A 54,212-nucleotide genomic window follows, 5' to 3' on the forward strand; every position below is an offset into this window, starting at 1 on the left:
TCGCACCCGGAAACCCGCTCGACGCGCGGTTCGAACACGCTGCGCCTGGCGCTGCATCGTCCGAACAACGGCAATACCGTGGTGATCCTGGTGGTCCAGGATAACCTGGTCAAGGGCGCCTCCGGCCAGGCGGTCCAGTGCATGAACCTGATGTTCGGCCTGGAAGAAACCCTGGGCTTGCAACAGGTCGCGCTGCTGCCGTAAGGCAGTACAAGAGCGGGAAGCCCAGCCGCTTCCCGCTGCCTGCAATATTAAATTTTAATTAAGCTTTCCATTTGGCTAAGTAGTCTTTATGATGGGTCGTATTTACCCCACCATAAAAAGACTCTCATGCGATTCGTCCGCTCCCTGTTGTCCGCCCTCGTGCTCGGCATCTTCGTCGCGCCCGCGCTTGCCGCTCCCTCCTACACGGTCACGACGCTCAATACCGGCCAGTACGATCAATGGCGCCTGGTCGACAACGCCGGCACCCTGTACGGTTCTTCAAACTGGCGTACGGCATTTCATGCCAATGGCAGCACCACGGTGGTGCGTGTCAGCACGAGTCCGTTTCCCACCGGCGCGATCACGGCCATCAGCAATGCCGGCCATTTGGCCAGCTACGAATACTGGACCACCATTGGCGACGTCGTCTATGCCGATGGCTACCTGACGCTCAACGGCGCCACCACGCTCCTCCCTGGGTTCGGCCATGGCCGCGGCGTGGACACGTTCAGCCATGGCGTCAACAATGCCGGCACGGTGGTGGGCAGTTCGAGCACCAATCTGCGCTTGCCGGGAGGCGATCCGCATTATCCGCGCTTCGCCAGCCATGCTTATGTATACAGCGACAATAAAATGAAGGACCTGGGCACGCTGGGAGGCACCCACAGCAGCGCCTTGGGCATCAATGCCGCCGGGACCATCGTCGGCGGCGCCGACAATGCCGCGTCGGCACAGCGGGCCTTTATCTATGAGAACGGCAGGATGACCGACCTGGGTGCGTTCGCCGGCGGTACCAGCCTGGCAACCGGGATCAATGATGCCGGCCTGATTATCGGCCAGTCGGCGCACCGTGCCGGCAGCGACGTTCAGTCCGCCTTTCTGTACGCAAACGGCGTGATGAGCGACCTGGGCTGGTCGCCGCAGCGCGCTTCCAGCGCCGTCGATATCAATGAGGCCGGCCAGATCATCGGCTACGGCACCGATGCCAACGGCCTGGAGCGCGGCTTCATTTACCAGAACGGCCAACTGCTCCAACTCGATACCGCCGTCGATCCGCTCGACAACTGGATCATCAAGACCACCTACAGCATCAACGACAATTGCCTGATCCTGGCAGATGCCTGCAAGCTGGACGTGTGCGGCACGGTTCTGCTGAGCCCGGTTCCGGAGCCGGAAACCTACGCTATGATGCTGGCCGGACTCGGTTTGCTCGGGTTTTGCGCGCGCCGTCGCGCCAGCGCCGCACACGCGGCCTGAGCCGCGCAGCGTGCAGGCGGCCCGCCGGCTGCCGTAGAGCCAGCCGGCGGTCGGGGAGGCGCCTTGTGGGCGACAGCTCCTGTGCCCGTCCACGCCTGTGGCATCAAAAACTTCAATTTCAATCAATATTTATTTTAAGTTATCTTGCCATCTATGATGGATGGTATCCATCCCGCACCGAAAGACGCTCATGACATTTGGCCGCTCCCTGCTGTCCGCCCTGCTGTTGGGCATCTTCGCCGCTCCCGCGTCCGCGGCAGCCCCGTCCTACTCGGTCAAGGCGGTCAATACCGGCGGCCAGTACGATTCCTGGCGCCTGATCGACAACGCCGGCACCTTGTATGGCCAGGCCATGGGGCGTTCGGCCTATCATTCGGGCGGGACGACGCATGTATTGGACCTGCCCACCATGAGCGAGTATCCCGATGCCAGGGTCAGCGCCATCAGCAATGCCGGCCACATGGCGACGACCGAGATGTGGGCGTCGTACATGCCGGACGGGCCTGTCAAAGCCTATGTGACCGTGAATGGGGCGAACACGCATCTTAAGCCGCTCAGTGACGGATCCGGGCTGCCGACCGCCTGGGCCAACGGTGTCAACAACGCCGGCACGGTGGTCGGCAGTTCCAAGACCGATGTGCGGGTTCCTGGGGGCGACCCGTACAATCCGCGTTTCGCGTCGCACGCCTTTGCGTACAGCGACGGCGTCACAAAAGACCTGGGCACCTTGGGCGGGGTGCACAGCGGCGCGACCGCGATCAACAACGCCGGGACCATCGTCGGCTATGCCCACAATCCGTCATGGCGCGAGCGCGCTTTCATCTACCAGAACGGCCAGATGACCGACCTCGGCGCGTTCGAAGGCGGCTCCAGCGCGGCGACCGACATCAATGACAGCGGCCAGATCATTGGCCAGTCCGCCCATACCTGGGACACGAGTGTGCAGTCGGCCTTTTTGTACGTGGATGGCGTCATGACCGACCTGGGCTGGTCGGCGGGCAACCCGTCCAAGGCGGTCGATATCAACAACCTGGGCCAGGTGATCGGCTACGGTGCCGATGCCAAAGGCCTGCAACATGGCTTCATCTACCAGAATGGCCAGTTGCTGCAGCTCGACGCGGCGCTCGATCCGCTCGCCGGCTGGAGCATCCGATCCACCTACAGCATCAATGACCATGGCCAGATCCTGGCCGATGCGTGCAGGCTCGGCGCGTGCGGCACAGTGCTGCTCAGTCCGGTTCCGGAACCGGAAACCTACGCCATGATGCTGGCCGGCCTCGGTTTGCTCGGGGTTTGCGCACGCCGCCGCGCCCGGCGCAAGGCTGCAGCTTGAAATCCGGCCGAATGGCCGCATTGTAGGTACACTGGCAGTACAGCCCCGGCCCGCGCCGGGGTGTTGCATTTGACGGTCGCCGGCAGTCGTCGATGAGCGTGACTTGTCCCAACAGTCTATAATGACTCATATCCGTTCCCCCGTAGGAGTTCCAAATGAATGCAGTTGCTGAAATGCCAGAAGTGATGCCGGCCCCGATCGTGTTTACCGATAGCGCCGCGCAAAAGGTTGCACAGCTGATCGAGGAAGAGGGCAATCCCGACCTCAAATTGCGCGTCTTCGTGCAGGGCGGCGGCTGCTCGGGTTTCCAGTACGGCTTCACCTTCGACGAAATCGTCAATGAAGATGACACCACCATGGTCAAGAACGGCGTGCAACTGCTGATCGATTCGATGAGCTACCAGTACCTGGTCGGCGCCGAAATCGACTACAAGGATGACCTCGAAGGCGCCCAGTTCGTCATCAAGAATCCTACCGCCACCTCGACCTGCGGTTGCGGTTCGTCGTTCTCGGTATAAAGTGCTTTAGCGCAGGCAGCCTTCGCGGCCGCCTGCCGGCTTACGCAGGATACAGGGCGCCCAGGATCCTGGGGCCCTTCGCCCCCGTCACCTGGGGCAGATTACCCGTTTCGCGCCTTGTGAAGCGGTAGCCCAACCACGCGAACGCCAGCGCTTCGACGTGATTCGGGGCGACGCCCAGGGCGTCGGTTGTTTCCACTTTGGTCTTGCCGCCCAGCGCTTGCGCCAGTTCGCGCAGCAGCGCGCCGTTGTACGCCCCGCCGCCGCACACATACACCGCGTCGACTTCGCTGGCCTGCTGATGGATGGCGCGCGCGATCGTGGTCGCCGTCAGCGCGGTCAGGGTCGCCTGCACATCCTCGGGCGGCATCGACGGCGCCTGCGCCAGGCGTTGCCCCAGCCAGTCGGCGTGGAACAGGTCGCGCCCGGTGCTTTTCGGGGCCGCCAGGCGGAAATACGGTTCGTCGAGCAAGATGCCGAGCAAGGTCGGATCGACTTGCCCGCTGGCCGCCCAGGCGCCGTCGGCGTCGTAGGCCTTGCCCTGGTGCAGGCCGATCCAGTGATCCATCAACACATTGCCGGGACCGGTATCGAAGCCGCTGACCGTGCCGTCGGCATGCAGTACGCTGATATTGGCGATACCGCCGATATTGACCACCACGCGCGCCTGGCCGGCCTGGCCGAAGCAGGCCTGGTGAAAGGCCGGCACCAGCGGCGCACCCTGGCCGCCGGCGGCCACGTCGCGCGTGCGGAAGTCGGCGATGACGTCGATCCCGGTCAGTTCGGCCAAGAGGGCGGGGTGGTTGATCTGGCGCGTGTAGCCGAGCTCGGGCCGGTGGCGCACCGTTTGCCCGTGCGCGGCCAGCGCCCGCACCGGGCCGGGGGCGCTTGGTAACAGGGCCGCCACGCATTCGGCGTAGCAGCCGGCCAGGTGGGCGGCGGCCAGCGCTTCGCGCGCGATTTCATTGTCGCCGCTGCTTTGCAGGGCCATCAGGTCGGCGCGCAGGGCGTCCGGGAAGGGCACGAAGGCCGCTTCCAGGGTGCGTATGGCGCCGCCGCCGAAATCGACCAGCACGCCATCGACGCCATCCATGCTGGTGCCGGACATCATGCCGATGTAGAGGGTCGAATGCAGGGTCGAATCCGTGCTCATAAGTAGTCCAATCGAAAAACGCGGGCGAAAAAAAGGGCAGGAGCCGGGATCGTTGATCCGGGTCCTGCCCTCGCATGGTACGCGCTGAAGCGTTAGCGCGCCATGGTCGATGCGGTGGTCGGACGCAGCAGGGCGAAGCGGTGCGACATGTCGCCCGCGGCGATCTGGAAGCGGGCGCGTTCGGCCGGCGTCATTGGCGCTTGCGCCAGGACCTTGATCGACATCGGATCGACGGCTTCGTTGTTGACGCGGAATTCGTAGTGCAGGTGGGCGCCGGTCGACCAGCCGGTCGAGCCGACATAACCGATTACGTCACCCTGGCTGACCTTGCTACCCTTGCGGATGCCTGGCGCGAAACGGCTCATGTGGGCGTAGGCGGTGGTGTAGTTGGCCCAGTGCTTGATGCTGACCAGGTTGCCGTAGCCGCCCTGCACGCCGGCGAAGTCGATCACGCCGTCGCCGGACGCGCGGATCGGGGTGCCGTTGGCGGCCGCGAAATCGACGCCCTTGTGGGCTTTCCAGGAGCCGGAAATCGGATGCGTGCGCATCGAAAAACCGGAGGAAATACGGGAAAATTCGAGGGGGGACTTGAGGAAGGCTTTTTTGAGGGCTTTGCCGTCGAAGGTGTAGTAGCCGCCCTGCTTGCTGATCGGGTCTTCGTACCAGACGGACTGGTAAGTCACGCCGCGGTTGACGAATTCGCCTGCCAGGATGCGGCCGGCGCGCACCATTTCGCCGTCTTGCCAGAACGTTTCGTAGACCACGTTAAAGCGGTCGCCGCGTTTCAGGTCGGAACGGAAGTCGATACTGGTGGAGAACATTTCGACGATCTGGGCGACGATCACGTCGGGCAGTTTGCCGCCGTCGGTGGTGGCGTCGGTCGCCGAGTAGAGCGAGTTGTTGATTTCGCGGGCGCGCATTTCAACCCGGCGTTCGAGCTTGGCCGGGGCTTCCTCGGCGCTGAACTTGTCGCCGGTGCGGGTGATCGAAATCTGTTTGACCGGGTTGTCGCGGCCGTCGACGACGCTGGCGCGCAGCCATTGCAGTTCGCCGTTTTCATCCGTTTGCGCCTGGACCCGTTTTCCGGTCTTGAGTTGCATCACGGCTTTGGCGACTTTATCGGACTTGATGAAGTTGACGGCGGCGGCATCTTCCACGCCGAGGCGGGTGAGCAGGGCGGCGAGCGTATCGCCCGGACGCACCTTCTCTTCGTGGATGAATTGCTGGTCGTCCTTTTGCAGCGCAGCGATCTGGTCGGCCAGGTTCGGCAGTTCCAGATCTTGTGCGATCGATTTGACCGGCAGGTCGGACGCATCGGGGGCCAGGGGCGCTACGCCCGCGGCACCAAATGCGCACACTGCAAGAAAGACCGCGCCAGCGCCGATGATGCGCGACTTTCGCGTTGTTCCTAGCAGGCCGGTCAAGCGTTTGCCTGTGAATTTGTTTGTAGGGTTCATGCAATCAGTTAAAATTTGCCGCTTGAACATTCGCGTTGAGCACTGAACTATTTCTTGTTATTGTTTTGTTTAGTTTTCATTGGGCAAGATTAATCGGATCGAGCAGTATATCAAACTTTTGAATCTTCCCAACAATTTCGACACTTTGCTACAGATTTATTACAAAGCACCTATGACAACACCTGCCACCTCCAAGCCTGCCGCCCCTGCGCAAGGGTCACCTGTACTGCCGCTGACGGACTCCGTGCTGGAAGCGTTGGCCATCACCAAGCGCGGCGTCGACGAGCTGTTGATCGAGAGCGAATTCGCGCAAAAGCTGGCCCGTTCCGAGAAAACCGGCACGCCGCTGCGCATCAAGCTCGGCCTCGACCCGACCGCGCCCGACCTGCACCTGGGCCACACCGTGGTCTTGAACAAGATGCGCCAGTTGCAAGACCTCGGCCACCAGGTCATCTTTTTGATCGGCGACTTCACGTCGATGATCGGCGATCCGTCGGGCCGCAACGTCACGCGCCCGCCGCTCACTAAAGAGCAGATCGAAGAAAACGCGATGACTTACTTCAAGCAGGCGTCGCTGGTGCTGGACCCGTCGCGCACGGAAATTCGCTACAACTCCGAGTGGTGCGACCCGCTCGGCGCGCGCGGCATGATCCAGTTGTCGTCGCGTTACACCGTTGCCCGCATGATGGAACGGGACGACTTCACCAAACGCTTCAAGAGTGGGACACCAATATCGATCCACGAGTTCCTTTATCCTTTGATGCAGGGCTACGATTCTGTCGCTTTGAAGGCCGATCTGGAGCTGGGCGGCACCGACCAGAAGTTCAATTTGCTGGTCGGCCGCGAGCTGCAGAAGGATTACGGCCAGGAACAGCAGTGCATCCTGACCATGCCGCTGCTCGAAGGGCTCGATGGCGTGGACAAGATGTCCAAGTCGAAGAACAACTATATTGGCATTACCGAACCGGCCAACACCATGTTCGCCAAGCTGATGAGCATTTCGGACGTGATGATGTGGCGTTACTTCGAGCTGCTGTCGTTCCGTTCGATCGCCGATATCGCCGCCCTCAAGGCGGAAATCGACGGCGGGCGCAATCCGCGCGATGCTAAAGTGGCTCTGGGGCAAGAAATTGTGACGCGTTTCCATTCCGCCCAGGCCGCCGATGATGCGCTGACCGACTTCAAGAACCGTGCCGAGGGCCGCATTCCCGATGATGTCCCCGAAATGACCGTCGATGGCGCGCCGATGGGCGTGGCCCACTTGCTGAAAAAAACCGGCCTGTGCGCCTCGACCGGCGAAGCGATGCGCATGGTCGATCAGGGCGGCGTGCGGATCGACAGCGCCGTGGTCAGCGACAAGGCGCTCAAGATCGAGGCCGGCGAGTTCGTCCTGCAAGTTGGCAAGCGCAAATTCCTGCGCGTGACCTTCACCGCATGATCGCGCTGCTGCAACGGGTCAGCCATGCCAAGGTGGTGGTCGACGGCGCCACCATCGGCGCCATCGACGCCGGCCTGTTGGTGCTGCTGTGCGCCGAAAAGGGCGACAGCGAGAAGGAAGCCGACGCCCTGCTGAGCAAATTGCTGGGCTACCGCGTGTTCGGCGACGAGGCCGGCAAGATGAATCGCAGCGTGACCGACATCAACGGTGGCCTGTTGATCGTCCCCCAGTTCACCCTGGCGGCCGACACCAAGTCGGGCACGCGGCCGTCGTTCACCCCGGCCGCCAGCCCGCAGGATGGCTTGCGCCTGTTCGAGCATGTGGTGCGCCAGGCCCGCGCGCGCCACCCTGTGGTCGAAACCGGCCAGTTCGGGGCCGACATGAAAGTGTCGCTGACGAATGATGGACCGGTCACTTTCTGGCTGCAAGTGCACCCAAAATGAAACCAAGCGGGCCGTTTGTGGTCAATATCATCAGTGCAGGAGATTGCGATGAGACTCTGGAGTGATTCCTTTACCGATGGCGGCCTGATTCCCGCAGAGTGCGCCTTTGCCACGATCGACCCGGACACGCACACCCGCTTGTCCGTCAATCGCAACCCGCACCTGGCCTGGGACGACGTGCCCACGGGCACCCAGTCACTGATCCTGTTTTGCTACGATATCGACGCGCCCACGGTCGGCACCAATGTCAATCAAGACGGCGTGGTGGTGGCGGAAGAGTTGCCGCGCGCCGATTTCTATCACTGGACCCTGGTCGATATTCCCGTCGCCATGCGCTCAGTCGCCGAAGGCAAGTTCTCGGAAGGGGTCACGCCGCACGGAAAACCGGGGCCGCTGGTGCCGTTCACCATCAAAAACGGCACCGAACATCAGTTGCGCCAGGGTGTAAACGATTACACCACGTGGTTTGTAGGCGATCCGGGCATGGCGGGCGAGTATTACGGTTACGATGGACCTTGTCCGCCGTGGAACGATATGCGCGTGCATACCTATCTATTCTGCATCTACGCGCTCGACATTCCGCGCCTGGCGCTCGAAGGGCGCTTTACCGGCCCCGAGGCGCGCCTGGCCATTCGCGGGCACATCCTCGACGAGGCGCAGATGCTCGGCGTGTATTCGCTCAACCCCGAACTGGCGGCCACCCTGGTTCCTTAGAGAACGCAACTTTTTTCGTCCGGACACGGCGTGTCCGGCTTACCCATGTCCCCGACCACTATCATTCTCATCCGCCACGGCGAAACCGCCTGGAACGCCGAACGCCGCCTCCAGGGCCATATCGACATCGCCCTCAACGACGAGGGCCTGCGCCAGGCCGACGCGACGGCGGACGCCCTGGCAAGCGAGCGGATCGACCTGATCGTCTCGAGCGACCTGCAGCGCGCCGCCCTGACCGCCGACGCGCTGGCCCGCACGCGCGCCATGCCGGTGCAGCGCGATCCCTTGCTGCGCGAACGCTGCTTCGGCGGCTTCGAAGGCTTGCTGTACGCCGAGATCGAACAGCGCTTTCCGGTCGAGTTCGCCGCCTGGCAGGCGCGCGAGATCGATGTGCCGATGCCATCCGGCGCCCGCGTGGCCGAAACGTTCCGCCAGTTTTACCAGCGCGCCGTGGCGGCCATCATCAAGTGGGGCGACGCCCATCCCGGCCAGACCCTGGCCCTGGTGGCCCACGGCGGCGTGCTTGAATGCGCCTACCGCGCCGCCCTTGGCCTGTCGCTGGAAACGCCACGCGACTTTCCGGTTCTTAATGCCAGCATCAACCGCTTCCGCGTACTTGGCGGCAAGTTGAGCCTCGTCAGCTGGGGCGAGGTCGGACACTTGCAGCCGAAGGTGCTCGACGAGCTCAATTAAGCGGTGTCAAGCCTTTCCGATCCGGTTTCTGTGGCCGCGCAGTGCTGTCAAATGAAAAATAGTGCTTATTAATTGAGCAGCACTTCGGGTAAAATAGAGGGTTCCCGCAAACTCAGAGCGTCCCGCCCGTGCAAATTGGTCCTTACTTGCTGCGCAATAATGTTTTCGTTGCTCCCATGGCGGGCGTGACGGATCGTCCTTTCCGACAACTGTGCAAGCAGCTGGGCGCCGGCTATGCGGTGTCCGAAATGGCTGCCTCGAACCCGCGCCTGTGGGCCACCGAAAAAAGTTCGCGCCGCACCGACCATGAAGGCGAAATGGAGCCGAAAGCGGTCCAGATCGCCGGCGCCGACCCGCAAGACCTGGCCGACTGCGCCAAGTTCAACGTCGACCGTGGCGCCCAGATCATCGATATCAACATGGGTTGCCCGGTCAAGAAGGTGTGCAACAGCTGGTGCGGTTCGGCCTTGCTGCAGCACGAAGACCTGGTCGAACAGATCTTGTACGCCGTGGTGCGCGCGGTGGACGTGCCGGTCACCCTGAAATTTCGCACCGGCTGGAACCGCGAGAACAAGAACGCCCTGCGCATTGCCCGCATCGCCGAACAGGCCGGCATTCGCATGCTGACCCTGCACGGCCGCACCCGCGCCGACGGCTACAGCGGCGACGCCGAGTACGAGACTATCGCCGCCGTCAAGGCGCAGGTATCCATTCCGGTGGTGGCCAACGGCGACATCACCACCCCCGAAAAAGCCAAATACGTGCTGGCGGTGACCGGGGCGGACGCGGTGATGATCGGGCGCGCGGCCCAGGGCCGGCCGTGGATCTGCCGCGAAGTCGACCATTACCTGCGCACCGGCCTGCACCTGCCGGCGCCGGCCGTGGAAGAAGTGCGCGCGCTGATGAACGAACATTTGCAGGCGCATTACGCGTTCTACGGCGAGTTTTTGGGCGTGCGCACGGCGCGCAAGCACATCGGCTGGTATGTACGCGACCTGATCGGCGGGGAAGAATTCCGCCAGCAAATGAACCTGCTCGAATCGACCGAAGCGCAGCTGCGCGCCGTCGATGCGTTTTTTGAAACCCAACACATTCATGGCGAACGGTTACAATACCGGCCCGCGGGCGTTGCTCAAGTAGCATTGGCAGCCTGACACGGCACACAGCCAGCAAGACGACATACCGGAACGACCGCTGCCTGCAGAGCCGCGGCGAAACACTTAATCCGCAGAAAAGCACCAACATCATATGAGCAAAGAAAGTATCCAGGAAGTTGTCCAGAAAAGTCTTGAAGAGTATTTCAACGACCTGGGCGAGCAGCAGGCATCGAACATTTACGACATGGTGGTCCTCACCGTCGAAAAGCCGATCCTCGAAGTCGTCATGACGCGGGCGGAAGGCAACCAGTCGCACGCGGCCCAGATGCTGGGCATCAACCGTAATACCTTGCGGAAGAAATTGCAGGAACACGGATTGCTGTAATTAGTCATTAGCACACACTGAGTGGCCGTGCTATCGAGCGCGAGCCCATCGCGCCCGAGGGGTGCGCCAGTGCAAACACCGAATACTCCACAACCAGGCCACTCACCATGATCAAACAAGCCCTCATTTCCGTTTCCGACAAGACCGGCGTGCTCGACTTTGCACGCGCGTTGTCCGCGCTCGGCGTCGGCATCCTGTCCACCGGCGGCACCGCCAAGTTGCTGGCCGATAACGGCGTGCCTGTCACGGAAGTGGCCGACTACACGGGCTTTCCCGAAATGCTCGATGGCCGGGTCAAGACCCTGCACCCGAAAGTGCACGGCGGCATCCTGGCGCGCCGCGACTTTCCCGAGCACGTCGCCAAGCTGAGCGAGCACGACATTCCAACCATCGACATGGTGGTGGTCAACCTGTATCCGTTCCAGGCGACCGTGGCCAAGGATGATTGCTCGTTGGAAGACGCGATCGAAAACATCGATATCGGCGGCCCGACCATGCTGCGCTCGGCTGCGAAGAACCACAAGGATGTGATCGTCATCTGCGATCCGACCGACTACGCCCAGGTGCTGGCGGAAGTGACGGCCGGCGAAGTGCCTTATGACACCAAGTTCCGCCTGGCCAAAAAAGTGTTCGCTCACACCGCGCAATACGACGGCGCGATCACGAACTACCTGACCAGCCTGGGCGAAGACAAGGCGCACGCCACCCGCGCGGCTTACCCGCAAACCCTGAACATGACGTTCGAAAAAGTGCAGGACATGCGCTACGGCGAAAACCCGCACCAGTCGGCCGCGTTTTACCGCGACCTGGCGCCGGCCGCCGGTTCCCTGTCCGCCTACAAGCAATTGCAGGGCAAGGAACTGTCGTACAACAATATCGCCGACGCCGATGCGGCGTGGGAATGCGTCAAGTCGCTCGGCGGCTTGGGCCAGCCGGCTGGCTGCGTGATCGTCAAGCATGCCAATCCGTGCGGCGTGGCAATCGGCGCCGATGCGCTGGACGCTTACAGCCGCGCCTTGCAGACCGACCCGACCTCGGCTTTTGGAGGCATCATCGCCCTGAACGTTGAGCTCGACGGCAAGACCGCCGAAGCGATCGCCAAGCTGTTCGTGGAAGTGCTGATCGCGCCGTCGTTCAGCGCCGAAGCGCGCGCCATCATGGCGGCCAAGCAGAACGTGCGCCTGCTGGAAATTCCGCTCGGTTCGTCCAATAACCCGTTCGACGTCAAGCGCGTCGGCGGCGGCCTGCTGGTGCAGTCGCCGGATGCGAAAAATGTCGGCCTGGAAGAACTGCGCGTGGTCACCAAGAAGCAGCCTACCCAGCAGCAATTGCAGGACATGATGTTCGCCTGGCGCGTGGCCAAGTTCGTGAAATCGAACGCCATCGTCTTCTGCGCCAATGGCATGACCCTGGGCGTGGGCGCCGGCCAGATGAGCCGCATCGACTCGGCCCGCATCGCCTCGATCAAGGCCCAGAACGCCGGCCTGACCCTGGCCGGTTCGGCGGTGGCGTCGGATGCCTTCTTCCCGTTCCGCGACGGCCTCGATGTGGTGGTGGACGCGGGTGCTACCTGCGTGATCCATCCGGGCGGCTCGATGCGCGACCAGGAAGTGATCGACGCCGCCGACGAGCGCGGCGTGGTGATGCTGTACACCGGCGCGCGCCATTTCCGTCATTAATTTCGACGGGTTGCGCAAGTTTGGTATACCGAAGTTTCTCCGGCGGTATACCATTCGTCCATGATTATTCTTGGCATTGACCCGGGCCTGCGCACCACAGGCTTCGGGCTTATCGAAAAGCAGGGCAACAAGCTGCGCTACATCGCCTCCGGCACCATCAAGACGGTATCGGAAGGCGAGCTTCCCGGCCGCCTCAAGGTGATCCTGAACGGGATCGCCGAGATCGTGCGCACCTACCAGCCGCACTGCGCGGCGGTGGAAAAAGTCTTCGTCAACGTCAATCCCCAATCGACCTTGCTGCTCGGGCAAGCGCGCGGCGCCGCCATTACGGCGCTGGTCGGCGCCGACCTGTCGGTGGCCGAGTACACCGCGCTGCAGGTCAAGCAAGCGGTCACCGGGCACGGCAAGGCGGCCAAGGAACAGGTGCAGGAAATGGTGGCGCGCCTGCTGGTGCTGCCGGGCCTGCCCGGAACCGACGCCGCCGACGCGCTCGGCGTGGCCATCTGCCATGCCAACAGTATCGACGCGCTGGCGCTGATCGGCGCGCTGGCGCCTTCGCTTTCCGGCCTGCGCATGAAGCGCGGCCGTCTCGTTTAACCTCGCTTGAAGGTCTTCCCATGATCGGACGTATTTCCGGAGTTTTGCTCGAAAAAAATCCGCCGCAGTTGCTGATCGATTGCAACGGCGTTGGCTATGAAGTCGATGTGCCGATGAGTACCTACTACGACTTGCCCGCCCTCGGCGCGCAGGTCACTTTGTTCACGCACCAGGCGATCCGCGAAGATGCGCATTTGCTGTTTGGCTTCGGCAATGCGGCCGAGCGCGCCGTGTTCCGCCAGTTGATCAAGATCACCGGCGTGGGGGCGCGCACGGCGCTGTCGATCCTGTCGGGCATGACGGTGAACGACCTGGCCCAGGCCGTGACCTTGCAGGAAGCGGGGCGCCTGGTGAAGGTGCCCGGCATCGGCAAGAAGACGGCGGAACGTTTGCTGCTGGAACTGAAGGGCAAGCTCGGCGCCGATCTCGGTTCGGTCGGCGGCGTGGTGCAGCACGATGCGAAATCTGACATTTTGAATGCGCTGCTGGCCTTGGGGTATTCTGACAAGGAAGCCACCTTGGCATTGAAGAATATGCCGGCCGGCAGCACCGTATCGGACGGCATCAAGTTCGCGCTCAAGGCGCTGTCCAAAGGTTAATGCTGTTAAGTTAAGCCATATTTGCCCCGAAATTCAGCCTCGTCATTCCCGCCTTCGCGGGAATGACGGAAGGTAGTTCGACGCCATTCAACAGGCTGAGCTTTAGCTGCAATCACATTTATCCGAAGGTTCATTCATGAGTATCCAGACCGACGATTTCAGCGAGCAGCGCATCATTGCGCCTACGCCGGCGTCGCCCAACGAAGAGGCGATCGAACGCGCGCTGCGGCCCAAGCAGCTCGACGAATACGTCGGCCAGGAGAAAATCCGCGGCCAGCTCGAGATTTTCATTTCGGCCGCGCGCAAGCGGCGCGAAGCGCTCGACCACACCTTGCTGTTCGGGCCTCCGGGGCTGGGCAAGACCACGCTGGCGCACATCATCGCGCGCGAGATGGGCGTGAACCTGCGCCAGACCTCCGGCCCGGTGCTCGAGCGCCCGGGCGACCTGGCCGCGATCCTGACCAATCTCGAAGCGAACGACGTGCTGTTCATCGACGAGATTCACCGCCTCTCGCCGGTGGTGGAAGAAATTTTGTATCCGGCGCTGGAAGACTACCAGATCGATATCATGATCGGCGAAGGGCCGGCGGCGCGCTCGGTCAAGCTCGACTTGCAGCCGTTTACGCTGGTCGGCGCGACCACGCGCGCCGGCATGCTGACCAATCCGCTGCGCGACCGCTTCGGCATCGTGGCGCGGCTCGAGTTCTATAACACGGCGGAACTGACGCGCATCGTCACGCGCAGCGCGTCCCTGCTCAATGCGCCGATCGTCGAAGAAGGCGCGCGCGAAATCGCCTTGCGCGCGCGCGGCACGCCGCGTATCGCCAACCGCCTGCTGCGGCGGGTGCGCGATTACGCCGAAGTCAAGGGCACCGGCGAAATCACCAAGCCGATGGCCGACGCCGCGCTGGTCATGCTCGATGTCGACTCGGTCGGTTTTGACGTGATGGACCGCAAACTGCTCGAAGCGGTGCTGTTCAAGTTCGGCGGCGGGCCGGTCGGCATCGGCAACCTGGCGGCGGCTATCGGCGAGGAGAGCGATACCATCGAAGACGTGCTGGAACCGTACTTGATCCAGCAGGGCTATTTGCAGCGCACCCCGCGCGGACGCATCGCCACGCCGCTGGCCTACCAGCACTTCGGCCTGGCCGCCCCGCGCACCAGCCCGACGGGCGACTTGTGGGACAACCTGGCTCCGTAAATCAGCGCTGGCCGCGCCGGTCGGACTGGGGTGGAATGTAGATCAGTTCTTCTTCCTCGCGCTGTTTGCGGCGATCCTTCCACCAGTCCCAGAAGTCTTTGGCGTCGACGCAATCGGACACCGTATCACAGGCGTCGCAGGCGTCGCCGGGGGAGGGCAGGTCGACCGAGCAGTCGCAAGGCACGCAATCGCCGGCCTGGCCTGGCCGCACCAGCAGCGGGCGCATTGGCGGCGCTGGAGGCGGGCGATAACGGCGGTAGGCGACGCCGCATTTGCGCAGGCGTCCTCCCAGCACCGCCATGCCATCCCACACGCCATAGCGGCGGATGGCGCGCGCGCCGAAGGCCGAGCAGCTGGCGTTGCCCGTGTAGGCGCAGTAGGCGCAGCAAAAACCCTTGTAGGGTGACAGATGACGCTGGTAGAAACCGATCGCCGAGAGTGCGAGTGTTTTCATCATGGTGGGCATGTCGCCAACGCTGAGCGCGGCGCCTGTTTTGATTTCAGGAAACAATGTTTTTTGGGAGTATGTCCTTCAGACTCTTCCAGAACAGGCAGGTATTTACGAGGTTTATCTACCGTAAAACAGGAGAGTCAACGCATGCAAGCAGCAATTGAGGAGACGCCGGAAGTGCCCCAGCGCCAGATCCGCGCCGTGTATGATGACGCCACCATCCGCGTCTACCAGGCCTATTCGAACGAGGTTGCCGAGGCCGCACTGGCCAGGGGAACCTTCGTTTCGCCGCCATTCAAGATGGAGCGCATGACCTGGATCAAGCCTTCGTTTTTGTGGATGATGTATCGCGCCGGATGGGGTTTCAAGGACGACGGGCAGCGGCGCATCCTGGCGATCGATATCAGCCGGGATGGGTTCGAATGGGCGCTGGAGCACGGCTGCCTGAGCCATGCGGAAGGGGATGCCGAGGGTTCGGCCGAGGTCAACAAGGATCGGTATCCGGTGCGCATTCAGTGGGACCCGGAGCGCGACCTGCATCTGAACAAGCTGGGATACCGCTCGATCCAGATCGGGCTGAGCAAGGAAGCGGTGAGCTTGTACGTGACGCAGTGGGTGCGCGCCATCACCGACGTGACACCGCTGGCGCACGAGATCCATGCGCTGGTGCAGGCGGGCCGGCCCGACGAGGCGCGCGCCAGGCTGCCGGTGGAGCGGGTGTATCGATAGGCCGGGTGGCGTTTCTGCGCCGAGCTGGCGCAAACAGGGAAGGACAATGGCTTGGATATCTTGAAGTTGGCTGTACTTTTCTTCGTGACGGCGCTGGCGGAAATCGTCGGCTGCTATCTGCCGTGGCTGGTGCTCAAGCAAGGCAAAAGCATGTGGCTGCTGATCCCGGCGGCCCTTTCGCTGGCCCTGTTCGCCTGGCTTCTGACGCTGCACCCCGCAGCGGCCGGCCGTACCTATGCCGCTTACGGCGGGGCCTATATTTGCGTCGCCTTGTTATGGTTGCGCTTTGTTGATGGCGTTGCATTGACTCGTTTCGATGTTGCTGGAGCCGCGCTGGCGCTGGCCGGCATGGCGATGATTGCTTTGCAGCCGTCGCAGTAAGGGAAGCGGGCGCTGAGCGCTTATTGTTGATGAGTGGTGTACGCAAACCCTGCCTGGCGTTGAAGAAGGGCAGCTACGAATGGGTACATGATCCCACGAGTGGCCACACTTAGTCGCTGAACAGTCACAAAAATTGTAAAATGGGACGGAACGTCTTCCTTACATTTGAACTCATGTACTACGATTCAGATTTATTGGGCTTTGAACGATTTTCAATAGTTGTCTCGTCAATTTGCGAAATATCTTTATCTAATAAAATTTCTGAAGATTCGTCTGATTTATTTATCGCTATCTTAAAGAACTCAATAAGAGTTCCTCCCTGCCAATGAATGTACAGGCGTTCTTCCTTCGTATTCTTATCTACCTCCACTAAAACGCGACGACCCGATATTTCCTTCCAATGTTGGCTTGGAGCTAATTCAAAAACATTCTCTAAAAAATATGTGATTATCCATTTATTGTCTTTAGTTGGTATTCCCTGCATATTCACGCACGAGTTAAACCATTTTGGAAGAGTCTCCGCAGGATGTTGTATATAGTACTCAGCGGCCGCTATAACAGTAGCTCTATCAAACTTCATTCTTACCTCCTATTATTGAGAATATAATCTCATCATTTCTCGACGTCTAATTTCAATGTTCATGATTGAATCCTCTAAAGGGTTAAAATGACCGTAAATTCGGTAGCCAGGCGCGACTCCTTGGCTGGTCACCTCATGCCCCCAAACTGTCTAAATGTCAGACCTGGCACCGTTCCACAGTTGCACCAATTATTCTGCTGAAATATTTGGCGCCATCAACAAATCGCTGAGTCTTTCCAACATACCAATTCTGTTTTCTGGTATCAAATTGCGCAAAGTCGCGGGATTGTCCGCTGCATTTCTAATGCATTCATAAAATCTCTCCAATCTTTCAGTTCTTTTCGACGGAGACGCTTCCAATTTTGTCCGCATGTCGATTACACCGAATGACTTGCCATCGATAGATTTGAGGAATTCAGGCGAATGAAGGTACGAATAGCCGGTACATAATTCATGAACGATACTCGCGATTTCCCTTGCAGCATCTTGTTCGGGCGCGCTGAGACGCTCAGTTGAAAAAATCGCCCCTCCTTTTAACAAGTCGATGTCTTCGGCCTTTGTCAAAGCTAACGAAAGTTGTAGCACCATTTTTTTCGTTATCATTATTAGAACCCTTGGCAATGAATCCAATGCACGTCATTGATATTGGGAAAAATCTTGAAATCATTGTGCTGTGGGCCCGGCAGGAGCGTTCCAATCGGTTTGACGCCCAAGATCACGTTATCTAGCGTACGGTAATAATCAAGTATTCGATATTCGTATGGCAAACCCGTTACAGGACTGTTGTACGGACTCGTTCCGTAAAGTATCTGCTTCACGTTCAAGCCTGCAACGTTTAGCTGGCGCATTCGATTTTATACCGAACCGTGAATTATCGTTCCCTGTATTTTCAAATCCAACGCCAGAAAATCTGCATCAGCAGCGTATACTGACTGTCGCCAATTGGTAATGGCTATTAACAACGTTTCAGTTTGATCAGCATTTGCGATCACTTGTCCTTCGGCATTCATGCGCAGGCCAAGATTTCGTCTAATCGATTTAGTCGTGTCGATCTTGACCTGTTCCGCACTAAGCTCCAATGCGTCAAATTGCTGCTTGGGTACCCATTCTGCGCGGCCTGCACTACTTGCCCCTGAGATTATCTAAAAATTCATAAGGCAAGTCAAAATTTGCCGCTACATCACATAGAACCTCGATCATCACGACTTTAAAATGATCTTCCAACTCCTGGGAATTCAAAGTTTCCAGATGTTTAGCGTCCAACTCGATAGCTACTGGCAACATACTCCTGTTGACGTCAATATCACCGATGTCCGGGATCGGCTTATCACGAGTACCAAAGCGCAGGATCAAGCTAACGGTGCGAAAGCGCGCAGCTGATAGATATAGATTTCTTTCAAGTTCAGGTTCGAGTATGTTGCGAGCTTTCATTGCAGCCGGTCCAAACTGCCTTGCTTTACATTTTACTAGGGAGACCCCGCCCACAACGAGATTTCTAATATTACTCATACGTTACCTATTTGCTAAATTTCCAGGGGGAAGGTCGCTGCCATACATCGAACGATATCGTTCAATCAGGCGCGTCTCATACGCGAGTCCTACACTTCTATTCGGAAGCGTGTTTCGAATTTCACTGGTAAAAGACTTATCCGGATATAGCATATTATGATTCCTTACTTGATTTTCTGCTCGCAATGAAAGGCCGCTCGCGTTAATGCCGTCGGTACTCTCCCCGATTTTCTAGTACGCCCCGGAATTATCAGCAATTGCATACACATGGGTTGGGTTAGGATTACTCAAACTATTCCATGAACCGACGAAGTGACTTCAGGATTGGTTCGTTCCCACCGAAGCGGTCCTGTTCCACCATTTGATGAACGAAGAGGGCAATTAAGTTCCGACACCTGGTGAAGGCCCAATTACCTCGGTCATGAACGCGTCCGCCTCATAGCATGATGAATGCTGTCGTCGTCGTAACGGCCTTGATTTTTGTAGTCGACGTATTCGCCTAAATAAAACAGTTCCCAGATTGCACGCTCGAAACGCATGTTTTTCTCGCGATAAACGGTGACCTCGAAGCTACTCCGTTCCTGATCGCCATAAACTTCAACAATTTGAGACTAGTTCAGCGGTTTTCACTGCCGTAATGGTAACTATCTCCGTCGGAGTCAAAGCGCTCCGCTTCCCAGTATGAGGGCAAAATTCGTCCATCTCCGCAGGGCCCATATCATCATGCAAAATGACTATTTCGCGCAAGAACATCATTTGATATCCCGGTGCGCCAATGCCCATTGATCGACACTGCAGCCGTCCAGCAGAACACCCTGATAGAAGCTAACGGCCTCGGGCAGCGGTGCTGCGCCTTTTATTCTGCATCGCATGAACTGGATGGTTACGATAGATCCGCTCGCACGAAGCAGACGACGAAATTCAAGCACGTCCGATTCCGTGAAATCGGCAAAGCGCTCCCGGTTGGCCATGTCATCGAATGAGACATCGCGATCGAGAAGTTGGCTAAATCGACGCAGGCTGGCGTCCGAGCAGCATTCGGGGTTCATTTAGAGGCTCCATTGTCGCAGGGTCTTTGGTTCGCCAGCGACCTCATCGGTAGGTTAATTGATTCGGGTTTCGTATAGTCTTTCGGCTCCGGGATTTCATTGCCGCTGCGTTTTGAAAATCTTTGTGTTACTCGGTCAAAAACCGCCACAATGTCGCCAGCAAGTCCTCTTTCGACACAAACGCACGCTGCGCATCGTCGCGATCGCGGATCAGGATAATCTGGCCCATGCCGGGAGATAGTATTTCAATGACTTTCTTCCGGTAGTTCGTTATTTCAAGAAAACCGTTTACGACGCCATCCAGGTTGTCGATTTCACGCAGGACGGTCGCATAGTTGACGAAGGAACCCGCTCCGTATGTCCCGCCACCCGTTTTCGGGTTATCGAAATACAGAAAGGTTTTCGGCGCGACTTCCCGTTGCCAATTCTGCGTATCGACCATTTTTCTGCGCAAAAAATAGAAATCGTCGATCAATTCGTCGCCTGAAAATTCGGATTGATGCACCGGAAAACAAAGAAGCAAGCGATCGCGTTTGTCGTCCAGGATGCCTTTGAAATGGGAATGAAAATTTGGCGGGGCCAGTATCAAATGTGAAAATCCATATTTATTGAATGCAAGCGGATGAATTTTCAAATGCGCGGCTGCGATGAACAGAGGCGCGTTCAATAATATGGATGAGGCGAAATCATCATCTGCGATATTGTCTGATATGACCAGCAAATCATTACCTTCGGTGGACGTATCCCCGAAGCGAAAGTAATTGTAGCAAGTTGTTGTCGGCAGCTCTTCCGACGCTCGTGTAATCCCGTGTTCCAGATCGATAACGCCGGAAAAATTGGCGACTATATCATTGCGATTCAACATATTCAGTTCTCTGCGTGCCTGTTAAGAAATGGAGCTTATCCAGGCCGTTCATCAAGCCGGGCTCACGGGCGTGGGGTAGTCGCTTCCAGGACCGGCGTCAGAAAATCGTCGTAGATCGACAGCGTCACCATGTACGCGATCTCATCCGATAACGCGCCAGACGGCGCATCCCCATACCGTTTGCGTTCCAGTTCAATGGAAATGATGCGTTTCTCATTTTTCCAGCTGACCATCTTCACGCGCTGGAGTGGGCTTTCCAAGGTAGTATCGACGAATGCGGCCCGCACTGCTTGCATTGACGGATAACTGCGCTGGGTCTCGCCTGAATAAAGAACCGTCGTTCGGTCTTTGTCTCGCGTCCAGCCCGCCTTGTCAATGATGGCCGCAGTCCTCTCGCACCACGCCAGCCCGGCATCGAGGGACATCATCCTCGAACTTGGCCTGTCGTCAATGTGATTGACGACGCTATTTCTGATGATCATGGCGATCGATTCCATTCCGGAAATCGAAAAACCACGAACAGGATGGACGTAGCGCAACTCATGAGTAAAATCCTCGTGATATTCCGAACGCATTCCATTGGGCATGACCTCATGAAAAATGACGCGGCTGGCTGAATCCCGCGCGACGTCGCTCGCCGTCATTCCCAAACCCACTGATACCTTGGGCTCGGCCACATCAACCACCGCTTGTAGTTTTCCACAGGCAGGCAGGAAGGAAATCATTCCAAGCAATGCGACAAGAATAGGACGGGAAACATACATTGGATTACCATTTTTCAGTGAGGGCGGGATGGACAGTGCCTGCGGGATGCTGGGCGATGATTACTTTTCTGAAAGATTTATGTCCGAAATCATCAATTCTCCTGTTTCAAGATCAACGACACCCCTGTGAATGGCGCTGCCACAAATCTCCCAGCCATACAGATCATAGTCGTCGGAAATATAGTTAACCCCCTCAATAACATTGTCCGAAGACGAAATGCATGTTATGCAGATGATGACGCCCTCTTCCAGTTCGATGTTGGCCCCGTTAATACGTGTGCATGCACTGCATCCCCAAAAATCGATGAAATTGAACGAACTGGATATTGTTGGCTGAACAAGGCACACGTAGCCGCAGTCCGGGATGCACGTATCCAGATCCAGCCTGGACCCGATTGTGTAGCTCGCCAACTGCGCGCGCACACAAATTTTGGTTTGTAAGTTAGTGCGACTGTCGGCTTGCGAGACAGAATCGCAAAAAGCACATTTCATGTTCCCGACGATATAGTCGTAACCGTAACTCATTTTTTCACGCCTTTCTGCTGAAGGACCGCCGTACATTAGCCGATACGGGCTCTCCGCGCTCCGCTACGCAATGTATTTTGCGACGAGACGGTCAAGCGTGGCGGCATCAATATGAGAAATGTCATTGTCCAGCATAACCTCTACCGATTCATCGATTTTACTGATCACTAGCGTGAAAAACTCAATTGGCGGCGCTCCGTGCCAATGAATGAAAAACTTACTCTTCATCGTCTTCTGGTCTATCTCTACCAGAACGCGGCGGCCACTCATGTCTTCCCAATGTTGGTTAGGCCCCAATTCAAATATCGGCGATAAGTTATATGTTATGCGCCATTGATTCTCTTTGGTCTGACTTCCGTTCATGGTGACGCACTCCTTAAACCATTCTGGAAGCGTGCTCGCCGGATGCCGCATAGCATACTCTGCGGCAGCTATAACAACAGCCCTGTCAAAATCCATATATGTTCTCGTGCTGAGTTAATTCTTTCAAGCGGAAAGTGACATTGACGCCGGCAAAAACCGGCAGACTGATTCGACGTTCTGATAGCGCTGATCTGTCAGTCGGGCGCATCGGATGAGGGCGGATTTTTCCGGTTTCGCATCAGGAATTTTTTCCCCGCCGTGAGCGCGAAAAATATTCCCGCCAGCGCAAACCCCGCCGCATATTCCTTCGACGACATCGCAAAAAACAGCGCGCCGGCCAGGAGGAAGCACACCACAGCGGTGAGAAGAGGATTTTTCATGAAAGGCAAGCCCGGTATTGTCGCAGATCGTCGAGTATGACCTGCAAGCGCGCGCGTATCAAGCGCGCTTACTTGGGTGGCAGCATCTCGTCGGCCCGCTCGCGCCAGCGTCGCGGACGATATCCAGGGTCGCGTTTGGCCGGCCACACGAAGGACGTGAACATGAAGATCGACACGCACAGCAGCGGCAGCATCACTCCCAGCACGGCAGGCTCGGGATAACGGTAGATCATGGCGCCGCCCGCGATCAATTGAAACAGGACGATCAGCACCGCCAGTGTGCGCCGCCAGGCCGAGCGCAGGGTCCGATAACCGACCACGGCAAAGAAAAAGTATCCGCAAGCAAAGGCGAGAATGCCGGCGCCCATGACCAGCAAGGTCGCGCCGCCCGCAAACGGATGCAGTTGCGCCGGCGGCAGCAAGGTCAGCGAAGTGGCGAACAGGGCCGCCAGGCCCGCCAGGAAGGCGAGCGCCTGTAGAAGTAACATCCGGACTCCGCATGATGCGACGGACTCGTGTCCGGCATGGTTCAAAGGAAAAATTGCATGATATTTATTAAACTTGTCGAAACATAACACATGTTTCAATGCGGTGCCAACGGGGCGCGCCAAGGCGGTGCGCCAAGGCGAGGCGCTAAGGCGGCGCGCCAAGGCGAGGCGCCAAGGCGGCGCGCTATACTTCGCGCACCCGCTGCTAACCCGCTAAGAAAGAACTGAAGATGATGCAAATCTGGGTCGATGCCGATGCCTGTCCGGTCGTGATCAAAGACATCCTGTACCGTGTGGCCGAGCGCCTGCAACTGAACGTGACCCTGGTCGCCAACCAGCTCATGCGGGTGCCGCCGTCGCGCTTCGTGCGCGCGGTGCAGGTGCCGTCCGGGGCCGATGTGGCCGATGCCGAAATCGTGCGCCTGCTTAATCCAGGCGACCTGGTGGTGACGGGTGACATTCCCCTGGCCGCCGACGTGCTGCTCAAGGGCGGCTTTGCGCTCAACCCGCGCGGCGAGTTCTATACCAACGACAACATCGCGCAGATGCTCACCATGCGCAAGTTCATGGATGAATTGCGCGGCAGCGGCGTGGACACCGGCGGCCCGGCGCCCTTCGGCCAGGCCGACCGCCAGAACTTCGCCAACCAGCTCGACCGCCACCTGGCGCGCCACGTCAAACGCCCCTGAACCGGCGTACAATCACGGCACGTTCCGATGAACAGCGACGACTTCTGCAAAGGTCACCATGAAGGTCTTACGTATTTTTGGCATCTTGGTCGCCGTGCTTGCCATGGTCGGCTTCGGGTTGTGCGGGGTGCTCGGCGTGATGATCGGTTTCCGGCCATACGCCGATGCGGCAAACATGTTCGATGAAACTTTTTTCATGGGCCTGGCTGGGCTGGCGATCTTCGCCACGCTTGCCTGGTTTCTTGGTAGAAAGCTGTATAGAGCGTTCAGCGCACCCGGTAAGTGAGTCGGCCTTCGCTACCATCGGGGACCTTGAAAAACCGTAGCGAGCGGCGCAAGTTTCGTTCGAGAAGCGCAACCGTACGAAGGTACGGTGAGCATCGCAGGGCGAAAATTGCGCTGCGCAGTAGGTTTTCCGAGGTCACCATCGTGACGCACATTTTCTCGTGAGGCAGCTGTGTCCTTTCTACGCACCGTCGTCTTGTTGATTGCCTTGATCGCCATGGTCGGCATCGGCGCATGTGGCGTGCTCGGGCTGTATCTTGCCGCGCACTCGGGACCTGCGGCAGCGCCGAACGAATTGCTCGTCTTTGGGCTCATCGGCGTGACCATTTCCGCCATGCTTGGCTGGGGTATCTACCGCCGCTTGCGCAAGACAGGCGCGCCGCCAGCGCCGCCGCAGTCGGAGCAATGACGCTCCCCCTATCCCCCGGCGTCGCCCACGCCGTACACCTGCTGTTCGAATGGACGGCAGTTGCCGTCGGCATGCAGCTGTACCGGCGCCAGCGCGCGCGTGCCGGCGCCAGCGGTATCCTGAGCAACAGCGGCTACGCTGTGGTCATCGGCTGCATCCTCGGCGCCGCCATCGGCAACAAGCTGGTGTTCTGGATCGAGTACCCGCACCTGTGGGCCGCGCAAGCGGGTACCATCAGCGTCTGGATGTCCGGAACGTCGATTGTCGGCGGCCTGCTCGGCGGCCTGCTGGGTGTGGAAATCGCCAAGAAATTGACCGGCCAGCGCCACTCCACCGGCGACCAGTTCGTGCTGCCGCTGATGGTCGGCATCGCGCTTGGGCGCGTCGGCTGTTTTCTCGCGGGCCTGAACGACGGCACCTACGGCAAGGCCACCGCGCTGCCGTGGGGCGTCGATTTCGGCGACGGCATTGCGCGCCACCCCACCCAGCTGTATGACATCCTGTTCGTGCTCGCGTGGGGTGGCCTGCTGCTGGCGCTGCGCGCGCGCTGGCGCGACAAACCGGGCCTGATGTTCAAGCTGTTCTTGTCCGGCTACCTGCTCTGGCGCCTGGCCGTCGACGCCATCAAGCCGCTGCGCTACGATTACGGCGCGGGCCTGGGCGGCGTGCAGCTGGTCTGCGTGGCCGCGCTACTTTGTTATCTCCCTTTACTCGCCAGGCAGCTCGGCGGGCCGGCGCCACTGAAAGCGATCGAACCATGAGCCGGAAAATCCGACCCTACCTGTTTTACGACACCACCACCTCGGTGTGCTCCACCTGTCTGCATCCGGTCGAGGCCAAGATCATCTTCAAGGGCAGCGACGTCTTCATGGACAAATGGTGCAGCGCGCACGGCGCCGAAAGGGTGCTGGTGAGCGACGATGTCGATTACTACCGCCTGTGCCGCGAAGTCTTCGTCAAGCATCCCGAGATGCCGCAGACCTTCAACACGCCCATGCAATACGGCTGCCCGTACGACTGCGGCCTGTGCCCCGACCACATGCAGCACTCCTGTTTGTCGATCGTCGAAATCACCGACAACTGCAACCTGAACTGCCCCGTGTGCTACGCCGAAAGCGGCACCCACCGCGAACAGCACAAACCCTTCGACGACATCATCAAGATGCTCGATGCGGTCGTCGCCAACGAGGGCGAAGCGGACGTGATGCAGCTCTCCGGCGGCGAGCCGACCCTGCACCCGCGCTTCTGGGACATTCTCGACGCGGCCAAGGCGCGCCCGATCAAGCACGTGATGGTCAACACCAACGGCATCGTGCTGGCGCAGGACCCGGCCTTCGCGCGCCGCCTGGCCACCTACGCGCCCGGCATCGAGGTGTACCTGCAGTTCGATTCCCTGCGCAGCGACGTGCACAAGGCGCTGCGCGGCGCCGACCTGACCCGCATCCGCGCGCAGGCCCTGGCCAACCTGAACGCGGCGCAGTTGTCGACCACCTTGGTGGTCACGCTCAAGAAGGGCCTCAACGACGACGAAATCGGCGCCATCATCGACTTCGCGCTGACCCAGCCCTGCGTGCGCGGCGTGACCTTGCAGCCGATCCAGGATGCCGGCCGGGTGGAACGGTACGATCCGCGCGTGCACCGGCTGACCGTGTCGGAAGTGCGCCGCAAGATCACCGAACAGACGTCCCTGTTCACGCTGGCCGATATCGTGCCGGTGCCCTGCAATCCGGATACGCTGGCCATGGCGTACGCGCTCAAGACGGGCGATCAGGTGGTGCCGCTGACGCGCTACCTCGATCCGCAAACGCTGGTCGAAGGCAGCAGCAACACCATCGTCTTCGAACGCGACGAGACGCTGAAAAAGAGCATGAAGGAGCACATCTTCAAACTGTTCGCGACCAATCATTCGCCCGAGTCGCAGGCCAACTGCCTGTCGGAGTTGATGTGCTGCCTGCCGCTGATCGACGCGCCGGCAGGCCTGAGTTACGACAATGTGTTCCGCGTGCTGATCGTGCAGTTCATGGACGCGTATTCGCTCGACGTGCGCGCGCTGAAAAAATCATGCATCCACTTTGCGCAACCGGACGGGAAGATGATCCCGTTCGAAAGCTATAACCTGCTGTACCGCAGCGGCGAGCAATTGGCCACGATCCGCGCCAGCATCGCGCAGCAGACCGCGCAGCGCGCAAGCGTGCGCAAGGTCATTCCGATCGGCGCGCAGTAAACCGCACGGCGGGACGTGCTTCAACGCTGCGCGCGTTTGCTGGCAACGACCTCGCCGAGGGAATGCGCTCCGGGTGCGTACAGCGCCAGGCCGGCGCCGGCAACGGCCATGGTCAGCGCCGCCGCCAGGAACACCCGGCGGGTGCGGCGGATGGCCGCCTCGATCCAGTGGACGCGGTCGAGGCCCCGAAGGCGGCGATACAGGCTGGCCGACAGCAGCCCGTCGACCAGCAGCTCTGCAAACAGCAGCGGCGCCGACGACACCAGCGAGAACATCATGAAGATGGCGGCCCCGAGGGCGGCGCCCAAGGCCGCGAGCAGCGCCAGGGGAATGAGCAGGTCTTCGGCGTCGCCAACCGCCTCGAGCGTTTTGTCGATGCCGTTCTCGCCGATGTCGGACAAGATCCCGCTGCCGGGCGAGTCGAAGTTGGCGCTTGCGCCGCCGCCGTCGAAGCTGCCGCCGCCGCCGCTCCAGGAGGGGCCGGAGCCACCTCTGGACGGCGTCAGGTCCGGCAGAACGGCATCGCCGCCGGGCCAGCGCAGCCATAGCCACAGCAACAACAGGAAGACGAGATAGGCGACGGCGATCGATGCCGGATAGCGCAGCCACATGGACTGCATGCCGGCCGCCAGCAGCAGGAAGGAAGCCAGGAAGCCCGCCGCGCCGGTGAGTGTAACGAGCAGCAGCATCTGCAAGCGCGGATAGCTGTCGCGTTCGAGCTTGCCGCGCAGGCGAGCGATGTCGCGCTCGCGCTGCGGGACGGGCTGACGCCTTCTCATGCGTGACACAGGAGGCCCTGGCCGTCAGGTGTCAGGCGTGTGGCACACCGCTTCGATATTGTGGCCATCGGGGCCGATGACGAAGGCGCCGTAATAGTCCGGATGGTAGTGGGCGCGGATGCCCGGCGCGCCGTTATCCTTCGCACCCGCTTCGAGCGCGGCGGCATAAAACTGGCGCACCTGCTCGCGGCTCCCGGCCGCGAAGGCGATGTGCATGGGGCTTTGCGTGGCGCTGTGCTCGCCGAACCAGAACTCGGGCTTGGATTGCTTGCCCATGCCGATCCAGCCCTTGACTTCGGTGATGATGGTGATGCCCAAGGGCGCCAGCGCCTTGGTGAAGAAGGTCTTGGCGTGTTCGCTGTTGCTCACTGCAATGCCAAGATGGTCGATGATCATGCTCGCTCCATGTCGTTACAATCACTCAATCATAATTGAATGGCAATGTACGGGCAAGCGCCGTCACGGCCTCAACAACCAATGCCTCCGTGGCAGGCAATGTGTTTCAGCAAGAAGCCCTTGGCCTTTTGCGACGACAAGAACAGGCAAGAACCCGACGAGTTGTTCCCGGAGTAGCCCATCAGCAGATCGAGCTGGCCGTCGCGATCGAGGTCGCCGGCCCATTGCAGGCTCACACTGGCCTCGATGCCCGGTTCCACGCTCAGTTCCTTGAGTGGCGTGCGCTGCCCACCCTTGACCAGGAAAACCCGCTTGTTCTTCGTCTCGATGCGGAAATCAACGCCCTTGAACCTGATATCGACCGGGCTGCCGGCCTCGATCAGCGAGCCGTTTTCTCCGGTCTCGTTGTCTGTTACCTCGAGCGGACCTGGGGTCAGGTAGGGCAGGCGCAGCAGGGCTAGCGCGTTTTTCCGGCTCGATGCGATGGCCACGCCCGTGCGCTGGCCGGGTTCATCGGAGATGGTGTCCTCGAAGCGCGTGCTCCTGATCTTGGCCGGCAGCAGTTCCCAGCGTTTGCCGACGGGCGCCAGCGCCAGCCAGCCGGCGCCGGGATGGACCGGCGCTTCTCCCTCATGATAGCCGCCCGGCAGCAGGAAGCTCCAGCGAATGTCTGGCTCGCCGGATACCGCAGGAGCGGCGGCGGCGAAACTGAGCACGGTCGCGGACAGGGCCAGCAGGAGGAAGGATTTCACGGCGTGTTTATTCTTCGCGTACCCACACTTGCGAGCGGCCGAACATCGGCATGCCGACATAGCCGCGCACGTTGAGCTTCTTGCCGCCTTCGACGACTTTCAGCTTGCTCTTGTAGACCTTGCCGTTATCCGGATCGAGAATCTGGCCGCCGGTGTATTCGTCGCCTTCTTTTTTCAGGCCGCTCATGAAAGTCATGCCGAGGATCGGCTGGTCCTTGTTGACGCCTTCGCACTTGTTGCACTTGGGATTTTGCTCGGTGCCTTCGGGACGGAACAGTTTTTCCAGCTTGCCCTGGATCTCGCCGTTGTTCTCGCTGATGCGGATCAGCGCCTTCGGCTTGCCGGTCACGTCATCGATGTTTTTCCACAGGCCGACCGGGGACGCTGTTTCCTGCGCCATTGCCGGCGTCATGGCCAGCATGGCGGCGATCAGGGTGGCTGTTGTCAGTGCTTTCATGGTGTCTCCAGTATTGTTAGTGTATGTAGCGCTGCTAGTGTAGCAAACCGGCATCGCACTGACCCCACAACTTTGTATCAGGTTGTGTGGGTCTTACTGGAGTGGCTCAGGGCGCCGCGATGATCTTGACGATCTCGACGCGCGTGCCGGGCACCAGCGCGCCTTGGGCGGTCTGCTCTTCGGTGCGGATCCAGCCGAAGCCTTTGGCGCGCCACGTCATCGACACCTGGCCTGCCACCGAACCAGGGAAGGCAATCTTGCAGGCGTTGACGAACGGGCGTCCGGCGACGGTGATCGTGTCGAAGCCGACGAAGGTCAATTCGTCCGACAGTGTCTCGACCTCGGTGTTCGTTACCATGCGCGATGCGCCGGACTTGTCGAACTCGAGGTGCCAACTGGTGCTGGTGTTGGTGTAGTTGGCCATGACCGTCTGGCCTGCGACCATCGTCAGCGGGAACGACGCTTCCTTGGAAAAGATGTCCTTGCCTTTCTGGGCGCCGCTCGTGTCGTACTGGCCTACACCGAGCATCCTGTAGATATTGTTATCCAGAGTGAAATACGGACCGCCACGGCGCGCGCCGTTATCGCGCAGTTCCACGATGCCGTAGGCCATCACGCCCTCGAACATTTCCTGGACAACGACGTGAGTGTAGGTATCGGACGTTGTGTATTGGGTGCCAGGCGTTACCTGGAAGCAGTCGGCGAACGACGTCGAGGCGGACGTCGACGTACCCGATACCGGCGCCGGAGCGGGCGTTGGCACTGGTGCGGTAGCAGGAACAGGAACAGGAACAGGAGCTGGTTCCGGGGTGACCACCGGCGCCGGCGTCACCGCGACTGGCTCCGGCGTCACCACCGGCGCGGGCGTCACCACCGGAACTGGCGCTGGCGCCACGACCACGGGCGTCGCCGGCGCCATGGCCGGCGTGGTAGTGTGATCGGACGATCCGCCGCCGCAACCGGCGATCAGGACGCTGGACAGGGCGATGGCATAAGCTGATTGTTTCATGGTATTCCTCTTTCAAAAATCGTCGTTCTGCGCCAGCCAATGGAAATCCATCACGGCCATGCCGCGGGCTGTGCAAGCTGTTGTCTGCGTGCCGGCGTCAACCGGTAGATGATGTTGTTATGCGCGCTGGGAACGCCAGATCCGCGCAAGCGCACGGAACCGGGTATCAGGGTGTCTGTCGACGGCAAACGTCGGTCAACGGGAACAAATCAGGAACATCGCAGGCGTTCATCGGAGAACCAATAGCGGGACTGGGTCCGACTCACCAAAGAGCGATAGTATAGGGAAACCTTAAGTTCTTGTCAGGAAATATTGTCAAATGTGAAGCAAAAAAGACAGTGGATATGTCCAAATGACATTTTTCCGTACGTACAGCGCGCTTTTGCTCTATCAGGAGAAGCAAAAGCGCGCCGCACCGTTGCAACAGCTTACGCGGTCGGCAACTTGGCCAGCTGCTCGCGCAGCTTCTCGATGGTGGCCGAGAACGCGACCAGGCGCTCTTTTTCCTGCGCAACCACCGCCTCAGGCGCCCGCGCCACGAAGCTCTCGTTGCCCAGCTTGCCGTTCACCTTGGCGATTTCGCCTTCGATGCGCGTGATTTCCTTCGACATGCGCTCGCGCTCGGCAGCGACATCGATTTCCACCTTCAGCATCAGCTTGGTCGCGCCTACCACCGCCACCGCCGCCGGCGATTCCGGCAAGGTGTCGACGATGTTCACTTCCGACAGCTTGCCCAGCGTTTGCACGTAGGCCGCATAGCTTTCCAGGCGCGCGCGGTCGGCCGCGTCGGCCGCTTCGACGATCAGCGGCACGCGCATCGACTCCGGCAGCTTCATTTCGCCGCGCAGGGTACGGGTGCCGTCGGTCAGCGCCTTGAGCTGGCCCATCCACTCTTCCGCGCGCTCGTCGATGAGCGCGGGATTGGCTTCAGGATATGGCTGCACCATGATCGAGTCGCCGGCCGGGTTGAGCGTTTTGCCGGCCAGCGGCGCGACGGTCTGCCACAGCGTTTCGGTCACGAACGGGATGATCGGATGCGCCAGGCGCAGGATCACTTCCAGCACCCGCAGCAAGGTGTTGCGGGTGGCGCGCTGCTGGCCTTCGCTGCCGTGCTGGATCTGGACCTTGGCCATTTCGAGGTACCAGTCGCAGTAGTCATACCACACGAACTTGTGGATGGCCGAGGCGATGTTATCGAAGCGGTAGTCGTCGAAGCCCTTGGCCACTTCCATCTCGGCGCGCTGCATGGTCGACAAAATCCAGCGGTCGCCCTGCGACAGGTCGGCGTCGGCCGGCACGCCGCAATCCTTTTCCTGGGTGTTCATCAGCACGAAGCGGGTGGCGTTCCACAGCTTGTTGTTGAAGTTGCGGTAGCCTTCGGCGCGACCCAGGTCGAAGTTGATGTTGCGGCCCAGCGAAGCATAGCTGGCCATCGTGAAGCGCACGGCGTCGGTGCCGTACGCCGCGATCCCCACCGGGAATTCCTTGCGGGTGGCCTTGGCGATCTTTTCGGCGTCGCGCGGATTCATCAAGCCGGTGGTGCGTTTTTCGACCAGCGCTTCCACATCGATACCGTCGATCAGGTCGATCGGATCGAGCGTATTGCCCTTCGACTTGGACATCTTCTGGCCGCTCGAATCGCGCACCAGGCCATGCACGTACACGGTCTCGAATGGCACCTTGCCGGTGAAGTGCGCGGTCATCATGACCATGCGCGCCACCCAGAAGAAGATGATGTCGAAGCCCGTCACCAGCACCGACGACGGCAGGAAGGTCTTGAGGTCGAGCGTTTCTTCCGGCCAGCCCATGGTGGAGAAGGGCACCAGCGCCGACGAGAACCAGGTATCGAGCACGTCGTCGTCGCGGCGCAGCGGCGCCGTCACGCCGGCCGCCAGCGCCTTGGCCTTGGCTTCTTCCTCGGTCTTGGCGACGAAGATATTGCCGGCATCGTCGTACCATGCCGGGATCTGGTGGCCCCACCACAGCTGGCGCGAAATGCACCAGTCCTGGATGTTGTTGAGCCACTGGTTGTAGGTGGTGTTCCAGTTCTCTGGCACGAACTTGATCTCGCCCTGGGCGACTTTGTCGAGCGCCACTTCGGCGATCGATTTACCCGGGAAGAAGGTGCCTTCCGGGGCCGGCTTGGTCATGGCCACGAACCACTGGTCGGTCAGCATCGGCTCGATCACGACGCCGGTACGGTCGCCGCGCGGCACCATCAGCTTGTGCGGTTTGACTTCCTGCAGCAAGCCTTGCGCATCGAGGTCGGCCACGATCTTTTTGCGCGCGACAAAGCGGTCCAGGCCACGGTAGGCTTCTGGCGCTTCGTCGTTCATTTTGGCGTCGAGCGTCATCACGCAGATCATCGGCAGCTTGTGGCGCTGGCCGACGGCGTAATCGTTCAAATCGTGCGCAGGGGTGATCTTCACGCAGCCGGTGCCGAACGCCTTGTCGACGTATTCGTCGGCGATGATCGGGATTTCGCGGTCGGTCAGCGGCAGCTTGAGCATCTTGCCGACCAGCGCCGCGTAACGCTCGTCGGTCGGATCGACCGCCACGGCGACGTCGCCGAGCAGGGTTTCAGGACGCGTGGTGGCCACCGTCAGATGGCCGCTGCCATCGGCGAACGGATAGCGGATGTACCACATCGAGCCGTCTTCTTCGACCGACACCACTTCCAGGTCGGAGACGGCGGTGCCCAGCTTCGGATCCCAGTTCACCAGGCGCTTGCCACGGTAGATCAGGCCCTGTTCGAACAGGCGCACGAAGACGTCGGTGACCACTTTCGAGCGCGGTTCGTCCATCGTGAAGTATTCGCGCGACCAGTCGGGCGAGGTGCCCATGCGGCGCATCTGGCCGGTGATGATGTTGCCCGACTTTTCTTTCCATTCCCAGACCTTGGCGACGAACTTCTCGCGGCCCAGGTCATGGCGCGACACTTTTTGCGCGTCGAGCTGGCGCTCCACCACGATCTGGGTGGCGATGCCGGCATGGTCGGTGCCCGGAACCCAGGCGGTATTGAAGCCGCGCATGCGGTAGTAGCGGGTCAGGCCATCCATGATGGTCTGGTTGAACGCATGGCCCATGTGCAGGGTGCCGGTGACGTTCGGCGGCGGCAGCTGGATGCAAAACGACGGCTTGTCGGCGTCGGTGGTCGCGGCGAAGTAGCCGCGTTTTTCCCACTCCGCGCGCCAGTATCGTTCAATGTCGGCGGGCTCGAAAGATTTGTCTAATTCCATGGTTTGTCGTGTATTTTTGCGAAAACGTTCATTATAGAGGACTACGGGGCGCAGCCGGGACGGGCGTTTATTGGGCGGCCGCGCGCTGGCGCAGCGCTTCCAGCGTCTTGGGCATGCCGCCACGGCTCATGCTGTCGACGATCCAGCCCAGTCCCATCGGCACCGGCCCCGGGTCGGTGTACACCATGTACTTGACCACGGTCTTGTTCTTGTCCGCCGCGTGCGGCGCCAGCAGCCAGTAACCGGTGGTGTCGGCAATCGACTCCTCGGCGCTCACGCCGGCCCAGGGCAGCATCTTCCACGACAGCTGGCACTGCGCGGCGGACACCTTCGGTTCCATGCGCAGGCGGTACTTCTTGACCTTCCCGAGCGGCAGCTTGAGCGTCATGTCGACCTGCGCCGCGTCCTCCTTGCGCATGACCGCCACCTTGTCCACGTTCGGCATGAAGGAGGGGTAGGCGGCGTAATCCTGGATCATCGCGCACAGTGCCGGCAGCGGCGCGTTGATGATGGTGGCGGCCATGAAGGCCTTGCCGGGCTGGCCGGCCTTGCTGACGTCGGCGAGGGCGACTTGCGTCTCGCTCAGTCTGGCGGTGTCGATGCCGGTGTCGGCCAGCGCGCCGGCGCAGGCAGTCAAGAGGGTTGCGGCAAACAGGAGTCTGGTCATGGTGCTGTTTTCAGTGTGGTCATGGCGTGCTGGCCGGCTTGGCCAGCACATGGTCGAGGACATCGGCGGCCGCATGCGCGCGGCCCAGGGCGCGCGCGCGTTGGCCCATGGCTGCCAATTGATCGGGATGCGCGAGCAGGTGCGCGATGCGGTATTCCAGCGTGGGGCCGTCAACCGCCTTGAGGGCGACGCCTTGTTCGAGCAGGTAATCGGCGTTGCGCTCTTCCTGCCCCGGGATCGGCGAATTGACGATCATCGGCAGGCCCATGGCCAGGCATTCCGAGCTTGTCAGCCCGCCCGGCTTGGTGATGACCAGGTCGGCGCACGCCATCAGGCGTTCCACCTTGTCGGTAAAACCCTGCGCCAGCAAGCGTCCCGGAAAACGCGTCGCCAGGACCTTGAGCGCGGCCAGCGCCTTGGCGTTTTTGCCGGCCAAGACGATCAGCTGGAACGTGCCCTCCAGGGCCAGCAGGCGTTCGGCCACCGTGTCCAGGCTGCCCAGGCCAGCGCCGCCGCCCATCAGCAGGAAAGTGGTGGTGCTTGGGGCGAGCCCGAACTCGCGCGCGCATTCGGCGCGATCGAGCGCCTGGCCGAAGGCCGGCATGATCGGAATGCCGGTCACGTGGATGCGTTCGGACGGAATGCCGCAGCGGCGCATGCGGTAGGCGACTTCCTCGTTGCCGGCAAAGTAGCCGGCCATGTTCTCGTGTACCCACATGCGGTGCAGGTCGAAGTCGGTCACCTGCACCCATACCGGGGTGGTGAAGCCGCGCTTGCGGATCGCGCGCGCCAGGATTTCGGCCGGCAGGAAGTGGGTGCAGACGATGGCGTCCGGCTGCGCCTCTTCGATGGCGGTCATCAGCGTGCGCGTGTTGAGGCGTTCCAGGCCGCGCCGCAGCTGCTGCATGGTGCTGTCCGGGCGCGCATCGTTGCTGGCCTGGTACAGGTAGCCCCACAGCGCCGGCGCCTTGTTCACCAGCTTGAGGTAAAACTCGGTGTACATCTTGCGAAAGGCAGAAGGAACGTAATCCATCACGTCCAGGTGGGTCGCCTCGATGCCGCCCGGCGCCGCGTTGGCGGCGGCGCGAATCGCTTCGGCCGCGCGCATATGGCCGGCGCCGGCGGAAACGCTTAACAGCAAGATCTTTTTCGTCATACGTGCCTGAGATGGGGAGGGGCGCGGCGCGCCCCGGATAAACAAAAGTCTATCAGCGTACCATCTCCGCACGGTCCTGCGTCAGAACCCGCCCCGGATCAATTGCCGCAACCGAGTAACTTGATGCGCTCGTACGCGGCTTTTGCCTGGACCAGGCCAAAGCCATACCTGGTGTCGCGTCCCGCCGTGCCCAGGTCGAGCGCGCTCTTGCCGAGCGAACTGCGAATTTGCGTTCCGCTGCACGTAGGGAAGTAGCTCCACACCAGCGCCGCCACCGCCGACACGTGCGGGGTCGCCATCGAGGTGCCGTCGAAGTAGGCGTAGCTGGCCGGCTTGACCGCCACCGTGGCGCTCTGGCCCAGCTGGGTTTTCAGCTGCGCGCCCTCAAGGCTTGATGCCGTTACCGACGGGATCAGGGTGGCCGTGCCCACCGTGCCGCCAAAGCCGCCGGCGACGTTGTTGTACACCACCGCGCCCACGCCGCCGCTGTTCTGGCAGTTGGCCACCTTGACGGCAAAATCGATGGTCCCGCGCGCGATCAGGCACACCTTGCCCGAGACGGCGGCATTGGTCTTGTCGCCCAGGCCGAAGTCGGCCAGTGGGGCGGTCGCCGTTTTCACCGGCGAGCCATCCATCGACCCCGGCGCGTACACGGTGGCGCCGACCGTCAGAGCCGGCGCGCTGCCGCTGTTCATCGGCACGGTCGAGAGCACGCCCACGCCGGGGCCGGCGATTTCGACCTTGCTGTTGTACTGCGAGAAGCTGGCCCAGGTTTTGTTCTCGTCGAGCGCGCCGACCATCATCACGCTGCTGTAGCCGGCCGGGTACGAGACCACCGTGTTGCCATCGTTGCCGGCGGCGGCGATGCTCAGCACACCCTTGGCGGCCAGCGCATCGAAGGCGCGCTGCTCGGTCTTGCTGGCGCGCCCGCCGCCGAGCGACATGCTGATGACGTTCGCGCCGGCGCCGCCGCACTTGTTCGCGGCGCTGGCCAGGGTCGAGGAATAGGCCCAGCCGGCCGCGCCGAACACCTTCACGATGTGCAGTTTCAGGAGCCGGTTGGCGTTCACGCCCACCACGCCGGTGCCGCTGTTGTTGATGGCGGCGATGGTGCCCGCCACGTGGGTGCCGTGGTGGTTTTCGTCGGTGTACCAGTTGCCGGTGCCGGCGTCGTACTCGCCGGCGACGCTGTTGGCGCTCAGGTCTTCATGCGCGCGGTCGTAGCCGGAATCGATGATGCACACCTTGCGGTTGGCGGCGTTTGTATCGGGCAGCAGGTCGGCCTGCACCATCTTGATCCCGTACGGGACCAGCTGGCCGGTGGCGTACGGCGTGCCGGTCGACGCCGAGGTCAGGGCGAACGCCTTGCGCACCACGTCTTCCTCGATGTAGTCCACGTTCGGATTGCGCAGCAAGCCATTCAGGGCCTGGGCCGGCACCTCGATCGCCATCGCATCCATGCCGTGGATCTCGTGCTTGACCGCGCCGTGCGCACCGGCTACCGCCGCCTTGACGATGGCCGCCTTGCCGGGTTTGAAGGCGACGATCACGCGCGTGGTGTCGGTGGCAGCGCCGGCAGGCGCTGTGACGCCGATGGCGATGAACGATACCAGCAAGCGGACCGCGTCGGCGGTGGTTGACTGTTTCATCATGAAGGTTCTCCAAACTGACGATTGACGGGCGACTGGCATGCAAGCCGGCGACCCGGGATTCGTCGTCCCCGCGCAGGCGGGGATCCATACCGCCGTTGCTCCGAGGTGCCATGGATTCCCGCCTGCGCGGGAAAGACGGCGCTTAGGCTGGTGCCATTGGCAACCGGCCCGGGTGGTCCAGTGTCCCACTCGCCCGCAAGGCGGTGTTGTTCTGGGTCACGTGCCGAAAAAGCCATGTTGTCGGGCGGATCAGCAGGTATAATTGCGCTCGCTGCCGCAAGGCGGCACACGCTAGGGGTCCTGCAAATCGCAACAGCGAGGCGCGGGTGAGAAACACCCTCTGAACCTGATCTGGATAATGCCAGCGAAGGGAAGCCAGTGAGTTCCATGGGTGCGCCGTCACGGCCGCACTTCCGGGCTCCGACTCCTTTGCTGGCTCCTGCACGCAATGGAGCCACATGAACGCACCGCTGAAAGCCCCCCTCAAATTCGATTCCGCCACCGCCACGGTGGATGAAGCGGCGATTGCGCCTTTTCCGAATTCCCGTAAAGTCTATGCCCAGGGCAGCCGCGCCGACCTGCGCGTGCCGATGCGCGCTGTCAGCCAGTCCGATACCGCCGCCTCGTTCGGCGCCGAACCGAATCCGCCCGTGTATATATATGACACCTCCGGCCCGTACACCGATCCGGAAGCGACCATCGACATCCGCTCGGGCCTCGGCACCCCGCGCCTGCCGTGGATCGTGGAGCGCGGCGACACCGAACAACTGGCCGGCCCCAGCTCCGCTTACGGCCAGGCGCGCCTGGACGACCCGGCGCTGGCCGCGCTGCGCTTCCAGCTGCAGCGCACGCCGCGCCGCGCGCTCGATGGCGCCAATGTGACGCAGATGCACTACGCGCGGCGCGGCATCATCACGCCCGAAATGGAATACGTGGCGATCCGCGAAAACCTGCGCCGCCAGGAGTACCTGCAGGAGCTCGAAGCGTCCGGCCCGATGGGCAAGCGCAGCGCCCAGCTGCTGGGACGCCAGCATCCGGGCCAGTCCTTCGGCGCATCGATCCCCGATACCATCACCGCCGAATTCGTGCGCGAAGAAATCGCCCGCGGGCGCGCCATCATCCCGGCCAACATCAACCACCCGGAAGTCGAGCCGATGATCATCGGCCGCAATTTCCTGGTCAAGATCAACGCCAACATCGGCAATTCGGCCGTCACCTCGTCGATCGGCGAGGAAGTCGAAAAAATGACCTGGGCGATCCGCTGGGGCGCCGACAACGTCATGGATCTGTCGACCGGCAAGCACATTCACGAAACGCGCGAATGGATCATCCGTAACAGCCCGGTCCCGATCGGCACCGTGCCGATCTACCAGGCGCTGGAAAAGGTCAACGGCAAGGCCGAAGACCTGACCTGGGAGATCTTCCGCGACACCCTGATCGAACAGGCCGAGCAAGGCGTCGACTACTTCACCATCCACGCCGGCGTGCTGCTGCGCTACGTGCCGATGACCGCTTCGCGCCTGACCGGCATCGTCTCGCGCGGCGGCTCGATCATGGCCAAGTGGTGCCTGGCGCATCACAAGGAATCGTTCCTGTACACGCATTTCGAAGACATCTGCGCCATCATGAAAGCCTACGACGTCTCGTTCAGCCTCGGCGACGGCCTGCGTCCGGGCTCGATCTACGACGCCAACGACGAAGCGCAACTGGCCGAGCTGAAAACCCTGGGCGAGCTGACCCAGGTCGCCTGGAAGCACGACGTGCAGGTCATGATCGAAGGCCCGGGCCACGTGCCGATGCAGCTCATTAAAGAGAACATGGACCTGCAGCTGGACCAGTGCGGCGAAGCGCCGTTCTACACCCTGGGGCCGCTGACGACCGATATCGCCCCCGGCTACGACCACATCACGTCGGGCATCGGCGCGGCCATGATCGGCTGGTACGGCACCGCCATGCTGTGCTACGTCACGCCCAAGGAGCATCTGGGCCTGCCGAACAAGGATGACGTCAAGGACGGCATCATCACCTACAAGATCGCGGCCCACGCGGCCGACCTGGCCAAGGGCCATCCGGGCGCGCAGATCCGCGACAACGCGCTGTCCAAGGCGCGCTTCGAATTCCGCTGGGACGACCAGTTCAACCTGGGCCTGGACCCGGACAAGGCGCGCGAATTCCACGACGAGACCTTGCCCAAGGATTCGGCCAAGGTGGCGCATTTCTGCTCGATGTGCGGTCCGCATTTCTGCTCGATGAAGATCACCCAGGAAGTACGCGACTACGCCGCCAGCATGAACGTGAGCGAGCAAAGCGCGCTGCGCCAGGGGATGGAAGTGAAAGCCATCGAATTCGTGCGCCAGGGCGGCGAGCTCTATAAAAAGGTGTGACCGTGATCGAGATCGAGATCGAAGTCAACGGCGAGGCACGGCGCGTGGCGCCGGGCGCCTCCTTGCTCGACCTGGTCGAGGAACTTGGCCTGCCGACCGGGCAGGCCATGGCGCTGGCGGTCAACCGGCAGGTGGTGCCGCGCCAGCAGTGGCCGCAACGAGCGCTGCTGGCGCTGGACAAAATCGAGATCGTGCGCGCCATCGGCGGCGGCTGACATATAAGGAACCGGATATGAACATGAACGACAACAACGGGGGTGGCGACGTCCTCACCATCGCAGGCAAAACCTACCGTTCGCGCCTGCTGGTCGGCAGCGGAAAATACCGCGACCTGGCGCAAACGCGCGAGGCCACCGACGCCGCCCAGGCCGAGATCATCACCGTGGCGATCCGCCGCGTGAACATCGGCCAGGACCGCAACGCTCCCAGCCTGCTCGACGTGCTGCCGCCCGACCAGTACACGATCCTGCCCAACACCGCCGGCTGCTACAACGCCAAGGACGCGGTGTACACCTTGCAGATGGCGCGCGAACTGCTCGGCGGGCGCAACCTGGTCAAGCTCGAAGTGCTGGGCGATGAAAAGACCCTGTTCCCGCACATGCCCGAAACCCTGGTCGCCGCCGAAGCGCTGGTCAAGGACGGTTTCGACGTCATGGTCTACTGCAGCGACGATCCGATCCAGGCGCGCCTGCTGGAAGAAATCGGCTGCGTGGCCGTGATGCCGCTGGCGTCCCTGATCGGTTCCGGCATGGGCATTCTCAACCCCTGGAACCTGCGGTTGATCATCGAGCAGGCCAAGGTGCCGGTGCTGGTCGACGCCGGCGTGGGCACGGCGTCGGATGCGGCCATTGCCATGGAACTTGGTTGCGACGGCGTCTTGATGAACAGCGCCATCGCCGGCGCGCGCGATCCGGTGCGCATGGCCGGCGCCATGCGCCTGGCGGTGCAGGCCGGGCGCGGAGCCTTTTTGGCCGGGCGCATGCCTAGGCGCTTCGCCGCCGTGCCGTCGTCGCCCGTGACCGGCAAAGTCGCGTGACAGGGCAGGGCGCTTGCATGCCGGTGGTGCTGGTGTTCGCCGGCCTCGATCCGTCGGGCGGGGCCGGCATCGCGGCCGACCTGGGCGCGATCGCGGCCCAGGGCGCGCACGCGCTGCCGGTGGTCACCGCGCTGACGGTGCAGGACCATAACCGCGTGTACGACATCGTGCCGGTCGATTGCTCCCTGCTGGCGCGCCAGGCGCAGGCGCTGATCGACAGCGTCGCCATCGGCGCCGTCAAGCTCGGCATCCCCGGCAACCGCGCCAACGCCGAAGCGATTGCCGCGCTGGTCAACCAACTGCGCCAGCGTGACCCGGCGCTGCCGGTGGTGCTCGACCCGGTGCTGGCCAGCGGCCATGGCGATGCGCTCGCGCGCGGCGATGCGCTGGCCGCGCTTGCGCCCCTGTTGGCCGTGGCCACCCTGGTGGTGCCGAACCTACGCGAAGCGCAAGCCCTCGGCCGGCTTATGTGCCCGCACGTGCTGGTCACCGGCGGCCATGGCGACGGCCCGGACGTCGTCAACCGCTGGCATGGCGGGGAGCACGAACAGGAGTGGCGCTGGCCGCGCCTGCCCGGCGAGTTCCATGGCAGCGGCTGCACCCTGGCGGCTGCCATCGCGGCCCGCCTGGCGCTGGGCGAGTCGATGCAAGACGCCCTCGAACGCGGCCAGTCCTATACCCATCAAAGCCTGGCGCAATCGTTTTCGATCGGCGCCGGGCAGCGCATTCCACAGCGCTTACCTTCCTTACTATGAAACAGAAAGCGACACTCCCCATGCGAGGACTTTACCTTGTCACCCCCAACTGGGACGATACCGGGCGCCTGCTCGATTGCACCCGCGCCGCGCTCGAGGGCGGGGTCGCGCTGGTCCAGTACCGCCACAAGGACGCCAGCCCGGAGCTGCGCCGGCACCAGGGCGCGGCGCTGCTGGCCTTGTGCCGCCGCTACGGTCGTCCGCTGGTGATCAACGACCACCTTGAGTTGTGCCTGACGCTCGGCGCCGACGGCGTGCACGTGGGAGGCACGGACGCCAGCGTGGCGCAGGTGCGCGCCGCGCTGGGACCCGGCAAGATCGTCGGCGCCTCCTGCTACGGCGACCTGGAACTGGCGCGCGCGGCCGAACGCGATGGCGCCACCTACGCGGCCTTCGGCGGCTTCTATCCCTCGCCGGTCAAGCGCTACAGCTTCACCACCGCGCCCGATATCTTGCTGGAAGCGCGCAGAGCGCTCGCGCTGCCGCTGGTGGTCATCGGCGGGATGACGCCCGAGAATGCGGCGCCGCTGGTCGATCGCGGCGCCGACATGGTGGCGGCGATCACCTCGGTCTACGCCAGCCTTGACCCGACTTGCGCCGCGCGCCAGTTCGATGCCTTGTTCGGCGCACAGCGTAAAACGTGCGCGAACGCGACCGGGGCCGTATAATCTTTTTACCCTTCTTCCCAGCGTAAAAGGATTGCCGTGCCAAATTCCGCCCCTGTCGCGAAACGTCGCATCCTTATCGTCGACGACGACCCGTTGCTCCTGCAGTTTCTCAATGAAGTCATCGGCCACGCCGGTTACGACACCGTAACCGCATCGTCCGGCGAAGAAGCGCTGCAGCAGATCGCCGCCGGCGAGCCGGACATGGCCCTGCTCGACATCACCATGCCCGGCATGAGCGGGCTGGAACTGGCGCACCACCTCAAGACCCACACCACGGTGCCGTTCATGTTCTTGTCGGCCATCGGCGACAGCGAATCGAGCCGGCAGGCCGCCGCTTACGGCGCGCTGGGCTACCTGGTCAAGCCGGTCGACGCCGAGCGCCTGATGCCGGCGTTCGAAGCGGGCCTGGCGCGCGCCGACGATATCCGCCAACTGCGCCGCACCGAATTGAACCTGAACGCGGCGCTGGCCGCCGGCCGCGAAACCAGCCTGGCCGTGGGCCTGTTGATGGGCAAATTCCAGACCGACCGCAACACCGCTTTCGAAGTGCTGCGCGACCACGCACGCTCGAGCCGGCGCAAGATCAACGAAGTGGCCGACCAGCTGCTTGCCGCTGAAGAAACATTGAACAGTTTGCATTCCGGCTTCGCCAATCGTCTCAAAGCCAAGTGATTGCGCACGAAGGCGTTGCGCATTGCGCACGCTTTCACATAAAAAGTTCTTGCGGACTGTTCCCGTAGGGCAAATGTTTGTTACACTAAAAGCGTGAATTTCAGTTTGTTCACACAGTTCCTCGCGTGATTGAGCCCTGACCCGCTCGCGTCCGCCCTTTTCCTGCGCCGCCTTTCCCCTGCGGCCGATAGATGTTTTCGGCCCAGCTCCGCCGATTGTTCCCCGATGTCATTGCGCCTTTGCCATGTGCGTTGTTGCGCTGCGACTTGGGATATCGATCGAACCGGTTCAGAAAGGAAGTCGCCATGAAAGCGACCGCTAATTACAAACTCTGTGTTTCCGCCGCTCCCGCACAAATTGTCGCGAACGAACGCCGCACCTTGTTTTCCCACACCCCCCGGCGTTGGCCGGTCGGCCCGGCCCCGGTCGGCATCGATGCCGACGCGCCGCGCCTGACCGCGCCCATGATGGATGCGGCGCTCGAGCTCGGGCCACGTCCGCAGGCCGGCGCCGGCCACACCACCGCTGCGCGCAACGCGCCACGCGTGCTGCACATCGACAGCGACGACAAGACCGCGCTGGTGCTCTCCACGCTGTTGGCGCCGGAAGCGTGGGTGACCCATGTGAGCACGATCGCCGAGGCGCGCCGCGTGCTCGCGACCGAACTGTTTTCGCTGGTGGTGCTCGATCCCGGCCTGTCCGACGGCGACGGCCGCGCGCTCATGCCCGAGCTGTTGACCACGCCCCTGCTGGTGTACTCGGCGCGCCTGCCCGACGCGCGCGACCCGGTGCGCGCCTTCTTGCCCAAGCCGTGGACGTCGCCGCGCCAGCTGTGGAGCACCATTGCGGCCATGCTCGGCATCCCTGCGTGCATGACGGCGGGGGATTAGCCATGAACAGCGACGCGAGCCACGGCCTGAAATCGATCTTGTATGTCGAAGACGACCTGCACGTGCGCACCACGGCCAAGCTGGTGCTGGAGGTGATCGGCAAATTCGACGTGCGCGACTGCGGTTCGGGGCGCGAAGCGCTGCTGGCCGCGATGGATTTCAAGCCCGACCTGATTTTGCTCGATGTGATGATGCCGGAACTGGACGGCCTGGCGACCCTGGCCATGCTGCGCCGCATACCGCACCTGGCCAACACGCCGGCGCTGTTCGTGACCGGCCTGACGGCGGCGGCGGACATCGCCCGTTATGCCGAGGTGGGCGCCATCGGCGTCATTCCCAAACCCCTGATGCCGCTGCGCCTGACCGGGCAGTTGCACTCGCTATGGGAGCAGCATGCGCTCACGGCGGCCTGACCTCCGTCGTTCCCGCGCAGGCGGGAATCCAAGTTCGCGCCTGCGCGGGAACGACGGTCCTTAATATAGTGGCAGGAATTGCTGCGTAGTGTGATCACCTTCAGACACCGAAGATGCACGCTTGTCCCCAGCTTGATATGATGGCGACACTGCGCCCTTGCGGCGCTCCGACCATCTGAGGGACAGGAACAACATGAAAACCAAGGCAGCGATTGCATGGAAGGCGGGCCAGCCGCTGACGATTGAAGAAGTCGACCTGGAAGGCCCGCGCGCGGGCGAGGTACTGGTCGAAATCAAGGCCACCGGCATCTGTCACACCGATTACTACACCCTCTCCGGCGCCGATCCGGAAGGGATCTTCCCCTCCATCCTCGGGCACGAAGGCGCCGGCGTGGTGGTCGACGTGGGGCCGGGCGTCACCAGCCTGCGCAAGGACGATCACGTCATCCCGCTGTACACCCCCGAATGCCGCCAGTGCAAATTCTGCCTGTCGCAAAAAACCAATCTGTGCCAGTCGATCCGCTCGACCCAGGGCCGCGGGCTGATGCCCGACGCGACCAGCCGCTTTTCGATCGACGGCAAGCCGATTTACCACTACATGGGCACATCGACCTTCTCGAACTACATCGTGGTGCCCGAGATCGCGCTGGCCAAGGTGCGCTCGGACGCCCCGTTCGACAAGATCTGCTACATCGGCTGCGGCGTGACCACCGGCGTGGGCGCGGTGCTGTTTACCGCCAAGGTCGAAGCGGGCGCCAACGTGGTGGTGTTTGGCCTCGGCGGCATCGGCCTGAACGTGATCCAGGCCGCCAAGATGGTCGGCGCCGACAAGATCATCGGGGTGGACCTGAACCCCGAGCGCGAAGCGATGGCGCGCAAGTTCGGCATGACCCACTTCATCAATCCGTCCAAGGTGGAGAACGTGGTCGACACGATCATCGAGCTCACCGACGGCGGCTCCGACTACAGCTTCGAATGCATCGGCAACGTGACCACCATGCGCCAGTCGCTCGAATCGTCGCACAAGGGCTGGGGCCAGTCGATCATCATCGGCGTGGCGGCGGCGGGGCAGGAGATTTCGACCCGTCCGTTCCAGCTGGTCACCGGCCGCGTATGGAAAGGCTCGGCCTTCGGCGGCGCGCGCGGGCGCACCGACGTGCCGAAGATCGTCGACTGGTACATGGAAGGCAAGATCAATATCGACGACCTGATCACCCATCGCCTGCCGCTCGAACGCATCAACGAAGGCTTCGACCTGATGAAGAGCGGCGAGTCGATCCGCTCGGTGGTGCTGTACTAAGCCAAGCCAGCCGCGCCGGACCCCGATCCGGCGCTCTACTCGCTGAACATCGCAGCCAGGCGCGGAAGCCTGGCGTCGACGGCGTCTTCGTCCCAGCTCTCGCCGTGCGGACCATCCTGGAACGCGAACATGTGGCGCGGGAAGTCGTCGCCCGAACGCCCGGTCTTTTCCTCCCATGCCTTGCCGGGCGCGTACAACATTCCCTCGACCTGGCATTCGTCGTCGGCCTCGCCGACCACATCGGCCAGGCTGTCGGCGTCGCGCAGCGCGGCCTCGTATACCTGCTCGCCTTTGCCGATCAGCCAGCCCGTGAAATCCATGAAGCCATCGTCCGAGCACCCGCCGCCGATGATGTAGGCAGCCGCCCACAGATCCCAGTGATACGCGCGATTGACGTGCTCGACCATCAGGCGATCGAACTCCACGATCTGGTCCGCTTCCAGCTCCGCCAGCAAGCCTTCGAGCGTGTCGACCTGCGCTTCGGGATCGTGGTCCGCGGCCAGGCGCGATGCATCGATCAGTGTCCAGAAATCGTTCTTTTCCAAGTTCATCTCCCAAATAGAATGTGTGCGATCAGGCATTCTAACGGACCTGCCACCGTAGCCCGGCCTGGGCACGCTCGCGCGCAAGTGCGGGTTTGGGCGCGATCAAAAACCTCGCCGCCACGCCGCCCTATATTGAACTTCCCGGGGTGTCGTTCGTCCGTAGCCATGCAGCAAGAGCACCCCTGTTGTAGTGCTTCGTCTTGTGGAGGTTTCAAATGGATCCCAAAGTATTCCAGAGTCTGGTCGAAAAGGCCAAAGCCGATCCCGCATTTTTCCATCAACTGATCTTTACCCCTGAAACGGTCATCGCCCAGGTGAGCGATCTTGACCGCCATGCCAAAGGTTCGTTGGTCGGCCAGGACCCGGCAGCCCTGATCGCCAGTGCGCTGGGCATCTTGCAACGCTGCGGCAACACCTGCTCGAGCAGCTGCGACAACACCTGTGGCGGCAGCTGCGGCTACACCACCAACCTGACCGCCGAGGTGGCAATTTCTACCCCTGCCGTCACCTACTTCTCGCGGGTGAGCAGCGCATTGCAACGCTGCGGCAATACCTGTTCGAGCAGCTGCGACAACACCTGCGGCGAAAGCTGCGGTTACACCACCAACTTTACCGATATGGGCGGTGTGGTCATCAATCCGGCAGCCTGGAATCGCTAAGCGCCACGGCGACGCGTCGCGCGGCACCGGCGCGTCGCTTTTCCGGCCCCGCACCACCCGAACAAGGAGTCCGCCATGGACAGAACGACTTTCACCCGCCTGGTCGGCGAGCTGCGCGGCAATGCGCAGCTGTTCCAGGCCTTCCTCACCGATCCCGCCGCCGCACTGGCCACGCTGGCCTACCTCGATGAGCCAACCCGGCGCGCGCTGCGCGCCATCGATCCGCAAGCGTTCATCGCCGACGCCACCGCGCTGCTGGACCGGGACCGCCTGCTGCAAGCCTGCGGCCCCCAATACACCTGCTCCTGCACCTCGTACACCTGCGCCGGCGTCACCTGCGGTGGCTCGACCTGCGACGTCACCTGCACCGAATTCAGTTGCGGCAATACCTGCGGCGACAGCTGCGGCTTCACCACCAATATCGGATCCCGCTTCTTCGCCTGGAAATGAGCCACCACATGAACCCATCACCCGACAGCGCGCTGCCGACCACCCCTTCCTACCAGGACCATTTGCTTGACCACGGCCTGGCGCCCGCGACCAGCGGCGTGTGGCTCAAGGTCGGCCGCACCGATCGCGTGCAGGGCTGGAAGCTGCACGTCTCGAGCGTGCCGGCCGAGGCCCACGCCCTGCTCGACGCCATCGTTCCCATCCTGCGGGACGGCCAGGTACCCTTCAAGATCGCCAGGGACGCCACCATCCTGGGACTGCTCAATGAAGGCAACCTGGGCGCCACCCAGGTCGGCAAATTCTGCACCATCTACCCGGCCGACGACGCCGCCGCCAGCGCGCTGGCCGCCCAGCTGGTGCGGGCTACGCAGGGTTTCAACGGCCCCGTGATCACCTCCGACATGGCGCTCGGGAACCTGGTGTACGCGCGCTACGGCGGCTTTAACACCATCGTCGAGCGCGACCTGCTCGGCCAGCACCACCTGTACATCCGGGACGGCGCCGGCCAGCTCATTGCCGACGCCTACACCCAGCCCTTCGTGCCGCCATCCTTCGCCGCCTGCCCGTTCGCCGCCGCACCCGCGCCGGCCCCTGCCAGCCGCACCAGCGGCGCGGCGACCTTCGGCCCCGGTTATGTGCTGGTCGACGTCGTCAAGCAGCACGCCAAGGGCAACGTCTACCTGGCGATCCTGGCCAGCTCGCAGCAGGACGTGGCGGGACGGATCATCAAGGAGGGGCGCAAACACTGCCTGTCCGATATCCACGGGCGCGACATCCGGGTGCGCCTGCGGCGCCAGGGCGAGATCCACGCGCGCCTGAAAGGCGTGGCGCCCGTGCCGGCGTGCGACCCGTACTTCGAGGTCGACGGCGACGGCTACCTGGCGATGACCTACCTGCCCGGGGCCGACCTCGAAAGCGTGGTGCAGGCGACCCTGCAGCGCGGTCCGTGGAGCGCGGCCGGGCATGCCGGCCAATTGCGCCTGCTGGACGCGCTGCGCCGGCTGGTCGGCGCCGTCGAACGGCTGCATGGCGCCGGCTTCGTGCACCGCGACCTGAGCGTGTCGAATGTCTGGCTCGGCGACGATGGCGACACCTGGCTGCTCGACCTGGAGATCGCGCAGCACGTGGGCGACCCCAGTCCCGTGTTCGGCAAGGGCACGCCGGGCTTCATGGCGCCGGAACAGGAGGCCGGCGCGGCGCCCACCTTCGCCCAGGATATCCATGCGGTGGCGGCGCTGATCCTGTTCGCCCTGACCGGCCTCGATCCGCGCCGCACCCTGTTCGCGCGCGCCGGCTCGCGCGTGCGCAACGTGCGCTATCTGGCCGCGTCGGTGCCCGAGGCGCTGTTGAACGTGGTGCTGGCCGGGGTGGACGACGACCCGCTGGCGCGGCCCACCCTGGCCGCCATCGGCCAGCAACTGGCGGCTTACCAAGCGCGCCTGGGCGCGGGCGGCGCGTGCGCGACCGCCATGCCGCCGGCGCCACCCATCGACTTTGGCGCCTGCGCCCGCGGCGCCGGCCTGGGCCTGCTGCGCCACGCCTTTCGCGATCCGCAATCGGGGCTGTGGCTGTCGGCGGGCATCGCGAACGGGGCGGGTGGCCAGGAGCAGGCCTCCTCGTACGAACTGCGGCGCGGCGCCAATCGCGGCGTGGCCGGCGTGGTGTATGCGCTGGCGCGCCTGCGGCGTGCCGGCATCGCCATCGACGACGCCGCGCCGGCGCTGAACCAGGCCGTGGACTGGCTGCTGTCGGACGCCCTCACGCCCGATCACGGCATGCCGGGCCTGCACTTCGGCGACGCCGGCGTGGCGGTCGGCATCGCCGAAGCCGTGCATGCCGGGCTGGTGCCGGCCACGGCGCGCATCGACCAGTTTGTGGCCCGGGTGTTCGCCGCGCCCATCACCTGGCCCGACCTCACGCACGGCGCGGCGGGGCAGGGCCTGGCCGCCATGCTGTGCGCGCACAGCCTGGGCACGGCTGCGCCGCTGGCCATGGCGGGGCGCTGCGCGCGCTACCTGGCCGACACCCAGGCGCCGGACGGCTCCTGGGTCATGCCGGAGGGCGTGCCCGGCATGTCCGGCGAAACCATCAGTGGCTTCGCCCACGGCGTGGCCGGGATGGTGTTCTTCCTGCTCGAGCATGGCGCGCGCTTCAATGACGACACCAGCCGCGCCAGTGCCGCACGCGGCTTGCGCTGGCTCGAAGCGCATGCGCTGGCGCCCGATGGCGCGGCGGCGCTGCAGTGGCATTACAGCGACCGCCAGGGCGCGGTGTGGAACTGGTGGTGCCACGGCGCGCCCGGCATCGCGCTGACTTTTCTGCGCGCATACCGGCATACCGGGGACCCGGCCATGGCGCTGCTGGCGCGGCGCGCGCTGGGCGCCATCGACGGCCATCTGCGCGCGCCCAACCTGACCATCTGCCATGGCCTGGCCGGGATCGGCGAGATCTTGCTGGAAGCGGCGCACACGCTGGGCGAGCCGGCCTGGCGCGACAAGGCGGCCACGTTGGCCGGCACCATCGCGCATCTCGGGCATCGCTGCGCCGACGGCAGCCTGGTGTGGCTGGCGGAAGACCCGGTGGCGCCGACCGCCGACCTGATGGTCGGCATGGGCGGTATCGCCCACTTCATGGCGCGCCTTGGCGACGGCGGCCGCGAGCTCGGCTTTCCGCTGCTCTAGTTGTTCCCAAGCCGGCATTGACGACGCCAATGCCGGCTTGGGCCGCCTGCCTGCGCGCCAGGCCCGCGTTTTGGTCGCCTGTTCCCCGGAATCGACCGCCCATCGCCTGCCGCTGGAGCATGCGCCCCCTCCTCTCTACAGTCATGCTCACCCGGGCCGCGCCCGCGCTTGCCCGGGAAGTAGAAAAATAGTTCTAGACAAAAGTATCTAGATATTTTATTCTACATTCACCCTTTGACGGAGAGACCATGCACGCAGGAACCCACCCATGAACGCCATGCTCGCCGTCATCGTGCCCAGCCTGGGCTGGGCCTTGCTCGACTTTGTCTGGCAGGGATTGTTGATCGGCTGCCTGGCCGCCATCGGCATGGGATTGCTGCGCGGCGCGCGGCCCCAGCTGCGCTACGCCGTCGGCTGCGCCGCGCTGCTGCTGTGCGCCGCCTTGCCGCTGGCTGGAACAGTGCAGCGCATGCTCGATGCGCAGGCCGCGGCCACCACCATCCTGCCGCTGCGCGCCATCGCCATGCCGGCCGGCGAGGCCGACGCGCCGCTGCTGGCCGCGCAGGTCGCCAGCTGGGAACCGGTGTTGCAGCAGCGCTTGCCCCTGCTGATGTTTTTCTGGAGTTGCGGCGCCGGCCTGCTGGCGCTGCGCCTGATGCTCGGGCTGGCCTGGGTGCGCCGTCGCAGCCAACCGGGCCGCTACCTGCGCGACGCCGCCTGGCAGGCGAGAGTGGACCGGCTGGCGCTGCGTTTCGGCGTGGCGCGCAAGGTCGCGCTGGGGCTGGTGCACGACTTGCCCGGCCCGGTGACGGCCGGCTGGTGGCGACCGGTGATCCTGGTGCCGGCTTCGCTGGTGAGCGGCATGCCGCCCGATTTGCTCGAAGCCCTGCTGGCGCACGAAATGGCGCATATCAAGCGCTTCGATTACCTGGTCAACCTGATCCAGAGCGCGATCGAAATGGTGCTGTTCTATCACCCTGCGGTGTGGTGGCTGTCGCACCGGGTGCGGATCGAGCGCGAACAGATTGCAGATGATTTAGCAGCAAGCATGCTCGGCGAACCGCGGCGTCTGGCGCTTGCATTATCCGAACTGGACCAGTTCCAGTTCTCCACCCCTCAACTTGCCCATGGGGCTCACGGAGGAAATCTTATGTCCCGCATCAAACGCCTGGTCCGCCCGGATACCGAACCACTGAACTGGAAAATGGCGCTGCCGATTCTCGGCCTGTCGGCCGCTTGCGCCGCCTTTTACGCCAACGCGCAGACAGCGCCGCCGGCGCCGGCGACAGCCGTGCGCGCCGGCAGCGCGCCGGCGGTCCCGCCAGCCCCGCCGGCACCGCCAGCCATCCCGGCCTTGCGCGCCGCCGTAGCCGTTCCCGCCGCGCCGCCCGCGCCACCGCTGCCGCCCGCTCCCCCGGCGCCGCCGCGTCTTCCCCTCAGCATTACCAAGGGTCCTGGCGAGATGTCGTATGCGCTGGTGCAAGGCCCCGAGCGCAAGGGCATGTTAAGTGGCGACAGCCGCGATGTCGACGACATCGCCGCCGCCAAGCACACCGTCCAGGGGGACTTTTTGTGGTTCCGCCAGGGCGACCAGGCCTACGTGGTGCAGGACCCGGCCCTGATCGCCAGGGTTTCCGCCGCCTACGCGCCGCTCAAGCGCCTCGGCGCCCAGATGGAGGTGCATGGCAAGGAAATGGAAAAGCACGGCAAGGTGGTCGAGCAATTGGGGCGCGAGATGGAACGCAAGGCCGGCGCCGACCAGCCCGAACATGCCGAGACGCGCCGTATCGCCGGCCTGATCGCGGCTCTGGCGCCGCAGCAAGCCCGTTTGCAGCGCGAGATCGTGCAGCTCGAGCGCCAGATCGACGACGCCGGCGGCCCGACCCGTGCGCAGTTGTCGGCCAGGCGCGACCAGCTCAATGTCAAGCTGAGCGACATCGAACGCCAGCTCGACGTGCAGCACGCGCAGCTCGAGCGCCAGCACGGCAGGATCGAACAGGCGCGCGCGCCGCTCGACGCCATCGGCGAGCAAATGAAAGAAGCGGGCAAGCCGATGGACGCGCTGGGTAAAAAGATGAATGTGCTGGGGCGCGAGATGGACCAGCACGGCAAAGCGGCCGAGCGCGTGATGCGCGAGGTGCTGCGCGACGCCGTCGCGCGCGGCCTGGCGCGGCCGGTGCCGGGGCCACGCGCGCCCGGCCTCGCAATGTTAACTTAATTGCATATCGATTGTGCAATGAGGGACGCTGGGTCATCGACCTGGCGCCCATGGTCGCGCAGGCCAAGGCCGTGCACGGCGGCGAAAAAGAGATTGCCCAGCTTGAGCGCACCTTCAAGGACGGCGTGATGGTGATCGATGCAAAAAGCGTCAAGCTGGCGCTCGCCGGGGACGACGCCAGGCCGCTCAGCTATCCCTACAAGATCGTCGCCGCCGATCCGGACAAGCCGCAGTGCGTCAACCTGCTGATGGCGGCCTTGCCCAAGCCGCTGGCGTATTGCCTCAGCGATGGCGTACTGTCGGTCAACGACCCGGCCAGCGCCCTGGTGTCGACGTATCGCCGCGCCGCGCCGGCCAAAGCCGACGCCACTGCCACGGATGCGGCCAGGGCCGAAGGCGCGACCCCGGCGGCAGCCGGCGGCCGGGAAGCCCGTTCGCCAGCGAAAGCGTCGCCGTCCAATGGCGGCGCGCCGGTATAATCACGGGATGCAAAATCTCCTCCACAACCTCAATCCCGAACAACTCGCCGCCGTCACCCTGCCGCCGCAGAGCGCCCTGATTCTCGCGGGCGCCGGCTCCGGCAAGACGCGCGTGCTGACGACCCGCATCGCCTGGCTGATCCAGACCGGCCAGGTTTCGCCGGCCGGGATCATGGCGGTGACGTTTACCAACAAGGCCGCCAAGGAAATGACGACGCGCCTGTCGGCCATGCTGCCGGTGAGCACGCGCGGCATGTGGATCGGCACCTTCCACGGCTTGTGCAACCGCTTCCTGCGCACCCATTACCGCGATGCCGCGCTGCCGCAAACCTTCCAGATCCTCGATTCGCAGGATCAGTTGTCGATGATTAAACGTTTGCTGAAAGCGAACAATGTCGATGACGAAAAGTACCCGGCCAAGAACCTGATGTATTTCATCAACAACGCCAAGGACCAGGGCTTGCGCGCCAATCGGGTCGAGGCGCACGACCCGATCGAACGCAAGATGGTCGAGTTGTACGATCTGTACGACAATCAGTGCCAGCGCGAAGGCGTGGTCGATTTTGCCGAACTGCTGCTGCGCGCCTATGAGCTGCTGCAACGCAACCAGCCGCTGCGCGAGCATTACCAGGCGCGCTTCAAGCACATCCTGGTCGACGAGTTCCAGGATACCAACGACCTGCAATACAACCTGCTCAAGCTGCTGGCGGGGCAGGGCCAGCAGGTGGCCGGCGCGCTGTTCGCCGTGGGCGACGACGACCAAAGCATTTACGCCTTTCGCGGCGCCAATGTCGGCAATATGAGCGCCTTCGAGCGCGAATTCCGGGTCGAGAACCTGATCAAGCTCGAACAAAACTACCGCTCGCACGGCCACATCCTCGACAGCGCCAACCACCTGATCGCCAACAACAGCAAGCGCCTGGGCAAGAACCTGCGCACCGATGCCGGTCACGGCGAGCCGGTGCGCATCTACGAAGCCTCGTCCGACCTGGAAGAGGCGCAGTGGATCATCGAGGAAGCGAAGAGCCTGATGCTTGAGGGTGCGTTGCGCAGCGAGATCGCGATTTTGTACCGCTCCAATGCGCAGTCGCGCGTGATCGAGCATGCGCTGTTCGCGGCCGGCCTGCCGTACACGGTGTACGGCGGCCAGCGCTACTTCCAGCGCGCCGAGGTCAAGCACGCCATCGCTTACCTGCAACTGATGGACAATCCGCACAATGATTCGGCCTTTTTGCGGGTGGTGAACTTCCCCACGCGCGGCATCGGCATGCGCTCGATCGAGGCGCTGCAGGCGGCCGCCGAGCAGTACGGCATTTCGCTGTACGCGGCGGTGCCCTACGTGGCGGGCAAGTCGGGTTCCTCGCTCAATAGTTTTGTGAAGCTGGTCGAAGGCGCCCGTTTCGAGACCGGGCAACTGGCGCTGCCCGAGATGGTGCGCGTGGTGCTGGAAGCGAGCGGCCTGCTGCAGCACTACCAGAACGAAAAAGAAGGCGCCGACCGCATCGAGAACCTGGAACAGATGGTCAATGCGGCCACCCAGTTCGTGCAGGAAGAAGGCTTCGGCCAGGGCGCGCCAGCTTACCTCGGTCCCAAGACTTACGCCAGCGTGGGCGAGATGCTGGTCGAAGGCGAGGGAGTCGAGATCATCGACGCCGATACGCCGCTGAACGTCGTCATGTCGCCGCTGTCGGCCTTTCTGTCGCACGCCTCGCTCGAAGCGGGCGACGCCCAGGCCCAGGCCGGGCAGGATGCGCTGCAACTGATGACGGTGCACTCGGCCAAGGGACTCGAATTTGACGCCGTGTTCATCACCGGCCTGGAAGAAGGCCTGTTCCCGCACGAGAGCAGTTCGCGCGAGATGGATGGCGTGGACGAAGAGCGGCGCCTGATGTACGTGGCCATCACGCGCGCGAGGAAGCGCCTGTACATGAGTTTTACGCAGTCGCGCATGCTGCACGGGCAGACCCGCTACAACATGAAATCGCGCTTCTTCGACGAGCTGCCCGAAGAGGCGCTCAAGTGGATTTCGCCGCGCGTGCAATCGCACTGGTTCGGCAACAAGAAGTCGGCCTGGGACGACGCCAAGTTTACCGGCGGCTCGGACAACAAGATCGCCCAGCAGATCGCGCAAAAAGCGGCCAGCAACGGGCCGGGATGGCGCATCGGCGAATCGGTGGCGCACGCCAAGTTCGGCGAAGGGGTGATTGTCAATATCGAGGGTGGCGGGAGCAACGCGCGCGCGCAGATCAATTTCGGCAAAGCCGGCATGAAAGTGCTCGACCTGTCGGTCGCCAAGCTCGACCGGGTCGGACGCTGAAGCGGCGTGGGGGGGGGGGGGGGGGGGGGCCCCCCCCGGGGGGGGGGGGGGGGGGGGGGCGGGGGGGGGGGGCGGGGGGGGGGGCGGGGGGGGCGGGGGGGGGGGGGGGGGCGGGGGGGGGCCCCCCCCCCCCCCCCGCCCCGGGCGGGCCGGGCCCCCCCCGGCGCCGGCGCGCGGGG

At 62.6% G+C, this 54,212-nt stretch carries 58 protein-coding genes, 3 pseudogenes and 1 riboswitch (1 of these 62 only partly in view); of the genes and pseudogenes, 38 read left to right on the top strand and 23 right to left on the bottom strand.

Features of this window, described 5'->3' with window-relative positions:
* The 6 genes and pseudogenes from argC to erpA form a co-directional block, all read left to right on the top strand.
* Positions 1–204 carry the 3' end of an N-acetyl-gamma-glutamyl-phosphate reductase gene (gene argC / locus F0185_RS22005; RefSeq protein WP_167228092.1) on the top strand. It extends 834 nt beyond the left edge of the window, so the window shows 204 of its 1,038 coding nt (coding positions 835–1,038); its start codon lies beyond the left edge, outside the window; its stop codon occupies positions 202–204.
* 126 nt (positions 205–330) lie between these two features.
* Positions 331–1,236: pseudogene (locus F0185_RS22010) on the top strand (hypothetical protein); the annotation flags it as partial.
* Positions 1,237–1,356: 120 nt separating this feature from the next.
* Positions 1,357–1,461 (top strand): annotated as a pseudogene (locus F0185_RS35575) (FxDxF family PEP-CTERM protein); the annotation flags it as partial.
* 490 nt (positions 1,462–1,951) lie between these two features.
* Positions 1,952–2,557: pseudogene (locus F0185_RS35580) on the top strand (DUF3466 family protein); the annotation flags it as partial.
* A 126-nt stretch (positions 2,558–2,683) separates the two neighbouring features.
* The gene (locus F0185_RS35585; protein WP_441295230.1) at positions 2,684–2,794 is read left to right on the top strand and encodes an FxDxF family PEP-CTERM protein; all 111 of its coding nucleotides are present in this window, start codon (positions 2,684–2,686) and stop codon (positions 2,792–2,794) included.
* A 155-nt stretch (positions 2,795–2,949) separates the two neighbouring features.
* Positions 2,950–3,312, top strand: a complete 363-nt coding sequence (gene erpA, locus F0185_RS22020; RefSeq protein ID WP_054266294.1) for an iron-sulfur cluster insertion protein ErpA — start codon at positions 2,950–2,952, stop codon at positions 3,310–3,312.
* Positions 3,313–3,352: 40 nt separating this feature from the next.
* Here erpA and F0185_RS22025 read toward each other — a convergent pair whose 3' ends face one another.
* Positions 3,353–4,465 carry an anhydro-N-acetylmuramic acid kinase gene (locus F0185_RS22025; RefSeq protein WP_167228098.1) on the bottom strand — a complete coding sequence of 371 codons (1,113 nt, stop codon included), beginning with the start codon at positions 4,463–4,465 and terminating at the stop codon, positions 3,353–3,355.
* Between the two features lie 92 nt (positions 4,466–4,557).
* Complete coding sequence (locus F0185_RS22030; protein ID WP_167228100.1) at positions 4,558–5,922, bottom strand: M23 family metallopeptidase; 1,365 nt, start codon at positions 5,920–5,922, stop codon at positions 4,558–4,560.
* A 172-nt stretch (positions 5,923–6,094) separates the two neighbouring features.
* On the opposite strand from F0185_RS22030, the gene tyrS reads away from it, so the two are divergent.
* The 10 genes from tyrS to ruvB all read left to right on the top strand — a co-directional run bounded on the left by tyrS (position 6,095) and on the right by ruvB (position 14,768).
* Complete coding sequence (gene tyrS / locus F0185_RS22035; protein WP_167228102.1) at positions 6,095–7,360, top strand: tyrosine--tRNA ligase; 1,266 nt, start codon at positions 6,095–6,097, stop codon at positions 7,358–7,360.
* Positions 7,357–7,803 (top strand): D-aminoacyl-tRNA deacylase, encoded by a 447-nt coding sequence (gene dtd, locus F0185_RS22040; protein ID WP_167228104.1) that lies wholly within the window; start codon positions 7,357–7,359, stop codon positions 7,801–7,803. Before tyrS ends, dtd begins: the two co-directional genes overlap by 4 nt.
* A gap of 48 nt (positions 7,804–7,851) precedes the next feature.
* Entirely contained in the window at positions 7,852–8,517 is a 666-nt protein-coding gene (locus F0185_RS22045) for a YbhB/YbcL family Raf kinase inhibitor-like protein (protein ID WP_167228106.1), read from the top strand.
* 45 nt (positions 8,518–8,562) lie between these two features.
* Complete coding sequence (locus tag F0185_RS22050; protein ID WP_167228108.1) at positions 8,563–9,210, top strand: histidine phosphatase family protein; 648 nt, start codon at positions 8,563–8,565, stop codon at positions 9,208–9,210.
* Positions 9,211–9,338: 128 nt separating this feature from the next.
* A complete protein-coding gene (gene dusB, locus F0185_RS22055) occupies positions 9,339–10,364 on the top strand; it encodes a tRNA dihydrouridine synthase DusB (protein WP_167228110.1) in 1,026 nt (341 codons plus the stop codon).
* Between the two features lie 94 nt (positions 10,365–10,458).
* On the top strand, positions 10,459–10,692 hold the full coding sequence (locus F0185_RS22060) for a helix-turn-helix domain-containing protein (protein ID WP_054266301.1): 234 nt from the start codon (positions 10,459–10,461) through the stop codon (positions 10,690–10,692).
* A 107-nt stretch (positions 10,693–10,799) separates the two neighbouring features.
* A complete protein-coding gene (purH, locus tag F0185_RS22065; RefSeq protein WP_167228112.1) occupies positions 10,800–12,371 on the top strand; it encodes a bifunctional phosphoribosylaminoimidazolecarboxamide formyltransferase/IMP cyclohydrolase in 1,572 nt (523 codons plus the stop codon).
* Positions 12,372–12,431: 60 nt separating this feature from the next.
* A complete protein-coding gene (ruvC, locus tag F0185_RS22070) occupies positions 12,432–12,968 on the top strand; it encodes a crossover junction endodeoxyribonuclease RuvC (protein WP_167228114.1) in 537 nt (178 codons plus the stop codon).
* A gap of 20 nt (positions 12,969–12,988) precedes the next feature.
* A complete protein-coding gene (gene ruvA, locus F0185_RS22075) occupies positions 12,989–13,567 on the top strand; it encodes a Holliday junction branch migration protein RuvA (protein ID WP_167228116.1) in 579 nt (192 codons plus the stop codon).
* A gap of 136 nt (positions 13,568–13,703) precedes the next feature.
* On the top strand, positions 13,704–14,768 hold the full coding sequence (gene ruvB / locus F0185_RS22080) for a Holliday junction branch migration DNA helicase RuvB (protein WP_166870337.1): 1,065 nt from the start codon (positions 13,704–13,706) through the stop codon (positions 14,766–14,768).
* A gap of 1 nt (position 14,769) precedes the next feature.
* On the opposite strand, the gene yidD is transcribed toward ruvB, so the two are convergent.
* The gene (gene yidD, locus F0185_RS22085; protein ID WP_167228118.1) at positions 14,770–15,225 is read right to left on the bottom strand and encodes a membrane protein insertion efficiency factor YidD; all 456 of its coding nucleotides are present in this window, start codon (positions 15,223–15,225) and stop codon (positions 14,770–14,772) included.
* Between the two features lie 141 nt (positions 15,226–15,366).
* On the opposite strand from yidD, the gene F0185_RS22090 reads away from it, so the two are divergent.
* Entirely contained in the window at positions 15,367–15,948 is a 582-nt protein-coding gene (locus tag F0185_RS22090) for a DUF4291 domain-containing protein (protein ID WP_167228120.1), read from the top strand.
* Positions 15,949–15,999: 51 nt separating this feature from the next.
* Positions 16,000–16,329, top strand: coding sequence for a YnfA family protein (locus F0185_RS22095; RefSeq protein ID WP_167228122.1), 330 nt, complete (start codon positions 16,000–16,002; stop codon positions 16,327–16,329).
* A gap of 178 nt (positions 16,330–16,507) precedes the next feature.
* Here the strand turns inward: F0185_RS22095 and F0185_RS22100 are convergent, their stop codons facing one another.
* The 10 genes from F0185_RS22100 to F0185_RS22145 form a co-directional block, all read right to left on the bottom strand.
* Positions 16,508–16,909 (bottom strand): hypothetical protein, encoded by a 402-nt coding sequence (locus F0185_RS22100; protein ID WP_167228124.1) that lies wholly within the window; start codon positions 16,907–16,909, stop codon positions 16,508–16,510.
* A gap of 189 nt (positions 16,910–17,098) precedes the next feature.
* A complete protein-coding gene (locus F0185_RS22105) occupies positions 17,099–17,512 on the bottom strand; it encodes a hypothetical protein (protein WP_167228126.1) in 414 nt (137 codons plus the stop codon).
* A 519-nt stretch (positions 17,513–18,031) separates the two neighbouring features.
* Complete coding sequence (locus F0185_RS22110) at positions 18,032–18,418, bottom strand: Imm39 family immunity protein (RefSeq protein ID WP_167228128.1); 387 nt, start codon at positions 18,416–18,418, stop codon at positions 18,032–18,034.
* Positions 18,419–19,170: 752 nt separating this feature from the next.
* Positions 19,171–19,467, bottom strand: a complete 297-nt coding sequence (locus tag F0185_RS22115) for a hypothetical protein (protein ID WP_167228130.1) — start codon at positions 19,465–19,467, stop codon at positions 19,171–19,173.
* A gap of 127 nt (positions 19,468–19,594) precedes the next feature.
* Complete coding sequence (locus F0185_RS22120) at positions 19,595–20,332, bottom strand: hypothetical protein (protein ID WP_167228132.1); 738 nt, start codon at positions 20,330–20,332, stop codon at positions 19,595–19,597.
* 62 nt (positions 20,333–20,394) lie between these two features.
* Positions 20,395–21,096: a hypothetical protein gene (locus F0185_RS22125; RefSeq protein ID WP_167228134.1), complete on the bottom strand. Its 702-nt coding sequence runs from the start codon at positions 21,094–21,096 to the stop codon at positions 20,395–20,397.
* A 60-nt stretch (positions 21,097–21,156) separates the two neighbouring features.
* On the bottom strand, positions 21,157–21,621 hold the full coding sequence (locus tag F0185_RS22130; protein WP_167228137.1) for a hypothetical protein: 465 nt from the start codon (positions 21,619–21,621) through the stop codon (positions 21,157–21,159).
* A gap of 63 nt (positions 21,622–21,684) precedes the next feature.
* On the bottom strand, positions 21,685–22,080 hold the full coding sequence (locus F0185_RS22135) for a hypothetical protein (protein ID WP_167228139.1): 396 nt from the start codon (positions 22,078–22,080) through the stop codon (positions 21,685–21,687).
* Positions 22,081–22,178: 98 nt separating this feature from the next.
* A complete protein-coding gene (locus tag F0185_RS22140) occupies positions 22,179–22,364 on the bottom strand; it encodes a hypothetical protein (protein ID WP_167228141.1) in 186 nt (61 codons plus the stop codon).
* Positions 22,365–22,432: 68 nt separating this feature from the next.
* Positions 22,433–22,852, bottom strand: a complete 420-nt coding sequence (locus F0185_RS22145; RefSeq protein ID WP_167228143.1) for a hypothetical protein — start codon at positions 22,850–22,852, stop codon at positions 22,433–22,435.
* A 233-nt stretch (positions 22,853–23,085) separates the two neighbouring features.
* Between F0185_RS22145 and F0185_RS22150 the strand changes: the two genes are divergently transcribed.
* From F0185_RS22150 to F0185_RS22170, 5 genes are all read left to right on the top strand, one after another.
* On the top strand, positions 23,086–23,541 hold the full coding sequence (locus F0185_RS22150; RefSeq protein WP_166898485.1) for a YaiI/YqxD family protein: 456 nt from the start codon (positions 23,086–23,088) through the stop codon (positions 23,539–23,541).
* Positions 23,542–23,599: 58 nt separating this feature from the next.
* Complete coding sequence (locus tag F0185_RS22155) at positions 23,600–23,827, top strand: hypothetical protein (RefSeq protein WP_167228145.1); 228 nt, start codon at positions 23,600–23,602, stop codon at positions 23,825–23,827.
* Between the two features lie 171 nt (positions 23,828–23,998).
* Positions 23,999–24,235 (top strand): hypothetical protein, encoded by a 237-nt coding sequence (locus F0185_RS22160; protein WP_167228147.1) that lies wholly within the window; start codon positions 23,999–24,001, stop codon positions 24,233–24,235.
* Complete coding sequence (locus tag F0185_RS22165; RefSeq protein WP_167228151.1) at positions 24,232–24,996, top strand: prolipoprotein diacylglyceryl transferase; 765 nt, start codon at positions 24,232–24,234, stop codon at positions 24,994–24,996. The genes F0185_RS22160 and F0185_RS22165 overlap by 4 nt, the downstream gene beginning before the upstream one ends.
* Positions 24,993–26,459 (top strand): radical SAM protein, encoded by a 1,467-nt coding sequence (locus tag F0185_RS22170; RefSeq protein ID WP_167228153.1) that lies wholly within the window; start codon positions 24,993–24,995, stop codon positions 26,457–26,459. Before F0185_RS22165 ends, F0185_RS22170 begins: the two co-directional genes overlap by 4 nt.
* Positions 26,460–26,479: 20 nt before the next feature.
* Here the strand turns inward: F0185_RS22170 and F0185_RS22175 are convergent, their stop codons facing one another.
* From F0185_RS22175 to F0185_RS22215, 9 genes are all read right to left on the bottom strand, one after another.
* Positions 26,480–27,238: a hypothetical protein gene (locus tag F0185_RS22175; RefSeq protein WP_229477134.1), complete on the bottom strand. Its 759-nt coding sequence runs from the start codon at positions 27,236–27,238 to the stop codon at positions 26,480–26,482.
* Between the two features lie 24 nt (positions 27,239–27,262).
* Positions 27,263–27,634 (bottom strand): VOC family protein, encoded by a 372-nt coding sequence (locus tag F0185_RS22180; RefSeq protein WP_187362607.1) that lies wholly within the window; start codon positions 27,632–27,634, stop codon positions 27,263–27,265.
* Between the two features lie 71 nt (positions 27,635–27,705).
* Complete coding sequence (locus tag F0185_RS22185) at positions 27,706–28,386, bottom strand: hypothetical protein (RefSeq protein ID WP_167228155.1); 681 nt, start codon at positions 28,384–28,386, stop codon at positions 27,706–27,708.
* Positions 28,387–28,393: 7 nt separating this feature from the next.
* Positions 28,394–28,843 carry a DUF2147 domain-containing protein gene (locus F0185_RS22190; RefSeq protein ID WP_166870354.1) on the bottom strand — a complete coding sequence of 150 codons (450 nt, stop codon included), beginning with the start codon at positions 28,841–28,843 and terminating at the stop codon, positions 28,394–28,396.
* 106 nt (positions 28,844–28,949) lie between these two features.
* Positions 28,950–29,852 (bottom strand): hypothetical protein, encoded by a 903-nt coding sequence (locus F0185_RS22195; protein WP_167228157.1) that lies wholly within the window; start codon positions 29,850–29,852, stop codon positions 28,950–28,952.
* A gap of 428 nt (positions 29,853–30,280) precedes the next feature.
* Positions 30,281–33,091, bottom strand: coding sequence for a valine--tRNA ligase (locus F0185_RS22200; RefSeq protein ID WP_167228159.1), 2,811 nt, complete (start codon positions 33,089–33,091; stop codon positions 30,281–30,283).
* A gap of 67 nt (positions 33,092–33,158) precedes the next feature.
* A complete protein-coding gene (locus F0185_RS22205) occupies positions 33,159–33,758 on the bottom strand; it encodes an SRPBCC family protein (RefSeq protein WP_167228161.1) in 600 nt (199 codons plus the stop codon).
* 19 nt (positions 33,759–33,777) lie between these two features.
* Positions 33,778–34,914, bottom strand: a complete 1,137-nt coding sequence (locus F0185_RS22210; RefSeq protein WP_229477135.1) for an MGDG synthase family glycosyltransferase — start codon at positions 34,912–34,914, stop codon at positions 33,778–33,780.
* Between the two features lie 98 nt (positions 34,915–35,012).
* On the bottom strand, positions 35,013–36,566 hold the full coding sequence (locus tag F0185_RS22215) for a S8 family serine peptidase (RefSeq protein WP_229477136.1): 1,554 nt from the start codon (positions 36,564–36,566) through the stop codon (positions 35,013–35,015).
* A 283-nt stretch (positions 36,567–36,849) separates the two neighbouring features.
* Positions 36,850–36,956, top strand: a riboswitch (TPP riboswitch).
* Between the two features lie 80 nt (positions 36,957–37,036).
* Between F0185_RS22215 and thiC the strand changes: the two genes are divergently transcribed.
* The 9 genes from thiC to F0185_RS22260 all read left to right on the top strand — a co-directional run bounded on the left by thiC (position 37,037) and on the right by F0185_RS22260 (position 44,684).
* A complete protein-coding gene (thiC, locus tag F0185_RS22220) occupies positions 37,037–38,950 on the top strand; it encodes a phosphomethylpyrimidine synthase ThiC (RefSeq protein ID WP_167228204.1) in 1,914 nt (637 codons plus the stop codon).
* Positions 38,951–38,952: 2 nt separating this feature from the next.
* Positions 38,953–39,165 (top strand): sulfur carrier protein ThiS, encoded by a 213-nt coding sequence (thiS, locus tag F0185_RS22225; RefSeq protein WP_370664050.1) that lies wholly within the window; start codon positions 38,953–38,955, stop codon positions 39,163–39,165.
* Between the two features lie 23 nt (positions 39,166–39,188).
* Positions 39,189–39,986: a thiazole synthase gene (locus F0185_RS22230; RefSeq protein WP_370664052.1), complete on the top strand. Its 798-nt coding sequence runs from the start codon at positions 39,189–39,191 to the stop codon at positions 39,984–39,986.
* A gap of 17 nt (positions 39,987–40,003) precedes the next feature.
* Complete coding sequence (thiD, locus tag F0185_RS22235) at positions 40,004–40,741, top strand: bifunctional hydroxymethylpyrimidine kinase/phosphomethylpyrimidine kinase (protein ID WP_167228208.1); 738 nt, start codon at positions 40,004–40,006, stop codon at positions 40,739–40,741.
* Between the two features lie 20 nt (positions 40,742–40,761).
* Entirely contained in the window at positions 40,762–41,409 is a 648-nt protein-coding gene (gene thiE, locus F0185_RS22240; RefSeq protein WP_167228165.1) for a thiamine phosphate synthase, read from the top strand.
* Positions 41,410–41,445: 36 nt separating this feature from the next.
* Complete coding sequence (locus F0185_RS22245; protein WP_167228167.1) at positions 41,446–42,081, top strand: ANTAR domain-containing response regulator; 636 nt, start codon at positions 41,446–41,448, stop codon at positions 42,079–42,081.
* Between the two features lie 305 nt (positions 42,082–42,386).
* Complete coding sequence (locus F0185_RS22250) at positions 42,387–42,971, top strand: DNA-binding transcriptional response regulator (RefSeq protein WP_167228168.1); 585 nt, start codon at positions 42,387–42,389, stop codon at positions 42,969–42,971.
* Between the two features lie 2 nt (positions 42,972–42,973).
* Positions 42,974–43,384 carry a response regulator gene (locus F0185_RS22255; RefSeq protein WP_167228170.1) on the top strand — a complete coding sequence of 137 codons (411 nt, stop codon included), beginning with the start codon at positions 42,974–42,976 and terminating at the stop codon, positions 43,382–43,384.
* A gap of 193 nt (positions 43,385–43,577) precedes the next feature.
* Positions 43,578–44,684, top strand: a complete 1,107-nt coding sequence (locus F0185_RS22260) for an S-(hydroxymethyl)glutathione dehydrogenase/class III alcohol dehydrogenase (protein WP_167228172.1) — start codon at positions 43,578–43,580, stop codon at positions 44,682–44,684.
* A 35-nt stretch (positions 44,685–44,719) separates the two neighbouring features.
* Here the strand turns inward: F0185_RS22260 and F0185_RS22265 are convergent, their stop codons facing one another.
* Positions 44,720–45,229: a DUF4240 domain-containing protein gene (locus tag F0185_RS22265; protein WP_167228174.1), complete on the bottom strand. Its 510-nt coding sequence runs from the start codon at positions 45,227–45,229 to the stop codon at positions 44,720–44,722.
* Positions 45,230–45,444: 215 nt separating this feature from the next.
* On the opposite strand from F0185_RS22265, the gene F0185_RS22270 reads away from it, so the two are divergent.
* From F0185_RS22270 to F0185_RS22295, 6 genes are all read left to right on the top strand, one after another.
* The gene (locus F0185_RS22270; protein ID WP_167228176.1) at positions 45,445–45,888 is read left to right on the top strand and encodes a hypothetical protein; all 444 of its coding nucleotides are present in this window, start codon (positions 45,445–45,447) and stop codon (positions 45,886–45,888) included.
* A gap of 75 nt (positions 45,889–45,963) precedes the next feature.
* Entirely contained in the window at positions 45,964–46,338 is a 375-nt protein-coding gene (locus tag F0185_RS22275; RefSeq protein ID WP_167228178.1) for a hypothetical protein, read from the top strand.
* Between the two features lie 8 nt (positions 46,339–46,346).
* The gene (locus tag F0185_RS22280; protein ID WP_167228180.1) at positions 46,347–49,019 is read left to right on the top strand and encodes a class III lanthionine synthetase LanKC N-terminal domain-containing protein; all 2,673 of its coding nucleotides are present in this window, start codon (positions 46,347–46,349) and stop codon (positions 49,017–49,019) included.
* A gap of 268 nt (positions 49,020–49,287) precedes the next feature.
* Positions 49,288–51,237: a M56 family metallopeptidase gene (locus F0185_RS22285; RefSeq protein WP_167228182.1), complete on the top strand. Its 1,950-nt coding sequence runs from the start codon at positions 49,288–49,290 to the stop codon at positions 51,235–51,237.
* An 11-nt stretch (positions 51,238–51,248) separates the two neighbouring features.
* The gene (locus F0185_RS22290; protein ID WP_167228184.1) at positions 51,249–51,716 is read left to right on the top strand and encodes a hypothetical protein; all 468 of its coding nucleotides are present in this window, start codon (positions 51,249–51,251) and stop codon (positions 51,714–51,716) included.
* 7 nt (positions 51,717–51,723) lie between these two features.
* Positions 51,724–54,033 (top strand): UvrD-helicase domain-containing protein, encoded by a 2,310-nt coding sequence (locus F0185_RS22295; RefSeq protein ID WP_167228186.1) that lies wholly within the window; start codon positions 51,724–51,726, stop codon positions 54,031–54,033.
* The last annotated feature ends 179 nt before the right edge of the window (positions 54,034–54,212 follow it).

The sequence above is a fragment of the Massilia rubra genome, assembly GCF_011682065.1.
Classification (GTDB): Bacteria; Pseudomonadota; Gammaproteobacteria; order Burkholderiales; family Burkholderiaceae_D; genus Telluria_A; species Telluria_A rubra.

Bases quoted from the DNA above. Each gene is read 5' to 3' on its own strand.
- F0185_RS22165 (WP_167228151.1), top strand. From the start codon at position 24,232: ATGACGCTCCCCCTATCCCCCGGCGTCGCCCACGCCGTACACCTGCTG.
- F0185_RS22205 (WP_167228161.1), bottom strand. From the start codon at position 33,758: ATGACCAGACTCCTGTTTGCCGCAACCCTCTTGACTGCCTGCGCCGGC.
- F0185_RS22105 (WP_167228126.1), bottom strand. From the start codon at position 17,512: ATGATAACGAAAAAAATGGTGCTACAACTTTCGTTAGCTTTGACAAAG.
- F0185_RS22285 (WP_167228182.1), top strand. From the start codon at position 49,288: ATGAACGCCATGCTCGCCGTCATCGTGCCCAGCCTGGGCTGGGCCTTG.
- thiE (WP_167228165.1), top strand. From the start codon at position 40,762: ATGCGAGGACTTTACCTTGTCACCCCCAACTGGGACGATACCGGGCGC.
- F0185_RS22050 (WP_167228108.1), top strand. From the start codon at position 8,563: ATGTCCCCGACCACTATCATTCTCATCCGCCACGGCGAAACCGCCTGG.
- thiD (WP_167228208.1), top strand. From the start codon at position 40,004: ATGCCGGTGGTGCTGGTGTTCGCCGGCCTCGATCCGTCGGGCGGGGCC.
- F0185_RS22060 (WP_054266301.1), top strand. From the start codon at position 10,459: ATGAGCAAAGAAAGTATCCAGGAAGTTGTCCAGAAAAGTCTTGAAGAG.
- F0185_RS22170 (WP_167228153.1), top strand. From the start codon at position 24,993: ATGAGCCGGAAAATCCGACCCTACCTGTTTTACGACACCACCACCTCG.
- F0185_RS22100 (WP_167228124.1), bottom strand. From the start codon at position 16,909: ATGAAGTTTGATAGAGCTACTGTTATAGCGGCCGCTGAGTACTATATA.
- ruvA (WP_167228116.1), top strand. From the start codon at position 12,989: ATGATCGGACGTATTTCCGGAGTTTTGCTCGAAAAAAATCCGCCGCAG.
- F0185_RS22260 (WP_167228172.1), top strand. From the start codon at position 43,578: ATGAAAACCAAGGCAGCGATTGCATGGAAGGCGGGCCAGCCGCTGACG.
- ruvB (WP_166870337.1), top strand. From the start codon at position 13,704: ATGAGTATCCAGACCGACGATTTCAGCGAGCAGCGCATCATTGCGCCT.
- F0185_RS22180 (WP_187362607.1), bottom strand. From the start codon at position 27,634: ATGATCATCGACCATCTTGGCATTGCAGTGAGCAACAGCGAACACGCC.
- F0185_RS22115 (WP_167228130.1), bottom strand. From the start codon at position 19,467: ATGAACCCCGAATGCTGCTCGGACGCCAGCCTGCGTCGATTTAGCCAA.
- tyrS (WP_167228102.1), top strand. From the start codon at position 6,095: ATGACAACACCTGCCACCTCCAAGCCTGCCGCCCCTGCGCAAGGGTCA.
- F0185_RS22175 (WP_229477134.1), bottom strand. From the start codon at position 27,238: ATGAGAAGGCGTCAGCCCGTCCCGCAGCGCGAGCGCGACATCGCTCGC.
- F0185_RS22270 (WP_167228176.1), top strand. From the start codon at position 45,445: ATGGATCCCAAAGTATTCCAGAGTCTGGTCGAAAAGGCCAAAGCCGAT.
- F0185_RS22045 (WP_167228106.1), top strand. From the start codon at position 7,852: ATGAGACTCTGGAGTGATTCCTTTACCGATGGCGGCCTGATTCCCGCA.
- F0185_RS22215 (WP_229477136.1), bottom strand. From the start codon at position 36,566: ATGATGAAACAGTCAACCACCGCCGACGCGGTCCGCTTGCTGGTATCG.
- F0185_RS22090 (WP_167228120.1), top strand. From the start codon at position 15,367: ATGCAAGCAGCAATTGAGGAGACGCCGGAAGTGCCCCAGCGCCAGATC.
- erpA (WP_054266294.1), top strand. From the start codon at position 2,950: ATGAATGCAGTTGCTGAAATGCCAGAAGTGATGCCGGCCCCGATCGTG.
- F0185_RS22030 (WP_167228100.1), bottom strand. From the start codon at position 5,922: ATGAACCCTACAAACAAATTCACAGGCAAACGCTTGACCGGCCTGCTA.
- ruvC (WP_167228114.1), top strand. From the start codon at position 12,432: ATGATTATTCTTGGCATTGACCCGGGCCTGCGCACCACAGGCTTCGGG.
- F0185_RS22195 (WP_167228157.1), bottom strand. From the start codon at position 29,852: ATGAAACAATCAGCTTATGCCATCGCCCTGTCCAGCGTCCTGATCGCC.
- F0185_RS22135 (WP_167228139.1), bottom strand. From the start codon at position 22,080: ATGGATTTTGACAGGGCTGTTGTTATAGCTGCCGCAGAGTATGCTATG.
- F0185_RS22125 (WP_167228134.1), bottom strand. From the start codon at position 21,096: ATGTATGTTTCCCGTCCTATTCTTGTCGCATTGCTTGGAATGATTTCC.
- F0185_RS22130 (WP_167228137.1), bottom strand. From the start codon at position 21,621: ATGAGTTACGGTTACGACTATATCGTCGGGAACATGAAATGTGCTTTT.
- purH (WP_167228112.1), top strand. From the start codon at position 10,800: ATGATCAAACAAGCCCTCATTTCCGTTTCCGACAAGACCGGCGTGCTC.
- F0185_RS22275 (WP_167228178.1), top strand. From the start codon at position 45,964: ATGGACAGAACGACTTTCACCCGCCTGGTCGGCGAGCTGCGCGGCAAT.
- F0185_RS22150 (WP_166898485.1), top strand. From the start codon at position 23,086: ATGCAAATCTGGGTCGATGCCGATGCCTGTCCGGTCGTGATCAAAGAC.
- F0185_RS22140 (WP_167228141.1), bottom strand. From the start codon at position 22,364: ATGAAAAATCCTCTTCTCACCGCTGTGGTGTGCTTCCTCCTGGCCGGC.
- yidD (WP_167228118.1), bottom strand. From the start codon at position 15,225: ATGATGAAAACACTCGCACTCTCGGCGATCGGTTTCTACCAGCGTCAT.
- F0185_RS22110 (WP_167228128.1), bottom strand. From the start codon at position 18,418: ATGAGTAATATTAGAAATCTCGTTGTGGGCGGGGTCTCCCTAGTAAAA.
- F0185_RS22295 (WP_167228186.1), top strand. From the start codon at position 51,724: ATGCAAAATCTCCTCCACAACCTCAATCCCGAACAACTCGCCGCCGTC.
- F0185_RS22250 (WP_167228168.1), top strand. From the start codon at position 42,387: ATGAAAGCGACCGCTAATTACAAACTCTGTGTTTCCGCCGCTCCCGCA.
- F0185_RS22155 (WP_167228145.1), top strand. From the start codon at position 23,600: ATGAAGGTCTTACGTATTTTTGGCATCTTGGTCGCCGTGCTTGCCATG.
- F0185_RS22190 (WP_166870354.1), bottom strand. From the start codon at position 28,843: ATGAAAGCACTGACAACAGCCACCCTGATCGCCGCCATGCTGGCCATG.
- F0185_RS22280 (WP_167228180.1), top strand. From the start codon at position 46,347: ATGAACCCATCACCCGACAGCGCGCTGCCGACCACCCCTTCCTACCAG.
- F0185_RS22255 (WP_167228170.1), top strand. From the start codon at position 42,974: ATGAACAGCGACGCGAGCCACGGCCTGAAATCGATCTTGTATGTCGAA.
- F0185_RS22210 (WP_229477135.1), bottom strand. From the start codon at position 34,914: ATGACGAAAAAGATCTTGCTGTTAAGCGTTTCCGCCGGCGCCGGCCAT.
- dtd (WP_167228104.1), top strand. From the start codon at position 7,357: ATGATCGCGCTGCTGCAACGGGTCAGCCATGCCAAGGTGGTGGTCGAC.
- F0185_RS22120 (WP_167228132.1), bottom strand. From the start codon at position 20,332: ATGTTGAATCGCAATGATATAGTCGCCAATTTTTCCGGCGTTATCGAT.
- F0185_RS22025 (WP_167228098.1), bottom strand. From the start codon at position 4,465: ATGAGCACGGATTCGACCCTGCATTCGACCCTCTACATCGGCATGATG.
- F0185_RS22145 (WP_167228143.1), bottom strand. From the start codon at position 22,852: ATGTTACTTCTACAGGCGCTCGCCTTCCTGGCGGGCCTGGCGGCCCTG.
- F0185_RS22230 (WP_370664052.1), top strand. From the start codon at position 39,189: ATGAACGACAACAACGGGGGTGGCGACGTCCTCACCATCGCAGGCAAA.
- F0185_RS22200 (WP_167228159.1), bottom strand. From the start codon at position 33,091: ATGGAATTAGACAAATCTTTCGAGCCCGCCGACATTGAACGATACTGG.